Source organism: Planctobacterium sp. AWH2_060, from assembly GCF_056158425.1.
This window is the reverse complement of record NZ_JBSWTG010000001.1, coordinates 576713-634383: the sequence shown is the minus strand read 5'-3', so window position 1 is coordinate 634383 and position 57671 is coordinate 576713. Positions and strand designations below refer to the sequence as shown.

Below are 57671 nucleotides of genomic sequence, written 5' to 3'. Positions count from 1 at the left end.
GCGGAAGCAGCGCATCCATATCATCCCAGTTGGCTTTAGATCCCATAAAATTATGAGAGCCTGGTCGCTCATTGATATCGCTATCTAAGATACCCAAACGCAAACGTAGCTTGTCAGGATTATCGGCGTTGGAGCTATACACCGGGGAAGCACACTGGCCACAAAAATGGCGTTTTTTACCGGGTTTAACTTCATAACTGGCCATTTTATTTTGAGCATCAATAACTTTGAAGTCTGCCGTATTGATAAAACCATTAGTGGCATAAGCTGTGCCACTGTTCTTACGACACAATGAACAGTGACAGTGAATGATATCGCTAATCTTACCTGTAAGTTCTATTTTAATTGCGCCACACAGGCAGCTACCATGATACATATTTTCTTCCGTTTCAAATTCCATGATGACGACGAATATGGGTTACTAACCCATTCTCATTAAACTCCAGCGAAAGTAAATTAACCGTGGAGTATTCGATAAACTGCTCCAGATGTGCCGGTTTCCCTTTCGCGTGCTCTTTATACTTAACGAAAACGACATTGCGTCCCACCATCATATCCAAAATCTCCATGTGGCTAAATTCAATTTCATCGCTTAGTTTTGCCAGCATTCCATTTTTAAGTTCTGTTTTATCGGTCAGAGTAACATTAAATTTGACATGCTCATCCACAAACTCATCGGCAATCAATGCAATGAAGCGATCAATATCCTTTTCTGAAGAATCAGGTTGCTGGCGGGCATTTTTAGCAGCAATAAAAGCTTGAGCTTTGGTAATCAACGCCTGTTCAGAGAGTGGCTCAGCGCTTGTGCCCACTGTAATAAAACTCAGTAAAATCAGGCATATCTGAGTCATTTTCATAACTTATCCTCTTGGGCAATTCTAACTTGATGCTGATACATACCCCGCAACGCGTTATACAATCCCGCCGGAAACGTCAAACCATGGCTGTCATAGTTAAATGACTCTGAAAGCAGGGACAAATCCAACGGGCGGTTCTTGCGAATTGCAGCTTCAAACTGGTTATAAACATCTCTCATCTCACCGGCTTCATTGCCAATATTGAGATACAAAAACCCGGGCTGAACCTCGCCAGAAACGATATAGTCTTGTGCAGCAACAGAGGTTTCTCTTGCTCCCCACCACACAGCCGGACTAAACGCCAAATGCGCCTGAAAAAGCTCAGGGTAAGCATGAAAACTATGCACCACCAAGAGGCCCGCTACAGAATGTCCGGCAATGGCATTGTAGGTATTAGTTCGGTAATCCGCATTTATTGCTGGCATTAATTCAGTTTTTAAAAACTGTAGAAATTTATCACCGCCCCCTCCTGCGCCTATAGGGCCTCTGGGATCTCGATTCACAGTTGGAGAATAATCCCTAATGCGATCTGTACTATGAATGGCTACCACTAGTTGCTCTTTAGCACCACCAGAGATTACCATTCTTCGATTTACTTCGGCCACCAGTGCGCCATTGCTCTCGCCGTCTAACACGTAAATTACAGGATATTTTGTGGCAGTATCTACACTATAAGAAGCCGGAAAATAAACGGTTATGCTACGAGTCTCGTTGAGAATGTCTGAATGAAGTTCAAAGCTTTTATTTGTTTTCGAAGGTTGTTGATTTTCCGCCTGGCTAATAAAAGCAAGCACAGTAAAACTTATCACCAGAATCCATCTCACTATTATTCTTTCCTTTTATATTGTTTTTTTATTGTTTTAAAACTAGGGCTTAAACGCTTGCAAATGTTGCTTTCCCGGGCCAGCAATATACTCCCAGGGAGCTTTGCTATCAACGAAGAGATGATGTTTAACCTGCAACTCGTCATAGCCACTGTCCAGCAAACTCACCGGCACATAAGTATGTAACTCGTCATTCTTAGCCGGCAGTGGTGAACCACAATGCTGGCAAAAATTACACAACCAGTCATGATTTGGCTTTGTCCATTGACGAATAGAGTCGCTGCCGCTGACAACCCTGAATGAGGAATCGGGAACGATTGTCACAGCGATACCACCACTGCCGGTTGCTTTACGACAAATTGAGCAATGACATACAAAAACATCAGTTAAAGCTTGAAGAAGTTCAAATTTAACCTTGCCACAATTGCAAGAACCGATTGCTTTGATTTCAGAATTATTATTTTTATTCATGGCCGATAGTTTAACTACAAAAGGCCGCAATATGCTAAAAGATTTACAGCTTATGGGTTAACGCGTCTCTTCGCAGCTGCAGGGCTAATCTTAACCCAGACAAATAAATAGATAATGATGAGTTTGGTAATCGCACTAGTAGTGGCTAAAAGTATCAGCGGCCAACTTTCTATTACCGGCATTGTCAGCGCGAAGGCGATGGTTGAGAAGTCCATAACTAAAATAAACTGACTCATTTTCAGGTTTATTGCCCCGGTATGCCCTGAATCAATCACCAGTTTTATCTGATGCCAATATCCCTGTGCCAATAAAAAAGAAACGGTACAGAGCATCATAGTAGAGACAACTTTCCCTTCATCAACAAATGTTCCAGCCGACAGGAGACCCAAAAGCGCCACAACTAAACTGACTGAGCAGCTAATGAAACTCATGGTTGATGATCGGGTATTACGAGCAACCCATATTTCATACAAAATCATGAGTACCAGAACAGCGGCAACTAATCGCGGCCAAACAATATAGTGATTAAAAGGCTCTACAGAGAAGCCGTAAATAAAAAAAGCCAGATACGCCAAGTAACTTACCGTAAACTGATTCAACGATAATAATGAGGTACTTTCGCTTCTGAGCCTGGCAGTGCTCTTGCGTTGCCAAACCGTGTTTAGCTGTGCGTAAATTCCATAAACACTAACAACTATCAGGAGCGAATTTAAAGTTCCGAAAAATACATACCAGTCCATTACACATCCATTGCAAAGCAACAATGTCGACAACGTTAAATCAAAAACTTTTAATTGACTAATAAGATTCGTGAATAATCAACATATTGTCGACAATGATGCGATAAACAGCTAGTCTGGCTCAGGAGGATCACCACCGTCTTCTTTGCGCTTACGCTGTTCTTGCTTTGCTTTTTCTACATTTTTAAATTGCGGCGGCGGGATTGGAAAGATGGAAATGAGAGGAAAAAGTGCCAAAAACAAATAAGCGCCTTTAGGCATCTTACGACCCCATTTAACCAGACGCCACATTCCAGCAATCAACAGGGCTATTAACAGTAATAAAGCTAATACCAATAACAAGGCATATTCGGTTTGCAGGAGTGAGGTTATTTCCATGAGCCATTTTTTTAAAGATTGAAACTCTGTATTTAGGCTTGAGCCAGGAATTATCAATAGATAGCGCGAGCTAATTTGCTCAGCTCGCGCGACGTGTAAGTTTGCTCCTAAACCGAATAGTCAGGGTTTTGCTGTTACATGAGGGTAAATTTCCCTTCTTTTTGCAGATCGCTGATAAAGAAAGGAAGTCGGCACTGACAAAAGCAGCGCCGAAAGAGCATTAAAAGGCTGCTGAGTGATCTAATTGACTTTTAATTATTAACTTTAACCACTTTTGTCCCGCCCAGATAATCGTGAATACAGCGACGAGCCTTACCAAAAGCAAACATCACATTGACCAAATTTAAAAACTGCCCCACAAACGGGATTTGAGGAACAAACCAATAAAAGCCATAGCGCTTTGCCAGACAATCGAAATCCACTGGCTTGTTATCGATTTTAACAATTTTAATATCTAACGCCTTCTTGCCCCAGGTTTGCCCATCTCTAAGCATGATTTTGCCATGTATAACAGCAAAAATAACAATGCCCGCCATACCCATCAAAAACGTGTAGAGTAACGGCTGTTGTACGCCTTCTGAGAGGCCTTTAAACCCTCCGGTTAAATACATCAATGGAATTGTAAAAGGTAGTATCGTCAACATATCCAATATGGACGCCCCGATCCTGCTCCATCGGCTAGCCAGCTCCGAGTTATCAGTTTCTTTATTATCTACGTTTGCTTCAGGTGGAGAATAAAGGTTTTCTTCCATGATTTTCCTCATTTATGTGGATTGTTAAAAAATTCATACATCAATTGGATCGTATAATACCCAATCCCTGCCAAAATTCATCTGGGTATTGAAGTTGGGGTTTGCCTGCCCAACCCCGAGTGACATTGAGGCGGTAGCCTTGTTGATATTTCTCATAGGTAACTGAGTTCAGAGCAATCTGATCCCAGTCCCCCGTGTATTTAAGTTCGGATAAAGACTGCGGATATTCACCAAAACGCACTTTGTGCAGTTCCACCAGCGCTATTGCGGTTTTAAAATGCTGATCGCCAAACATTTGATCCGCTTCTTGCTGAAACTCACAACCGCTAAGCAACAACAAACTAATACCAATGACCACAGACTTCATAAGCTTTTCCCTAAATATAAATCCCTTCGAATGCCTATAATAGCTCTAAATATTAATGGATTCCAAGCCTCAATAATACACAAGCCGAACAGGGTTATTTTCTACCCATTAACATTTAGAAATACTTATCTATAAACAATCATATTTCCTTGATGTAACATGCGCGCCGAAAACCTCAGGTGCCTGGGGTTAGGTTTTGAAAAGGAATAAAAAATGAAGTACAGATTAGCAGCCATCGCACTAATGGCCTCTACTGCAGTCAGCGCAGAAAGCTACAACACTTTTATAGATGTTAATCATGTTGATAGTGGTGATTATGACAGCACAGGTTTAGGTATCACCCATTACTTTGGTGCCAAAGAAACCCGCGGCCCCCTGGATGAATTTAAATTCATCAACAGTAAATCATTTATCAAGGCCTCTTACTCCGACAGTGATTTCTCCAAAAATACCCAAGTCAGCGGACAATGGTATGCAGACAACGGCTTATTTCTGGGCGCAGGATACATATACTCTGATTTTGACAGCGACTTGCTAAGTGACAGCTCAACTGATGCCTTTACCGGAACCATCGGTTATCAGGCATCGGAAACCTGGTCAGTGTCCACCACCCTGATTGACGTTGAAGATCAGGACACCATGGCCTTGTTTGACGTTAACTACGAGCACGACCTGGGCAACAACGACTTCCTGGCTTTTAGCTATGGTACTAACGATGATACCGACTTTCACAGATTGGGTGTGCGTTACTTCAATACCCTGGATAATGGTCAATACCTGGTTTTGAATGCCGGTTACACAGATTATGAAGATGGCGATGAGAGCTGGAATTTAGGTTCTGAATGGTACTTCAACAACTATACCTCAGTATTTGCCAACATCGGTGATGACGATACCTGGCAGCTGGGTGCGCAGCATTACTTCAATAAAACATGGGCGGTTAGAGCAGCTTATGGTGATAGTGATAACGCACCGGACTCTACCTGGGCCGAAGGGCTTGAATATACTCGGTTAATTATTTCCAAATAGCACTTCATGGCGGTAGTCATCACTTCCGGCACACCAGCCCATTTTTTGTGGTTTCGTCTTTTTCTTTTTGTCTTTGTGCTGGTTTAACAGATTCAGAGCCAGCCGCCTGAAGCAGGCTATATTGATGGCGGAATTGCCGGCGTACATTCTCTGATCATCCTCCCTGAACGTCACATCCAACACATGATGCTGACTGTTTTCTATGTACCAGTGGCGTCGGGTAGCCTTCATCAGTTCGTCAAGCGTCAGTTGTTCAGTACAGACATAATAATGGGTCTCATGGCTGGTTTGTCCTTTGACAGAGCGTTCTCTCACTACCGCGGCTATCGTTTTCAGGTCTGACCATTTTTCTTTTAGTTGCCCCTCAAGGATGAGGTCTGTTGACCAGACCGTGCGGGTTTCTTTTCGCCCATGTCCGGTTTCACTTTCGCTTAAACTGGTCTGTTCTGCCTCAGGTAAAGCCCAATATTTCTGGAACAGTGTATCTACCGCCTCAAGTAACGTGGGTTGATTTTTCTTGCACTGTACCAAAGCAATCCCTTTTTGTTCTTTAATCTGGTGGATAGTCTCTACCTGACAGTGAAGTGCGTCCAGGGTCAGAATAGCCCCGGTAATGTCCAGCGATTCAATTAACTCCCGGGCCATTGCCAGCTCATTTCCTTTGCCTCGTCCGGCTTTGTGATACAACACCAGCCCCTGTTCCACATCAAATGCAGAAACCATGCTCAATGGCGTTGAGCCGCTATATTTCGCGACACCTCGTACATCTTTGCCGTCAATAGCAATATGTTGAAACTGGTTTTCTTCCCTGACCGCATTTACCCAGGAAACCAACGCTGCCATTAATGATTCAGGTACCATAGTTCTGATGATACGGGCGACATTTTGTTGGGTGGGTATCCCGTATTCAAAAGGCAGATATTGTCTTAGCCAGTCCAGTCGTGTTTCGCCAAAAACATGAATATCAGCCCAGGATTTACTGCCACTTATGAGGGCACTTATCAACAGGAATGACATCTCCAGCACAGGATAATCCTGATTAACATGAGATCGGGTATCAGACACTTTTTGAAGATGAACAAGAATTTCCATGACGCGGCCTTTATGAGAGACAAATCGGGCCAGGATGGAGTGAACAGAGTTCAGTGTAAAGCTATTTCATTGGCTTATGCCACAATGTGATCGTTAAAGGGGGTGTTATATCAAAAAGTTTGATCATGCCCTTACCTGGGCCGTTAACCTGAGAGCACAGTTTTAAGTTAACTAAGCTTAATTAAGATCAATAATACAGGTGGATAGTTGTAGCAATTCACCTGTATTTATTGCCTACTTAAAACTCTTCAGGTTTCAATATTATCTGGTAATTTTCCGAATTCAGGAGTTACTCCCTGGCCTGTGATTTCTTGAATAAATTTCACCCAATCAGCACGACTATCCATAAATATTTTCGCCGTTGGCTTTATGTTTACCTCACAATCAAGACTACCAGCGGGAATGACGACATAATCCAGTTCTTTATCGTAGGTTGGTAGCGGTGAGCCACAATGCTGACAAAAACTTCGAGTATGTAAGCTATTAGTCAGCTTAAACCTCTTTACTTCAGAACCGCCTTTTAACCAATTTAATGTACCGGACTTGATAAATAAGTTGGCAGCATGAGCTGTGCCAGTGCCTTTCTGGCATCTGGTGCAATGACACAGATAGAATGATTCAATCTCTCCTGACACTTCAAAATGAACACTATCGCAAAGGCAGGAACCTTGATAGCCGACACCCATAATACAAATCCCTGATTCATTATTTATGTCGGCCACAATGCTATATTGAGGTAATTTAATCAACCTTTCCGTTGGTTTTAAGCCAGTGACGGTCTTCCTGTCAGTTGGATAGTTTGAGAACCTTTCCAGCGCAATAACAAGGCAATTGCCAACAAATCAACAACTACGGCAACCACTGTCGCTTCAGGACCAAAGGCGCCGCCAGTTAACCACTCAGGATTGTTAGTCACTGTTGGCTGCAGCCAGCCCTCATGTCCATGACCACTGACCGCAAAACCAAACAGATTTCCCTGCGACCAATTCCAACCCAGGTGCATTCCGATGGGCAGTGCAAGGCTTCCAGTGCGGATAAGCGCCAGTCCCCATAAAATAGCTCCCAGGCCGATATCAATTGAGGCCCAAATTAAAGTGGGGCCTTCCATTTCAGGGTTGCTCCAATGGCCTATTGCGAACAGCAGCGCCATACCAATTTGAGCCGGCCAGATCCCAATACCATCCATCAGACGTTGAAACAAAAATCCACGAAACAGCATTTCTTCCATGATGGCAGCAAACAAAAAGACATAAAAACCTACCAACAAAACATCAAGACTACGCTTTATATTTAGCTCAAAGCTGACACTGCCTGTTATCCACATTACCGCCACAATAATGGCCATCTGAATCAGCCCAAACAGTAAACCAGCCTGTAACAACCTGAACGCTCTGAAATTGAACACTATGCCCGCCTTTGATAATGATTCCTTACGCAACCAACAACATAGCCAGGTAACCGCCAGAATAAGTATTACGGACAAGGGATCTAACCAGAGTTCACCGACTCCGGCATCCGTTAAGGTAGATTTAATAAAGCTGTAGAGTGGCCGGGTTAAAGCAATCAAGCCAATAAATAACAGTATCCAGTAACCGTTGCGCAGTTGTCCTTGTTGATTCATTAATAGTTTTTTCATTTGGTGTTCTCTTATTGTTGTAGGAATGTGTTCCTGAGCAATATTGCACAGCTTGTGCCAGAGAATTACCACTACATATCAAGGAGTTAAGAGTTCTATGAAATATGAGAATAGTGAATATGACTAAATATCAAAGATATTAACTAAATGTAAACAAAGTTAACCAATTGAAAGTAAGGGGCAATGATTACCCAGAAAACTCGCTGAATCAGAACAATAAATTCAGCGAGCTTTTGATTCAATCAGTTAAAAGAGACTTTCTTCCTGTTTTATTAACCGCAGGATGTTGTCGTTTGAACGATTGCGCACCTGAGCATCGCACTGTCGGTAAGTTAATAATATCAACACCGGTATCAAATGGAAGAAAAGTAAACGTCTCCCACTCTTTAAAATGAGACACCTCGTTAGTAATAGTGCCGTCAGGCTTGGCTTGTAAAAAGCGACCCCAATGAGTTTTAAAACCAATTTGATGCTGTGCCTGCAAACAAGCCGTTGTAGATTGCTTATTGTGTAATGTCATGGTTTCCCAAGACCGTAACCAGGTGGGTTCAGCATCGATACGGCCATCGCTGAAAGCCCGCACGTAATTACCGTAAACGGTTTTCAGTGCCACTTTGTCTCCGTGTTTCAAACAACTGACATCAGCGCCCTCTACCGGTACGATAAAAAAGGTTTGCCATCCTGCCGGCCGATGATAATCCCTTAATGTTGAGCCACCGCCTCCTTCAGCTGTTAACCAGGTATTGTGATAAGTCTGCAAATAGACTTTGATTTCACTGGCCAAAGTTGCCTGGCAAAAGAAGCCTGTACCGATTGCAATAAGCCACATAATCGGTGACCACCGTAGGGTGTCTTTATTCATGTTATTTACCTAAATTTATTAAAGTTGAACTTAGCAATCGATTGCAAAACAACCACAAAGGAAAATTTTTAAACCATAAGCAGTTTTTTGGTTATAGAAAACGCGTTTTATATTCGAAAAATGAAAGTGCGGAAGGTCTGCAAAAACTGCAGTAAAAAAGGGACATAAAAAATCCCCGCGAGCGCGGGGATTTAAACATAAACTTTAATGAAGTGATTACTTCATTTCGGCCAATAACAGATATGGATTCTCCAGGTAGGATTTCCAAAGGTTATTGAAGCGAACCATAGTAGCACCATCTATGATGCGGTGATCACCAGACCAGCTTACTGTCATGATATTTACCGCTTTTACATTGTCGTTCTCATCAAAACGAGGCAGACGCTGCATTTTGCCCAGAGCTACAATAGCGGCTTCCGGCTTATTAATTACCGGCGTTGCCGTGGTGCCACCCAGTACTCCAATATTGGAAATACTGATAGTACCGCCCTTCAGGTCTTCCTGAGACAAGCGCCCTGCTCTGGCCTGGTCAACAATGCGGTTAACGTCCTGTGCCACTTCAAACAATGACTTATTTTGTACCTGCTTGATGTTAGGCACTAACAAACCAATTTTGGAGTCTACTGCCATACCAATGTTGTGATCATCAAAATAGGTGATCTCAGTGCAGGCGTCATTCACCTGAGCATTGATGATGGGGAACTGTTTTAAGGCCATCGACAAGGCTTTAATGAAGATGGGCATAAAGGTCAGTTTCACATCTTGCTTCTCAAATTGTGGTTTGAGTTGCTGTCTCAGTGCAATCAAAGCATCCATTTCGATTTCTTCGCTGACACTGAAATGCGGAATGGTAAATACCGAATCCGTCATTTGCTTGGCCATGGCGGCTTTAACTCCGCGGATAGGCTCTACACGTGTGCCACCAGAAGACGGCGTAGCAGCAGTTGCTGTAGTGTCAGCAGCCTTAGGCTGAGTAGCGTCTCCCTCTAGGTAAGCTTTAACATCTTCTTTCATAACCCGGCCTTTTTTGCCAGAACCAGGTACCTTAGCGATATCAATGTTAGCTTCACGAGCCAGACGACGTACAGCCGGACTTGCCAAGGCTTTACCCTGTCTGGCAGGTGCATCATTGTTACTCGCAGCTGCGGTATTCGCACTTGCAGTAACATTTGTAGAAGAACTGGTCTCGACTTTTGCCGCAGGCGCTGCACCAGATGCTCCGCCCTCAGTCTGAATAGCGTACAGAGGTTCATGTACCTTGGCGATTTCGCCTTTGGCGTAATACAACTTAACCACAGTACCGGCATCTTTAGCTGGGATCTGCACCAGAGCTTTGTCAGTCATTACATCAGCAACAGGCTGATCTTCAGCAACAACGTCACCTTCGCTTACCAACCATTCCACCAGCTCACATTCAACAATACCTTCGCCAATATCTGGCAGGATAAAGTCAATCACTGCACCACCTGTGGTTGCAACACCTGAAGATGCAACTTCCTGTTCCGGCTCTGGTTGGCTTTGTGCGGCAGGTGCGCTTGGCTCACCTGCCGTGCCATCTACTGTCATAGCAAACAGAGGCTCGTGAACTTTGGCAATATCGCCTTTTTGATAATGCAGCTTTTCCACTACGCCATCGTGCATAGCGGGGATCTGCACTACGGCTTTGTCTGTCATCACTTCCGCCACCGGCTGATCTTCAGCAATACGGTCGCCTTCTTTAACGAGCCATTCAAGTAGCTCGCACTCTACAATGCCTTCGCCAATATCAGGTAAAATAAATTCTGTCGTCATAGTCTTCCCCGATTAATAGTGCATAGTGCGCATGATGGCTTCGTAGGTTTTCAGGTGATCTGGCATATATTCTTTTTCATGTGCCAGAGGATACGGAGTATCCAAACCACAGACACGCGCAATAGGTGATTCCAGATTCAGGAAGCATCTTTCCTGCACTGTCGCAGCCACTTCGGCAGCAAAGCCACCGGTTAACGGAGCTTCGTGGTTGATTAACAATCTGCCGGTTTTCTCTACTGACTGACAAATAGTATCAGCATCCCAGGGCTGAATACTGCGCAAATCGATAATTTCGCTGGAAACACCATCTTTATCCGCCATTTCAGCGGCTTTTTCGATGATTTCCATCTGTGCACCCCAGGCCAGCAATGTGATATCAGAACCTTCTTTTACCACTTCTGCTTTACCTAATGGCAACTGATAATCTTCTTCCGGCACTTCGCCGACAGAAGCGCGATATAGGCGCTTAGGCTCCATGAACAATACCGGGTTGTCATCGCGAATAGAGGCTAACAACAATCCTTTGGCCTGATAGGGATTGCGAGGAATAACAATTTTAATGCCGGGACAGTGAGCAAAAAACGCTTCCGGAGATTGCGAGTGATAGTGACCGCCTGCAATACCACCACCATAAGGTGTACGGATTGTCAGGCTGCCAACTGAAAACTGTCCACCAGAACGATAGCGGAATTTAGCGGTTTCATTAACAATCTGATCGAAAGCCGGGAAGATGTAATCGCCAAACTGAATCTCGGCTACAGGTACTGAACCCTGAGAGGCCAAACCGTTGGCAAAACCTATGATGCCCTGCTCTACCAGTGGCGTGTTAAATACTCTGTCGCGTCCGAATTTTTCTTGCAGGTTACTGGTGGCACGGAATACACCACCAAAGTGGCCCACATCCTCACCGAACACCATGACTTTTTCATTGTCTTCCATGGCGATATGCAAGGCATTGTTTACCGCCTGTAAAATATTCATTTTAGCCATTAGTCAATTCTCCCTGCGGTTTTAGGATAAGCTTCTGGATACTTCTTAATATGAGCTTTTAATTCGCTGAGTTGTTTTTGCAGTATTGGCGGCACTTCGGCGTATACATCGGTAACTAACTCATCGATTTTACAGATTGGCACCTGCTCAACGCGCTTAAGCTCTTGTAGTACTTCCTGACGCATTTGTTCAACTTCTTTCTTGTTAGCTTCTTCATCCAACCAGCCTTTGGAAACCAACCATTTAGCCATACGGGCAATTGGATCTCTTTCCTGCCACTTGGCTTCCTCTTCCTTGGAGCGATAACCAGTTGGATCATCGGAAGTGGAGTGAGCAGCTAAGCGATAGGTCATGGCTTCGATAAGTACCGGGCAATTTTCAGCCAGGGCGATTTCACGGGCTTTTTGCGTTGCCGCATAAACACCTAATACATCATTACCATCAACCCGGATGGTTTTAACCCCATAACCGATACCGCGAGAAGCAATACCGTCACCGGCAAATTGCTCTTCTGCCGGAGTGGAAATGGCATAGCCATTGTTACGGCAGAAGAAGATCACCGGGCAATTCAGTACCGCAGCCATGTTAACACCTGCGTGGAAGTCACCTTCCGACGCGGCACCTTCACCAAAATAACAAATGGTTACAGCGGGTTCTCCGGCCATCTTCTGACCATAAGCATAACCTGCCGCTTGCGGAATCTGAGTACCAAGTGGCGAGGAGATAGTCATGAAATTCAGCTCTTTAGCGCCGTAATGGATCGGCATCTGACGCCCTTTATTCGGCTCTTTTTCATTGCTGAACATCTGATTCATAAACTGTTCCGTGGTATATCCACGGTACGCCAGAGAACCTTGTTCACGATACTGCGACATAATCATGTCTTGCGGCTCTAATGCTGCTGCACTCGCTACTGTCGCACCTTCTTCACCGGTAGAAGCCAGGTAAAAACTGATACGGCCTTGTCGTTGTGCTGCCACCATGCGCTCGTCTAATACGCGGGTAAATTGCATTGTGGTATACATTTTTAACGCAGTTTCCTGATCGAGTTCAGGTTCAACAGCTTCTTTGTGGACAACACCGTCCTGAGACAGGATTTGCAACATGGGAATATCAATCAGGCCGTTGCTGATGATGTTCACTTCATGCGCAATACCAACATGGGAAAGATGGTTTCTGGTTTTCATGTTATCGCCTTATTTTGAGTGTCTTACAGGCTCTGAAACAAAAATCAGCTCAAGCAAGACCAGCGTTATTTGATGGCAATAAGTGTAGTCTTGTTCGCTTAAAAACGTGTTGCAATTTTTAGGAGAAATTTATCGGGGCAATCAGAATTTGCCCCAAGTCTGAACAGGAATTAGGATGAATATCCTAGTTTTTACAAATTTGTTATAACTCGTCTACAAGTTAAAAACATAATGGTACGATAAGCACCAATTTAAATATGTTGGTCGATTAGTACCGGGTTGCCATCAGGATCCACAAGCATAATGCTGCCTGGTCCTTTAGTATCCTCATCTACCGTATCCAGCAATTCAATGCCTTTATCACGCAAGGCCTGCTGAATCTCCCTGACATCCTGATAGTCCTCCAGGGTGCTGCAATCCTGAGCCCAACCGGGGTTGTAAGTCAGCATATTCTTTTCAAACATGCCCTGAAACAACCCGATAGTACTGGAGTCATTTTTCAGGATTAAATAACCGTGTTCGATATTACCTGCGAACTCTTCAAAGCCCAACGCCTCGTAAAAGGCTTTAGATTTTTGAATGTCTTTGACATTCAGACTGACCGAAAATGCGCCTAGTTTCATGTAACTATCCTTACTTGCTACTTATTCTGATTCCAATCAAGTATAGCGGCTAAGCTAGATTAAGGTAGTTCGCTCACACGAGAGCTGGGTAGCAATTGCTTTTAGATACGGTAAATCACCTAATACTAAAGTATTACGCCATTACGACTTTAGTCTAATCCTCTCAAATTCCCGTTTACCTGCACTCGCAAAGTCCCTAAATTCAGCGGCATTACAGTTTATTTCTTTACGCTTGCACCCTATCGGAAAAGCAGTTTAATAAGGAAACCAAGAATGAAAAAAACCTTTGCAACCCTGATGTCGTTAATGGGACTGACTCTGGCCGGTCAATCTCAGGCAGCCACGATTGAAACCTGCTCAATGGATTACTCTGGCGCCATCAACGCGGTTTATGTCAGTAACGGAAAAGTAACCGGTATCGCAAAAGTTTTTGCCAGCTCCACAACGGATGAGCCTTTTACCCTCATTGCTGAAAACGGCATTGAGTACACACGCCACGGCACAGTAACAACGACATTGGATCTAACCGATTTCGCACTAAACGGTACCTGCCAATTTGAAAATCGTTTTACACCGTTGCATTCCATTGATGAAGATAGCCCCTGGCGTCAGTTTCAAATGCATCGCGCCAGTATTTATGACAGCACCATGCTAGCAAAATATGACCACAATGGCGTCCAGGCCGACTTATTGATAGCGAATGGCTGGACATGGGGTGATGATTTGTCTTCTATCCACGTGTTTGAAATGGTGGATGGCAAGTTCAATCCAGTGAAATACGACATTGATACAGGTAACGGCCAATTACCTGCTTACAAAGCCGGTAACCGTACTATGAGCATGAGCGGTGACGGTGGGCAGTGGCGCTATCGCGCATCGGCTATCAGTGATGATGGTCGTCTGATTGTTGGATACGCCAAACTGGACGAAACCGTTACATTTAACAGTGGCGCAAAAATCAAGTCATCTGAAAAGTTTGGCATGATGTGGCAGATCACTGAAAGCTGCGAAATTAACAAAGGCAAATGCAACAACAAAAATGCCAGCCGATTGACCAGTGGCAGCTCTAAAACAGGCTCCATTAAAGTTCAGGCCATCAGCGATACTCAGCTTAGCAGAAAGTCATCTGACAACGCCTCTGATGCCGGACTTAAGCAGTTCGACTTGATCGAATACGACAAAGACACCTTGCTAGAAGATGTGTACAGCGTGACAGATTTAGGCAACAGCAAATATCTGATCAACGGACGCTCGGCGTCAGGTAAAGCCATGATAGTAAGGGTTACTTTATAACCGGTTTCAATACCACTGTGTTTTAGCGGCTTTCGGGCCGCTTTTTTTATGTCTGTAATTTGCCAACTGCGACTTTGACTATACCTTGAAGCGCTTATTCCTGTATAATCTCGCGCTTTTTAACTAAACTTCCGAATCACCAGCAAGACTAAAGAGCCTGTATGAGCGTAAAACAATTTGATCCGTCGCAAACCACCACTATGGATACCCCTAAAAAGGTTATCGAGCAACAGTCTCAGGAAAATCTGGTGACTGCTGACAGTGGTAATGCACGCATTGGTTTTGTGAGTCTGGGTTGACCGAAAGCATAAGGTCAACCCTACTTCGTCCCATACATGAAACTCTTTTAATAATACGCTTTTAGTTCAGTTTAATCTCCCTTTGGGGCGCAAACAGAGATAGAGTTAATGACCGCTATTCCGACAAAGCGGCCATTAACATCAATTTGCCCTCAGACCGCTTTGAGCGAACTACGGACGCTTATTAAAATTACCCGTTCGGTATTCCGTTTATAATTTTAATTGGTACTTATTCAGCTTACGATAAAGTGTTCTAACACTTAAATTTAGCTGAGTAGCTAAGTCTTCAATATTCCCTTCAAAAGTATTTGTTACCTTTGACAAATATTGTTTTTCTGCAGCCTCTAACGTTATTAAGTTGGTATTGTCTTCAGCTATAACTGATGGTGAAGTGATACCGACTTCTTGCATATATGGAGGTAGATCATCAACACAGATAATATCTTCATCAGACAATAAAACCGATTGTTCGATAACATTCCTTAATTCTCGAATATTTCCTGGGAAGTTATATTGCTCAAGGGCCAATAGTGCTTTGTCACTGTAGGTTTTATTTTTAAACTCAGAGTGCTTCAAAAAGTAAGTGACCAGTGATTTTATATCAACTTTTCGCTCTCTTAATGGCGGTAAGAAAATTGGAAAACCTGCTATGCGGTAGTATAAGTCTTCTCTAAATAACCCTTTTTTCATTAACTCTTTTAGGTCTTTATGGGATGCTGACAAAATCCTAAAGTCAGCTTTTTTCTGTTTTAAGCCGCCAACAGAGCGAAAGCTACGTGTTTCTAAAAGACGTAAAAGTTTTACCTGCATGTTTAACGGTACATCACCAATTTCATCAAAAAATACCGTGCCGCCGTGGGCAATTTCTATTAGCCCTTTTTTAGTGTGTGTAGCGCCAGTAAAAGCGCCTTTTTCATGACCAAATAATTCAGATTCAAACAAGGTTTCATTTAACCCAGTACATTCAATAACGACAAAAGGTTTTTCATTATGGTTGCTGCCTTCATGTAGTGCCTGTGCCACAAGCTCTTTACCAGTGCCAGTTTCGCCTTGAAGTAATACCGCAATATCAGATTTAGCAGCGCGGCTGATCTGTTTTAGCATGCGCTTGAATGGTTCACTTTCTCCAATCATTTTATCTTTCGCTAGCTCTGCGCTGGCAAAGTTAATTTTTTCTAAAATCTCTAAAAATCCGATGATTTCACCATCTTCACTTTTCACCGGGCGCATCAAAATATCGCAAAACTGTTTGCCTTGTTCAGTGTGATGAATGTGAACGACACTCGTCGCTTTTTGAGTTTGAATACAGGTTTTCATCGGACAATCTTCACCGTGCTGATCGCAAGGCTTCTTACTATTGTGAGAAATTTCATGACAACGGCTTTTACCGACAATTACTTTTTTAGAGTACAAGTCCTCGTAAGCTTTGTTTACAGCTTGAATGCGGTAATCTAGATCTAGAAAGATCACGGGTTTTTCAATGGCATTGATTGTTGATTGAATAATTGAATGCTGCATAAAACTTTTTTGACAAATATGACGGCGATTTATGTCAAATATGACACAAACTCTAACTGATTAATAGATTGTTTTTCTTTGATTTTTATTAAACCTAATAATTTCAACTGGTTACGATTCCGTTACAACTTGGAATAAATCTTGATATTAGTGTTAATAACACAATAAATCTCATGGATATTTATGCCATCATACAAATCAATATTGGCAATACTGTTATTGGTGAGTTTTTGCTCTTCAGCAACTGATTCACAAAGTGCACTAAAAGAAGAAGCCAAACAAAAAATTCAAGTGTTTGCTAAAACATTAAAAGGCAGTTTAACGTCAGCAGTAAAATCTGGAGGGCTTAGCGCAGGTGTAGAAGTTTGCCATAAGCAAGCGCCTGAAATAGCCAAGAGCCTTTCAACCGGTGGTTGGCAGGTATCTAGAACTAGCCTTAAACCAAGAAACTTTGAAAGTAAGCCAACGCCTTGGCAAAAATCTGTACTGGAAAAATTTGAACAGCAAAAAGCTGAGGGTAAGCCTGTAACAGATTTAGCGTTTATAAAGCGCGATAACAATACATTTCAAATGGTAAAAGCCATTCCAACTGGCAAGCTCTGCCTGAACTGCCATGGCAAGTATATAGAGCCAACACTACAAGCAACCATTAATCGTTTATATCCTCACGATCAGGCAACAGGCTTTTCACTTGATGATATTCGAGGCGCTTTTGTTGTTCAAAAAGCACTTAATGAATAAAAAACTCATGACCCAATTAACTAATTATTAAAACAATTTTTAAAAATATGGAGATATAACATGAATGAAGCAGTGGTCGAACTGTCTAGGCTACAGTTCGCATTAACCGCTATGTTTCACTTTATATTTGTTCCTTTAACGCTAGGCCTCAGTTTTTTACTAGCAATAATGGAATCAGTGTATGTGATGACAGGCAAAGAAATTTACAAACAAATGACCAAGTTCTGGGGCAAGTTGTTTGGTATTAATTTCGCGATTGGTGTGGCTACTGGCCTCACCATGGAATTTCAATTCGGTATGAATTGGTCTTATTACTCACATTATGTGGGGGATATTTTTGGTGCTCCGCTGGCCATTGAAGGATTAATGGCCTTTTTTCTTGAGTCTACGTTTGTCGGTCTGTTCTTCTTTGGGTGGGACAAGATGTCAAAGGTTAAACATTTGTGCGCCACCTGGCTGGTAGCGTTAGGCTCAAATTTTTCTGCACTTTGGATATTAGTCGCTAATGGTTGGATGCAATACCCCGTTGGCGCTGAATTTAATGTTGAATCAATGCGAATGGAAATGACCAACTTTGCAGAAGTGATATTCAGCCCTGTTGCTCAGGTTAAGTTTGTTCATACGGTTTCTGCTGGTTATGTTACAGGCGCCATGTTTGTATTGGCTATTTCAAGTTATTACCTTCTTAAGAATAAAGAGATTGCCTTTGCTAGGCGTTCATTTGCGATTGCTGCAAGCTTTGGTTTAGCGTCTGTATTGTCAGTGATTGTTTTAGGTGATGAAAGTGGCTATGAACTTGGTGATGTTCAAAAAGTGAAGCTTGCGGCTATTGAAGCGGAATATGACACTCATCCTGCGCCAGCACCGTTTACTTTATTTGGTTTGCCAAATGATGAAACGCGAGAAGTGGATTATGCCGTGAGAATTCCTTGGTTAATGGGGATTATCGCGACACGCTCTACCACTGAAGAAGTTATGGGGTTAAAAGAGCACGAAATAAAAAATAGAGAGCGAATTTTATCCGGCGTTGAAGCTTACAAGGTACTTCAGCCTGTACGAAATGGTACGGCGACTGAGCAACAATTAGCGCAATTTGAACAACATAAAGGTGATATGGGGTACGCCATGTTACTTGAGCCTTTTACTGACGACATCACTAAGCCGAGCGCTAGCGCAGTTGAACAAGCGGTTGATTATTCCATTCCACCTGTTGCACCGCTATTTTGGAGTTTTCGAGTTATGGTGTTTTGCGGCTTTGCTATGTTGTTTATTTTTGCTTGTGCTTTTTACTATTCAACAAAGCATCAAATTACTAAGCCTAAGTGGCTGCTTAAAATGTCACTATGGGGATTACCGTTGCCTTGGGTTGCTTCTGAAGCAGGTTGGTTTGTTGCCGAATATGGTCGCCAGCCATGGTCTATCGCTGAAGTACTGCCTGTGCACACCGCAGTTTCAAACTTAACTGAGGGTGAAATTATGCTAACGCTTATTGGTTACAACGGTTTTTATACCGTGATGTTTATTATCGCGTTTTATTTAATGCAAAAGTTTGCTCGTAAAGGGCCAACTGAAATTGCTCGCGAACAAGCGCTGCAAGAACAGCAAGAAGCCGAACTGCTTAAGTCATATAACGCCAAAGGAGTACAAGCATGATTGATTATGAAGTGTTAAGAGTCATTTGGTGGGTACTGATAGGCGTGCTGTTAATTGGGTTTGCTATTACTGATGGTTTTGATTTAGGTGTTGGTGCCTTATTAACATTAGTTGGTAAAACTGATCAAGACCGTCGTGTAATGATCAATACGATTGGCCCACACTGGGATGGCAATCAGGTTTGGTTTATAACCGCTGGCGGCGCAATATTTGCGGCTTGGCCGATTATCTATGCAACAGCATTTTCAGGTTTTTATGTTGCTTTAGCCTTAACTTTAATTGCCCTTTGGATGCGTCCATTAGGTTTTGATTATCGAAGTAAATTGCCTAATGCTACGTGGCGTAAAAGCTGGGATTGGGCGTTATTCGCAGGCGGTATTATTCCTGCGCTTATCTTTGGTGTTGCTTTTGGTAACTTGTTATTGGGCGTGCCATTTGAATTTGATGATCGCTTAAAACCGATTTATACCGGCAGTTTCTTTGAACTATTAAATCCATTCGCTGTATTAGCTGGGTTAGTATCTGTTGCTATGATCCTTAATCATGGCGCGTCTTGGCTTCAGCTAAAAACCGATGGTGTATTGCATACTAGAGCCAGAATGGTGTCATTTGTACTTTCTATAGCTACAGCAGCACTTTTTGTATTAGCTGGTATTTACCTAACCATGGGGGTTGATGGTTATGTGATCACATCAACAGTTGATGCGTTAGCAACAAGTAACCCTATGGCGAAGCAAGTTGAAGTTCAAGCTGGTGCTTGGTTACAAAACTATGAGCGTTATCCTTGGATGATTATCGCGCCTTTCATCGGTATTGCAGCGGCATTGGCTTGTGCACTTTTCTCCAAACTTAATAAAGGTGGTTTAGCGTTTTTAGCAAGTGCCTTAACGATGACAGGGATCATATTAACGGCGGGCTTTTCAATGTTCCCATTTCTTATGCCATCAAGCTCTGTACCCGCGGCAAGTTTAACAGTTTGGGATGCCACATCGAGTTATAAAACATTAGAAATTATGTTTTATGTTGCCTGCATTTTTGTCCCTATCGTTTTAAGTTACACCGCTTATGGTTTTTGGGTAATGCGTGGTCGCATTAAACAAAGTGACTTAAATCAGTCTCACGCAATCTATTAAGGAGAACATAACTATGTGGTATTTCACTTGGATTTTAGGTGTGTTGCTCGCTTGTTCATTCGGCATTATTAATGCGATGTGGCTTGAAGCGACAGAAGACATGGATAGAGAGAGCGAATAGCGCTATGAATCAACCAGAAGCATCCCAAATAAAAGCATTAGAAGGGCTGAAACAACTTCAGGCAGAATACCGCCAAGAGTTAGCCAAGCTTGTATTGATAAAATCGAGCTACTTTATTGCCCAAATTATTTGCTTCTGGTTATTCGCTCAGATGATGCACCAGCTAATTGTTGAACAAGCCAACTATTCAACGACACAGTTTAATTTATTTGTGGTCAGTGCTGTTTGTTGGTTGGCGTGTCGTCACTTTGCTCAATATAAGGAGATTTCATTTGATAGAAAAATAAAACAGCATGTTGAGCAAAAAGTGCAGAAAATTCTTAGCGAGCAACAACATGCGTTAGCACAACAACATTCTAGCTTTCAATGGCAGCAAATATTTTTACAGCATATACCTGCTGTTGCAGCCTATATCAGTCAGTATTTAACGAAAAAATACTTATCCGGACTAATCCCTATAGTTGCACTGGTGATGGTTTTTTACGTGAACTGGTTTGTGGCAGTTATTTTATTAGTGACTTTGCCTTTAGTGCCTGTGTTTATGATTTTAGTCGGGCATGGTGCCGCCAACATTCATCGAAAGCACTTTGTTAGTTTAGAAAGGTTAGGAGGGCTTTTTATTGATAGGTTGAAAGCGCTGACAACCATCACGACCTTTAACCAGCACCATAACCAAAGTCAGTTGCTTGATACTGCAAGTAACTTGGTAAATAAACAAACCATGAAAGTAGTAAGTGTTGCATTTTTATCAACCACTGTTCTGGATTTTTTTGCCACCATTTCAATGGCGTTAGTCGCGGTTTATATTGGTTTTAGTTTACTTGGAGAGTTAAGTTTTGGACCTGAAATAGTCTTTAGCCAAGGATTATTTCTTTTATTGCTTGCGCCGTTATTGTTTTCTGAATTAAAAAACTTAGGCCGGTTATATCATCAAAAAGCGCAGGCTGAAGCTGCTTGGGAAGCGCTAGAGCCTATTATTAATTCGACCACTCTAAAGTCAAAAGAATCTATTAATTCATCTGAGGCATTTACTGGTATTAACTGGCTTAACTTTCAAGTGAGTGAACCCAAGTTAACAGCTCGAATGCTTCATATAAAACCAAAGCAACACATACATTTACAAGGGCGTTCGGGCGCTGGTAAATCTGTTTTTCTACAAGCCTTAATGGGGTTAACTGGTGCTAGCCATCAACTAACGACTGGATGTGTGTTATTAGGACAGTCGCCGGTTATTTTACCATCGTCAGTTCGAGAAAATTTATCATTAGGTCATCCTGTTAGTGATGATGACCTTTGGCATGTGTTAGAAAAAGTTGCTCTTGATCAGGCAGTAAAAAACTTACCTCAAGGAATAGACACTCCGCTTGGCGAACATCCGCCACTTTCGGGAGGAGAGCTACAAAGGCTAATGTTAGCGCGTGTGTTACTGCAATCGGCAGAGGTGATTTTATTAGATGAGCCAACAGCGCATTTACCTGAAACGCAGCACCAAACGTTATCACAGCTAATTTATCAATTAACAAAAGATAAAACCGTTATTTGGGCTTCACATAAGCCGTTACCCAATGAATGGTTTGAACAAACTTGGCAAATAGTGGATGGCGTGATTAACACGAAACAACTATGCCAAAAGACACAAGGAGTTATTGCTGATGCGTAGCCCTTTTTTATCTTTAACTTTGGCATTAATTCACGGGGTTACAGGCTTAATTATTTTATTGGTTGCCTCATGGTTTATTGCGGCGAGCGCAGTAGCAGGGCCTAGTTTCAATTATGTATTGCCTGCTGTTGCTATTAGGGGCTTTGCCTTGTTACGCATTAGTAGTGGTTACGGTGAAATGTGGTTATCTCATCATCAGTTATTAAATAAGCTGGCAAAATTACGCCTTACAATATTTAAAAACTTAGAGGGCCAACCTGAGAATTTACGTGCACTAGAAACCGATAAACTTCAATATCAAAGCCAAGATTTAGCATCCGTTTGGGTTGGTTGGGTTCATCAAAATGCCAGTGCCTTACTATCAATGTTGCTTATTAGTATGTTGGTACTGTTCTTTATGCCTAGCTTTTCTTTAACTTGGTTTGGTTTTGTTATTTGGAACTTGGGAATTTATAGCTGGTTAATGTTCTCAGGTATAAGTACAGCAAAGTTGAAATTAGCTGAAAGAGCGAGGTTAGAGTCAGATATTGAACATCATATCGATTCAGCTCAAATCTGGCATATGATGTATTCATCTCAGTCACCCGTTTGTACATCGTTTTATAAGATTGATACCGACAATAAACGTCAGGTTGAAAAGGCATTCAGCCTGCTACTATTCGGCAGTTTGTTATGTGTGGTGTTGCTTTTGAATCAAACCAATAATCTGGTAGGTTTATCTACTATTACACCACTGTTTTTAGTTTTACCGATGGCATTGTTGGCCGCTACTGATTGGTTTGGTCGTGTATTTCATACTCAAGATAGGTTGCAGGATTATTTAATCAGTAAAGCTAATTTGTCAGGGCTTAAATCTAAGCTGAATGTTCGCCATAATGAAAAAATTACCACTTTGCAATTAACAGACTTTAATGTTGCAACGGCAAAAATAAATACGGTGAACGTTAAAGTAACAGAGCCAAGCTTAACATTACTCACTGGGGCATCTGGTAGTGGTAAAAGTCGACTCATGATGGCAATGGCAGGTTTACTACCTCACGCTGGTAAAAAGTGGATTAACCATGAAAAGGTTTCGAGTGATTCAATCATTAATGATATTGCTTGTATAGAGCAACACCCTTACTGCCTGTCGGGTACATTAAGACAAAACTTACAGATCGCCAATGAAAAAGCCTCTGACGCATTACTTGTAGAGTGCTTATTTAGTGTTGGGTTAGGGTCTCTATCAAATTTAGATGAGTGGGTAGGCGCTGGTGGCAGGTTACTATCAGGTGGCGAATTAAAACGGTTAGGTTTAGCACGTGCGTTGTTAAGTCACCAATCTTTTATTTTACTCGATGAACCTTTTGAAGCCCTTGATGAAGCTAACGTGAAAGAAATTGTGACTGTCATCAATAAATTAAAGCAGACTAAGAAACTCGTTGTTGCTAGCCACTTAACTCCACCAGGTTTACAAATAGACAGCCATATTTCACTTGATGAAAATGTGCAGGAACAGAAGCCGATAATTGAACATGGGCTGACCTAATGACGTCTTTTATTCAAATAACTCCGATAGAAATTAAAGCGTTTGATGGAACTGGCAACTCTCTCAGTTATTTAATAACAAACCAGGCATGTGAGTGTGCTGCATTAGTTATGAATAAACATCTAACAGAAATACAAGCTAATGTACTAGTCAACGAGGTGCAACCATTAAATGTTCGTCTTGATTGGATTCTTTTAACTGAACAGCCAGATGATTCAGGAATAGTTGAACTTGTTCAAAACAAGTGTGGTGGAGTCATTGCGGGCAATGCAGCTACACTTGCTAAACTTGAGCTGCAATCCTCTTTTAGCGTGGGGCAATTTGAAGAGTTAAGTGAACATCAAATTATTCTACTTGGCCATATTGAGCTACAAGTCTTACCTACTGAGAATAAAAATAACTCATGTTTTCAAATAGAGGATAACCTATTTATTGGTAGCGATGGCCAAACAGATGCTAGTCACAGCTTTAAAAAACAGATATTTCGAATCTAATTTCACTTAATAGGAATTTAAAATGACTAAATCATATAGAGATATTACTGACGCATTATCAGCAAATTTAAAACAACTTCGCCCTAGCATTTCAGATACGATGAAGGGCTTTTCTGCGATGGCGAAAGCGGCAACGGCTGAAGGTTCGTTAGATAAGAAAACCAAAGAATTAATCGCGCTTGCGATAGGTGTATCAACCCGTTGCGACGGCTGTATTGGTTTTCATGCAAAAGCGCTTGTTGATTTAGGTACTACACGAGAAGAAATCGAAGAAACTCTCGCGATGGCAATCTATATGGGTGGTGGTCCATCATTAATGTATGCCGCAGATGCGCTCCAGGCGTTTGATGAATTTGCAGGTAATTAATTCATACATAGAGCGCTATCGGTTACTTGTAATTTCCTGTGCCATCAGCAAGGCTCTTTTGATATTTCGATTATCATTGACTCACTCATCAATCGCTTTTTTGAATTACAACCACCCACTTTTATCGCTTTTTGTATTTTTGTTTTTTGCTAACCTCATTAACAGCTTAAATGTTTTATCTAATCCAAGGAGACTAATGTGATTTCAATTGATATCGGTATAACTGAACAAGATAGAGAAAATATCGCTGATAACTTAAAAATGCTATTGGCAGATTCTTACACTTTATACTTACAAACACATAACTTTCACTGGAACGTAACGGGCAGCCAATTCAGAGAGTTACATTTAATGTTTGAAGAACATTATAACGAACCAGCACTGGCAGTCGATGAAATTGCCGAACGAATCCGAACCTTGGGTATTGCAGCCCCCGGAACTTATAAGGCTCTTGCCGAGTTAAGTTCTATTAAGGAAGTTGAGGGAGTCCCTCAAGCAAGGGAAATGATAGAAATATTGACCAAATCCCATGAGACTGTTGTAAAAACTTGCCGACAGGCATTAAAAATTGCCCAGTCAGCAGATGACGAATCATCTTCGGCGTTAATTTCAGACCGGATGAGGGTGCATGAAAAGACAGCCTGGATGCTAAGGGCACTACTTAATTAACGTGATTAATGTGTTTCAATGAGGGTGAAGTCTTACACCTTATTTACAACAACAGAATTATTAAAGTGGTTATAAATCTATGCTTTAGGGTTGAGTGGTTAACTTCAAGAGTTCTATCCCTATAAATGCTAAGCATTTTTTATGATAAAAAAAGGAGAAACAAAATGGCAGCAGGTAAATGCCCAGTTATGCACGGAGGTGCAACTGAAAATGGTATGTCAAATACGAACTGGTGGCCTAAGTCGCTTAACTTGGACATTCTTCATCAGCACGATAGTAAAACGAACCCTATGGGAGCAGATTTCAACTATCAGCAAGAAGTTAAAAAGCTTGATTTTTCAGCGCTAAAAAAAGACTTAATTGCTTTAATGACAGATAGTCAAGATTGGTGGCCTGCTGATTGGGGGCATTATGGTGGCTTAATGATACGCATGTCTTGGCATGCCGCAGGTACTTATCGTATTGCCGACGGACGTGGCGGAGCAGGAACCGGTAACCAACGATTTGCCCCACTAAACTCATGGCCGGACAACGCTAATTTGGATAAAGCTCGGCGTTTGCTATGGCCAATAAAAAAGAAATATGGCAATAAGCTAAGCTGGGCGGACTTAATTGCTTATGCGGGTACTATTGCTTATGAGTCTATGGGTCTTAAAACTTATGGTTTCGGCTTTGGTCGTGAAGATATTTGGCACCCTGAGAAAGATACCTACTGGGGATCCGAAAAAGAATGGCTGGCACCCTCAGGCAGTGATGGTTCCCGTTATTCTGGCGAACGAGATCTCGAAAACCCACTTGCCGCAGTAATGATGGGATTAATTTATGTCAATCCAGAAGGTGTTGATGGCAACCCTGACCCATTAAAAACGGCTAGGGATGTTCGAATCACTTTTGAACGCATGGCGATGAACGATGAAGAAACAGTCGCTCTCACAGCAGGAGGGCATACTGTTGGTAAATGCCACGGTAATGGTGACGCGGCACTATTAGGGCCTGATCCTGAAGCTGCTGATCTTGAAGAGCAAGGGCTAGGATGGCTCAATAAAACGAGTCGCAGCGTCGGGCGAGATACTGTAACCAGTGGAATTGAAGGAGCATGGACAACTCACCCAACCCAATGGGATAACGGCTATTTTAAACTGTTACTTAATTATGAATGGGAACTGAAAAAAAGCCCTGCTGGCGCATGGCAGTGGGAGCCTGTCGATATTAAAGAAGAAGATAAACCTGTTGATGTCGAAGATGCTTCTATTCGCTATAACCCAGTGATGACAGATGCTGATATGGCAATGAAGGTTGATCCTGACTATCGCAAGATTTCTGAGCGTTTCTATAAAGATCCTGAATATTTTTCAGAAGTTTTTGCCCGTGCTTGGTTTAAGTTGACTCACCGAGATATGGGGCCTAAAGCGCGTTATATTGGCCCTGAAGTACCTCAGGAAGACTTGATCTGGCAGGATCCTATACCAGCTGGTAATACGTCTTATGACGTGCAAAATGTTGTAGATAAAATCAAAGCTAGTGGCTTAAGTATCAGTGATATGGTTTCTACGGCATGGGATAGTGCAAGAACGTTTCGTAGCTCAGATAAACGCGGTGGTGCCAACGGTGCTCGCATCAGGCTTTCGCCACAAAAAGATTGGCAAGGCAATGAGCCACAGCGCTTATCAAAAGTATTGGCTGTACTGGAAAAAGTAGCATCAGAAACAGGGGCTAGTGTCGCTGATGTTATTGTAATTGCAGGTAATGTTGGCGTTGAGCAAGCAGCGAAAGCTGCAGGGTTTGATGTTAGCGTACCATTCAAACCGGGTCGCGGAGATGCCACAGAAGCAATGACAGATTCTGCGTCTTTTGAAGTATTAGAGCCTTTTCATGATGGTTATCGCAACTGGCTGAAAAAAGATTACGTGGTAAGTGCTGAGGAGATGTTGCTTGATCGAACACAATTGATGGGATTGACCGCACACGAGATGACGGTACTCATTGGCGGCATGCGTGTACTTGGTACAAATTATGGTGACACTAAGCACGGTATTTTCACTGAACGTGAAGGAACCCTTACCAACGATTTCTTCGTTAACCTAACGGATATGAAATATACGTGGAAGCCTGCTGGTGATAATCTTTATGAAATCTGTGATCGAGAAACTGGCAGTGTTAAATGGACCGCAACTCGGGTCGATTTGGTCTTTGGTTCAAATTCAATACTGCGAGCTTACGCTGAAGTTTATGCTCAGGATGATAACCAGGAAAAATTTGTTAATGACTTTATCGCTGCCTGGACTAAAGTGATGAATGCAGACAGGTTTGATCTGGCCTAGCCAGAAGTTATGGAAAATGGCGTTTTACTGCTCAGGTAAAGCGCCTATTTAACACTTTAGCTTTAGTTATTTTCTCAGGTATTCAGTATTTGTTGCATACTCATCGTCTGTTTTTAGCCCTTGATTGCCGTTGTAGGTTTCAGTACTTCAGTTGTAGCTATTGGTACCTTGAAGTCACAGATTGTGACCTCAAGGTTGAAGTTCCGCTTTCGCACAATTTGAGACCTTGGTTCGATTAAGGCTGATAGTCCGTTATTGGCACAAATGAGGCTAAACCATTTTCAGAGTAAACGACTGCTTCAGCCTCATAGTAACAGACTCAAATTTATCTCACTTAAGGGACGAAAGCGTGATAGCTATCTTGTTTAATTTGCAAAAGTAGCATTCAAAAATCGGTATACTAAAGTAACTAATAACTATTTATAATATGCTCATTATAATTTTGAGTATTTAAGCGCGAAGTATGACCGTTAACCATTTCGAACCGAAACAAACAACCACTCTTGAAACACCAAAAAAGGTGTTAACAGAACAAGTAAATCAACGACAATTAGAATTTTCTTCTGACGCCGAAACCTTGAATTCAGAGGGCTCCGCCAAGATCGGATTTTTAAGCCTCGGCTGCCCTAAAAACCTGGTGGATTCAGAGCGCATTCTGACGCAGTTACGCACCGAAGGTTATGATGTAGTGCCTACCTATAACGATGCCGATCTGGTTATCGTTAATACCTGCGGCTTTATTGATTCGGCAGTACAGGAATCTTTGGACACCATTGGTGAAGCATTAGCAGAAAACGGCAAAGTGATTGTTACCGGCTGTCTCGGTGTAAAAGAAGACCAAATTCGAGAAGTTCACCCCAACGTGTTGGCAATTACCGGCCCTCATGCATATGAAACTGTGGTAGAGCAAGTACACGACAACTTGCCCAAGCCAGTTCACAACCCATTCAGTGATCTGATACCAGAACAAGGGGTTAAATTAACGCCGCGCCATTACGCTTACCTGAAAATATCTGAAGGTTGTAATCACAGATGTACTTTCTGCATCATCCCGTCCATGCGTGGTGACCTGCTGAGTCGTCCTGTTGGTGAAGTACTGAGTGAAGCCGAGCGACTGAGCAACGCTGGCGTAAAAGAACTACTGGTAATTTCTCAGGATACCAGTGCCTACGGTGTAGATGTTAAAAACAAAACCGGATTCTGGGACGGTATGCCAGTTAAAACCGGTATGACAGAACTGGCTGAGCAACTGGGCCACATGGGTGTATGGGTGCGATTACACTATGTTTACCCCTATCCTTCAGTAGATAAAGTTATTCCTTTAATGGCACAAGGAAAGATCCTGCCGTATCTGGATATCCCTTTTCAACATGCCAACAAGCGAATTCTGAAACTGATGAAACGCCCTGCCGCAGCTGAGCGCACCTTAGAGCGCATCAAAAAATGGCGTGAGATCTGTCCGGAATTGGTGATCCGTTCCACCTTCATTGTGGGTTTCCCTGGCGAAACCGAAGAGGAATTCCAGGAATTGCTGGATTTTCTGGATGAAGCGCAATTAGATCGGGTTGGCTGTTTCAAATATTCAGAAGTAGAAGGCGCCACCGCCAATGATTTACCGGATCAAATCGATGAAGCCACAAAGCAAGATCGCTACGAGCGCTTTATGCTAAAACAACAAAAAATCAGTGCCGACAGATTGCAGCAGCGCGTCGGTTTGATTATGCAGGTGTTGATTGACGAGGTAGACGAAGAAGGCGCAATTGGCCGAACCTATGCCGATGCACCGGAAATCGACGGTGTTGTCTATCTCAATGGTGATACTCAGGTTCAACCGGGCGATTTTGTCGACGTATTAATTGAACACGCCGATGAATATGACTTGTGGGGCAGTCGCGTAGAAGACTAACTTGCACTACACTCAGGGCATCTGTAAACATAGATGCCCTGAATTGATCACATCTAAACATCACAACCACACCAACTTAATCACTTTAATTTGCCTGTTGCAGCTATTACTGGCTGGCTGTGGTAGCAATCGCTTTATTAATTGGCACACTCAAACAGATAACAGCGTCTTAATTCCTGCGCTTTCCGACTCGCAAATAAAACAACTGCATCAAGTCTCCGGGCAATCACAGACACAAGCACAAGCAAAACTATTTAGCATGTGCACTGCACCGGAAAAGAATACGCCGATTCAAACAACCTTAGTTAGCTGTCATCAATGGCTTAAGCACAATGCCGAAGCAAGTGATGTAGAACCAAAAGCTAAAACAATTCAACACTATAACGCAGCGCTACTGCAAATCCTGACATCACAATCAGATTTAACCAATTTCACTGCACCACATATACAAGTGCAAACAGAACCAGACCGGCTTGCCCAGGTTTTTCAGGAGATTTACCTCACAGCCAACATGCAAAACAAAGAGGCCCATTTACAGCCTGAAGTGTTTTCAGGAATTGGCATTACTGCAGTTGCATATAGACCGAATTCCTATGAGATAGATGACCATGAATATCCACTGGAAGGTATATACCGCCCAATCACCTTTTTTGTCCATGAGGTAAGCATTTCAGACCATGAGCTGCTTATTCATATTAAAGGCAAGCGGATGACCTCTCACAACCGAAATAACTTTTATCAATCTCAATTAGCCTTTGCACCAGCTGCGGCATTTCTCACCCTTATCAACAAAGCTGATATTGATAAATCGTCCTTTATTGGCTTGCTTACCGCTGAACGGGCTGAGCATCGCTTTGGTATATTTGCTATTCAGGAATTTTCCCAACATAAAACGCCGTTGTTGATGATCCACGGTTTAAATTCCAGCCCGCTGATTTGGCGTAAACTCACCATGGCTGTCATGAATGATGAAGCATTGAATAAGCGATATCAGATTTGGCATGCCTGTTATCCATCAGGCCCGCCTCCTTTTTACAACTCCATGCGACTGAGAAAACGATCAAAAACCATGATGGGGAGATTTCACCAATCGGATAATGCGGGTCAAAGCCTCAGTATCATTGGCCACAGTATGGGCGGCATCATCGCCAAGACCTTTGCCGTTGATACCGGGCAACAACTGTGGGATACCGCGTTCTCAAAATCGCCGCAAGAAATGGCCAGTGCGCTAGAAAGCAACCCGCAAATGCAGGATATCTTTATTTTTAGCCCACCTGCCCGGCTGGATAATTTGTTTTTCCTGGATACGCCTCACCGCGGCAGTGAAATGGCCAGCTCCTGGATAGGCAGATTGGGCGCTGGATTAATTAACCTTCCCAGCAATTTCACCAACATGTTTGCTGATGTGGTAGAAAAGTTTGGAATTGAGACCATCACCCCACCAATGCGTCCATTTCTGGCCACTCATGGCCCAAACAGTATTGAAGTACTGCGCCCCGACCATCCACTGATGAATAAATTGAATGAATTCCCGCTACCAAAACGCACCTGGTCGATTGTTGGTTCAGACAAAGAGTTAAATTGCTCAGGCCATACCTGCCTGACAATTTCGGACGGTGTTGTGTCATGGAGCAGTGCCACCCTGAATCAACAAGCCAACGAAGAGATCATCGTTGCCAGCAATCACGACTCCTTTAACAACGACACCGCCATTGAATTTATCTTGGCTAAGCTAAGGGATTGATTAAAATACTAAATATTAGCGGGACAGCCATCACAAAATAACAAACTAGTCCTGGTATTTGGGTTTAGTTTTGTGGCTTGAAATGTCGAATTTAAGATGGGTGTCCTTGTAAATCTTGGTATCTGAGTTCAGCAGTCAAAGATTCGAATTTAGAATGGTTGTCCGTCTAACCGCGTCGTTCGATTGAAATCGAACCTACAGCAGTATCAATCGCGTATACCGAATTACTTTGCCGACCCCAAACTTACCCAAGAAAACCACAATAGCCGTTGCCTTTCCTATTGCTTCCTCTTGCGGCCAGGTAATCGGTTTTCGGCTTCGGCTTCGTAATCAGCGATGCGGGTTTGTAGTTTTTCTATTTCATCTTCGCGTTTGATGAGGGTTTCGTTGAGGTTAATGGTTCTGTCCACCAGGCCAGAAATGATCTTGTCTTTGATGGATTCCCGAATTCTTACTGGAATTTTACGAAAGGCCTCATAATCGACTTTCATTACCACCATTTCGTCTTCAGCAATGACGGAAGCTGAACGGGGTTCTTTGCAGATAAAGCCTACTTCGCCAATAAACTGTCCGGGAATGAGCGTGCCTATGTTTCGGCCACGATGGGTGACAGTAGCTCTGCCCGCCAGAATAATGTAGAACCAGGGTTCGTGGGAGCCTTCTTTGATAAAGCACTCTTTGGCTTTTATCGGAGTAAACACCGCACGCATCTTGAGCACGGATTCCCTTTCGATTGGTTGCAAATCCTTAAACAATGGGACTCGGGAAAGTATTTCCATTAACTTTAAATTATTCATAATTCCTGCTAATTCCGGCGACCAAAACCATGTTCTATGCACTGATTGTAGGCCAGCAATGTCCCTGTGCCCAGTAGAAATTTAATTCACTTTGCGCAAGCCTTCAGAAACGGAGGTGGCATATTTGGTTTTACTGCGCAGCAACATCAGGGACTGGTTGCCTTCACTGAGTCTGGAGACCAGACCGGCAATGATTCTGTCTTTTATGGCTTCGCGAATACTGATGGGTAATTTGGAAAAGTTAGCGGCATCCAGGCGCATCGCCATTACCTGCTCTTTGGCAATCACAGTGGCAATGCGAGGCTCGTTACAGATAAAGCCCACTTCGCCAACAAACTGAGGGGGTAACAAAGTGGCCAGCTCCTGGCCGTTTAAGAAGACTTTGGCGATACCCGTGAGCAAAATATAAAAGCAATCGTGCTTCTCTCCTTCCCTGACAATTTCTTCACCGGCAGAAAATACTTCAAACGCTTTTGGCATCGCTACGATTATCTTGCGATCCGTTTCGTTCAAATCTTTGAACAATGTGATACGGCCCAAAATTTCCACTAACTTTGCGTTGTCCATGGGTACTACCTGTATACTAGCTACTACTTTATATATCGGTAGCAACCTCAGAAGACCCCAGCGCTAAAATGTGAAGCAGTTCACAAATCCGCGTTTTTCAGCATAGTTTCCGTCAATTTTTTTGAAGGCTGAACGCCCAGGGTCTGAAATTCTTCGGCTTTTTTAATTAGATTGCCACGCCCTTCGTAGAGTTTGCTGTTGGCATCGCTGAAGCGTTTTTGCACGGAATTGATGGCTTCTCCCAGTTTTTCCATATCCACCACAAAGCCATAAAATTTATCGTATAGATCCGCGGCTTTTTTGGCTATATTGCGGGCATTTTGATTCTGATATTCATACTGCCAGATATTGTGAATAGTGCGCAGAGCCACCAATAAATTGGTAGGACTTACCAGCAGTACATTATAATCCATGGCTAGTTTCACCAGCTCAGGAGATTCATCCAGGGCCAACATGAATGCGCCCTCCACCGGAATAAACATCAAAACATATTCCAGGCTGCGCTCGCCCAATAACTCGTGATATTCCTTACGGCCCAATTCCTTAATGTGGCCTTTAACCGACTGAATATGCTCTTTCAGATGGCGTTGCTGCTCCTGCTGTGAACTGGCGTTGTAAAAACGTTCATAGGCATTGAGCGACACCTTGGAATCAATTATCACTTCTTTGTTTTCCGGCAAGTGCACCAAAATGTCGGGCTGTAGTAACTTGCCATCTTCACGGCGTTTACTTACCTGGGTGTCATACTCATGTCCTTCCCGCAAGCCACTCTCTTCGAGGATTTTTTGCAGTACCATCTCGCCCCAATTGCCTTGTTTCTTATTATCGCCTTTCAGGGCACGGGTTAACGCAGAGGCTTCTTCGGTGATCTTTTTATTGAGCTGTTGCAAGTTAATGATTTCGGTTTTTAACGAGGCCCGTTCCTGTCCTTCCCGCATCGCCTGCTGACTGACTTGATTGCGGAACCCCTCGATTTGCTGTTTTAACGGATTCAGTAACAGCGCCAGTTTTTCCTGACTGCTTTTTTCAAATTCTGAGGAGTGATTTTTAAAGATTTGATTAGCCAGATTTTCAAACTGCTTTTGCAATTGTTGTTCGGCATTTTGCAGTATTTGTAGTTTTTCCTGAGCGGCTTTGTTCTCATGCTCTCTGGCGGTTTTCTCTGACTCCAGGTTATTGCGGGTTTCCCCATAGAGATTGCTGAGGTTATCCAGTTGCTCCTGCAACTCTTCATTTTCTTCTTCCAGCGCATTTAGTTGTTGCAGTTGCTGATCCAGTCTGGCATTGCGCATTTTGTATTGACTCAGGGACTCCGACTGCTCAATAAACTGACGATTTAATAGCTCGTATTGCTGTTTTAGCTGAACTGATTCCTGACGCAATAGTGTGTCTTGCTCTTTCACAAGCGCCAGTTGCTCATTCAATGATTGCAACTGCAGCTGATGCGTCTGCTGTGTTTGTTGTAATAACTGAGCCTGACTGTTGAAGCGCAATTTCACCAGCAATAACACAATAATTGTGGCACTCAATCCTCCAGAGATCGCCCACAACACGGAATCAAAGACCATTATTTTCCTTACCAGACTGAATTAATTAACAGTTATAAAAAAGGCTGGCAGCAAAAGCAACCAGCCTTTTAAAAACGTCGACGAGCAACTGGATTAGCTTAATGCTTTATCCAGGTCGGCAATTTTCGCTTTCCAGATTGCCGGACCATCGGCATGGGCGTTGTTGCCTTTGCTGTCTACAGCAACCGTTACCGGCATATCTTCCACTTCAAATTCGTAGATAGCTTCCATTCCCAAATCTTCGAAAGCCACAACCCGGGCTTTTTTGATAGCTTTGGAAACCAGATAAGCTGCACCACCAACGGCCATCAGATACACAGCGTGGTTTTTAGCAATACTTTCTACTGTAGATGGGCCGCGTTCCGCTTTACCTATCATGCCAATCAGGCCGGTTTGCTCCAGCATCATGTCAGTGAATTTATCCATACGAGTAGCGGTAGTTGGGCCGGCCGGGCCAACCGCCTCGTCGCCAACTGCATCCACAGGGCCAACGTAATAGATAAAGCGATTATTTAAATCAACACCATCTGGTAAGCCTTCACCGTTTTCTAACATGCTTTGAATGCGCTTGTGAGCGGCATCACGGCCAGTTAACAGTTTGCCTGACAACAAGACCGTCTCGCCCATTTTCCAATCCTGGATGGATTCTTTGGTGAGTTCATCCAGATTAACCCGGCGGGTATTCTCGCCCACTTCCCAGGTGACTTCTGGCCAGTCTTCAAGTTTCGGTGCTTTGAGTTCAGCCGGACCAGAACCGTCCAGATAGAAATGTGCATGACGCGTGGCGGCACAGTTAGGGATCATGGCTACAGGTTTGGAAGCGGCATGGGTAGGCATGGACTTAATCTTGATATCAACCACAGTGGTTAAACCGCCCAGTCCCTGAGCACCAATGCCTAGTTTATTCACTCTTTCAAAGATCTCCAGGCGCAGCTTTTCTTCGGTCGTTTCCGCACCGCGCTCCATCAGCTCCTGAATATCAACCGGATCCATCAGGCTTTCTTTCGCCAGCACAGCGGCTTTTTCCGCTGTACCACCGATACCTATACCCAGCATTCCCGGTGGACACCAGCCCGCCCCCATAGTAGGCAAGGTCTTTTCCACCCAGTCAGCGATGGAATCACTGGGGTTTAACATCACCATTTTAGATTTGTTTTCAGAGCCGCCACCTTTGGCCGCAATCATTACTTCAATTTTATCGCCTTCCACCATGTCCAGGTGAACTACAGCTGGAGTATTATCTTTAGTGTTTTTGCGAGCGCCGGCAGGGTCAGAAACGATTGAAGCACGTAATGGGTTAGACGGATCCAAATAAGCACGACGGGTACCCTCGTCCACCATTTGCTGCACTGTCATATCCGTTTTATCCCAGCTAACACCCATACCAATTTTAACAAAGCAAGTTACGATGCCAGTGTCCTGGCAAATAGGCCGTTTACCTTCAGCAGACATTCTGGAGTTGATCAGAATTTGTGCCATGGCATCTTTCGCCGCCTGACTCTCTTCTTTCAGATAAGCCTGCTCAACCGCTTTTACGTAGTCTAGGGGGTGATAATAAGAAATAAATTGCAGAGCATCCTGAATACTGTCAATAAAGTCTTGCTGACGGATAACGGCCATGATTACCTCATTTTGGAATTTTTTAACTAATACGAGCCATGAAAATGCCAGAGGCACGGCTCAATGGTGACTAAAGTCTAACTTAATTGAGTTTTTGCGCTAGCCCTTTTGCCAGTATAGCTGTGTAAGCACTACTGCAAAGCTCTTTATCTAAGGTAGAATATCGTTTTTTATGATAACCTGCGCGGCCGGTTATCAGCAATTGTTGCGTTAACAATTACAACAAGATTCTCACGGTTTTTTAGATATTCACATGCACAACGTTTCCGTCCACCACTTTAAGTTTTGCCCTTACAATTCTTTGACTGACTGGTTTGCCAGCATACAAGGCTCTCCTGGTGCGGTGCTGTTGCATTCGGGAGAAACGGAGCACCAAAACGCCAGATATCACATTGCTACAGCATCGCCTATATTATCGCTGAAACTTTACGCTGATGGCCGTATCAATTGCGAGTATTTCATTGACGAAAAATGGGACATGCCGCAAGCCGGGCAAGAAAAACTCAAATCCGTTTGCGAAGCAGTCAACAGACAGCCAATTAAGCCAAAAGACATAGTCGATGCAGCCTATCAGATTCAGCATAAACTGTTTGGCAAAAGCCCTAAAACACTCACCGGTGGGCCTTTTCAATGTGGCCTGATTGGATTTGCGGCTTATGATTTTGGACGATTCCTGGAAATTTTGCCCAATAATGCCTTAGATGAGTACACAACGCCGGTGTTTACCGCAAATTATTACAGTTGGAGCGTTGTAGAAAATCAGAAAACCAAAAAAGCCTACTTTTATCAAAGTACAGTATACGCAGGGCCTCGATTTGCAGAAGTAGTCATTCCGTCGGCGGGATTACACTATTGTCATCCGGCTAACTATAAAGAGCAGGAACCACTTCACTTTGCATTGTCGTCAGGCTGGCAAAGCAATATGACGGAAGAAGAATATCAGCAAAAGTTACACAAAATTCATGACTACCTTTTAGCGGGCGATTGCTATCAGGTAAATCTCGCACAGCGCTTTCAGGCATATTACAAAGGCTCAGAATGGGCCGCCTTCGAAGCTTTAGCAGAAGCTAATCCAGCGCCTTTCTCTGCTTTCTTTCGTACCGATGAAAGTTGCATAATTAGTTGTTCACCGGAGCGCTTTGTAGCAGTGCATGATGGCGTAATAGAAACCAAACCCATAAAGGGAACGAGGCCGAGATACAATGACCCTGCTGAAGATGAATCCTCCCGACAGGAGTTAATTGACTCAGAAAAGGATCAGGCAGAAAACCTGATGATTGTGGATTTGCTCCGCAACGATATCAGTAAAAATGCCGTTCCTGGTAGCGTAGAAGTAACCGGACTTTTCGAGATTGAATCCTTCAGCGCAGTGCATCACATGGTCAGTACCATTCGTGCCCATTTGAAACCAGAAAGTAATCCCTTAAAGCTATTACAGGATGCCTTTCCGGGTGGCTCAATCACTGGCGCTCCAAAGATTCGGGCCATGGAAATCATCGACGAACTGGAACCCCACCGCAGAAATATCTATTGCGGCAGCATATTTTATTTGGGTATCAATCAGGATTTTGATAGTAGTATTTGTATCCGGACTTTATTGTTTGAGCAAAACCAGGTGTATTGCTGGGCAGGCGGCGGCATTGTGGCCGACTCAGATCCGCAACTGGAGTATGAAGAAACACTGCACAAGGTCAGAAAGATACTGCCAACAATTCGGTTTGTCAGAAAGAAATATAAGTAGCTATGAATCTGGAAGAATTTAAGCAACGTTTTTATCACGCCCGCAACGTACCGCCCGAGCCAGATTATCCCCTGCGCCAAAAGGGTAAACCGGCGGCAGTACTGATCCCTCTGGTTGTGCGGGATGAGCTTTCTGTGCTACTCACTCGTCGGGCTGATCATCTAAAAAACCACGCTGGACAAATCTGCTTTCCTGGTGGGCGCGTTGACGATACAGATTCAGATCTAAAGGAAACGGCACTCAGAGAAACCGAAGAAGAAATCGGTCTTAAAAGAGAGAATATTGATATTGTGGGCACCCTGCCCATATTCAGAACCATTTCCCGCTACGAAGTAACGCCTTATGTCAGTCTGGTGCAGCCGGATTTTCAACTGGACATCAATCCGGATGAAGTAGACCAGGTTTTTGAAGTCCCTCTGGCTACCGTAATAAACCATGATAATCACCTGGTACATGAGGTTAGCCGGCAAAACAGCATTTACCCTGTCTATTTTATTCCCTGGCAAGAACACATGATCTGGGGAGCTACTGCCGCCTTTATTCGTGCCTTGTCCAGACACCTGATTTGACAAGCATTTTTTGTGGATAAGGCTTTACATCCTTTCATCTGGTAAGACCTCAACTATGCTTTGAATTCAGCGCAATTCATCAGACAATATGTCCAACAATAAAAAAGACCCTACGAGATAATCATGATCAGTGTATTTGATATGTTCAGTATCGGAATTGGCCCGTCCAGCTCTCATACTGTTGGCCCCATGCGGGCTGCCAAAGACTTCAACCAGTTGTTGAAAGCAAAAAACCTGTTCCAGGAAACTGATGCGGTTGTCACAGAACTGTTTGGCTCTTTAGGTCAAACCGGAAAAGGCCACGGCACTGGCAAAGCGGTGATTTTGGGCCTGTTAGGTGAATTACCTGAAACCATTGACGTAGACAATGTCGACGCCATGTTAGCCGAAGTGGAAAAAAGCCAAAAGCTGATGTTAGACGGCGAAAAACTAACGACTTTTCCGCGTAAAGACGCCATTGTTTTCCACCGCCGTAAAACGCTGGAGCATCACGCCAACGGCATGACTTTACACGCCATGAAAGGCGACGAAGTCTTATTTAGTCAAAGTTACTATTCCATTGGTGGCGGCTTCATCATCAAAGAGCAGGATTTCGAGAAAGAAAAAGTAACGGCCTTGTTGCATGAAGAGCAGGAAGTCCCCTACAACTTTGATTCCGCGGCCGAATTGCTACAGAAATGCCGCGAAAATGGCCTGAGTATCAGCGCCCTTATGTTAGAGAATGAAAAGGTATTCCAACCTAAACAGGTCATCATCGACAAGCTTTGGGATATCTGGCAGGTAATGCAGGCCTGTATTAAACGCGGCATTGAAACCGAGGGAATTTTACCCGGCGGTTTGAAGGTGACCCGCCGCGCACCGGGATTATATCGTCGCCTAAAATGCGAACACAGTCAGGATCCGATGCTGGCAATGGACTGGGTAAACCTGTTCGCCCTGGCGGTTAATGAAGAAAACGCCGCTGGCGGTAAAGTAGTAACCGCTCCCACAAATGGTGCGGCCGGTATTATCCCAGCTGTACTGAGTTACTATGATAAGTTTGTGCAGACGGTAGACAAAGATACAGCCTACCGTTACCTGTTAACTGCAGCTGCCATTGGCATTTTGTATAAAAAGAACGCCTCAATTTCTGGCGCCGAAGTGGGCTGTCAGGGTGAAGTCGGTGTGGCTTGTTCGATGGCAGCAGGTGCTCTGACTGAAATTATCGGTGGCTCGGTGGCTGCCGTAGAAAATGCCGCAGAGATTGGCATGGAGCACAATCTGGGACTTACCTGTGATCCGGTGGGAGGATTGGTGCAGGTGCCATGTATCGAACGCAACGCTATGGGCGCAGTGAAAGCCATTAACGCTTCCAGACTGGCCTTACGTGGCACTGGAGTTCAGAAAGTCACCCTGGATAAGGTGATTAAAACCATGTGGGACACGGGGAACGACATGAAATCCAAGTACAAAGAAACCGCCCGCGGTGGTTTAGCGGTAAACATAGTCGAATGTTAAGAAAAAAGGTTGCCTCGGCAACCTTTTTCAATTTTGATAACCCTGCTCTTGTCTTATCTCACCGGTAGCGTCAAATCTTTAAACATCCGCTCAATATCATCGTTGCTCTTTTGCATCATAGCTCGCTCCACCACGTCTTTAGTCAGATGCGGTGCAAAGCGCTCGATAAAATCATACATGTAACTGCGCAAAAATGAGCCTTTGCGGAAACCGATTTTGGTTGTGCTGTAATTAAACAGGTGGCTGGCATCGATCTTCACCAGATCCGTATCCAGATTATCGTCAATCGCCATCGAGGCAATCACGCCGATACCCACTCCCAGACGGACATAGGTTTTTATCACGTCGGCGTCAGTGGCTGTAAACACGATTTTAGGTTCCAGCCCTGCCCGGCTAAAGGCCTCATCCAGTTCTGAACGTCCTGTAAAACCAAATACATAGGTCACCAGAGGATACTGTGCGATGTCTTCAATACGCAGCGTGCCCTTTTTCGCCAGAGGATGTTCCTGATTAACGATAATACTGCGATTCCAATGATAACAAGGCAACATCACCAAATCGTTATATAGATGTAAAGCTTCAGTCGCAATTGCAAAATCAGCTTCACCTTTAGCCGCCAGATCACTGATTTGCGAAGGCGTTCCCTGATGCATGTGCAGGCTAACTCTGGGGTACTTTTTCATAAACCCTTTGATCACGTCAGGCAATGCGTATCTGGCCTGAGTGTGAGTTGTGGCTATATTCAGCTTACCCTGATCTGGCAGGTTATGCTCTCTGGCTACAGATTTGATGCTTTCAACTTTAGCCAAAATTTCACGAGCAATATTAATGATGTCATTACCAGCTTCGGTCACGTGCGTGAGGTGTTTACCACTACGCCCAAAAATCTGCACCCCTAACTCATCTTCCAACATTCTGACTTGCTTGCTGATGCCGGGTTGACTGGTGTAGAGACTTTCTGCGGTGGCGGAAACATTTAGATTATTGTTTAGAACTTCAACAATATAACGAAGCTGCTGTAATTTCATGAGGCTGGCAACCTACCTTTTGTTTATTTGCATATGCAAAATATATATACCTTTGGCGACATTAATTCCATAAAATTTTAGAAAAAACCTAAAAAAGTTATCTGGAATACTTCACAAAAACGCAAAAATTAACTATTAAGCTATTGTTGTAGTTTAATTTTTCTGTTTTTATAGAACAATCCAGGCAATTTTTGAGAAATCCCCATAGTGAAACAGCGTAACGATAAAATCGACTTTTCTTCCGTACTGGCTTCGGCTGTTCACGACATGAAAAATTCGCTGTCTTTGATGATCCAAACCATTGAAGAATTGGAAAGCACGTTAAGGGAGCACGGTGTTGGCATTAAACAAGCCGCATCAATACATTATCAGGCTGCCAGACTGAACACCGGCCTTATCCAATTGTTGTCTTTGTATCGCACCCAATTAGACAACCTGCCGCTGAATATCGATGAACATTACCTGGATGACTTCATAGACGATGTTATCGCTTATAATCAAAACCACATTAATACCCGAGGTATTGAGGTTTCAATCCAACAGGAAGAGGATCTGCACTGGTATTTTGACCAGGATCTGGTCAATGTATTGGTGAGCGACGTTATTGTAAACGCCATTCGCTATGGCAAGCGCAAGTTAAATATTGATGTCTCTGAAAAAGACAACTTTCTGTACATTGTTATCGAAGACGATGGCCCTGGATACCCAGAAAACATGCTAGCTATTTCTCAGGTGGAGATCAGTGAACTCAATATTGGTACTGGAAGAACCGGTTTAGGGCTGTTTTTTGCACGCTTAATCGCAGAGGCCCATGTTAATGGCGAAAACAAGGGTGCAATTCAGCTGACAAATGGAGGGTCTTTAGGTGGAGGAGTCTTTACTTTATTACTACCTTAAACAATACACTGACTACGAATTGGGCAAATATGTCGTGCAAATTAAACATATCCGGGTAAAGGGTGCCAAATTGAATTCATTTTTCACGATTGAAGAATCGGTTTAACTTGCATGATTTCACCCACTGCATGTAAAGTATTGAGTGGATTTAGCGTTCCCTCGAACAAGATCATGCTTGCTAAATCGGTAAAGGATCTCAGTTTTCTGACGAAAAACCTAAAAAAACTGGAGTATGTAGCACTTTGCTATACTGTAAGACAAGGTGGGCAACAGACTTTGGTACATAAAAATATAATGAAAAAGGCAATTTAGGCACATGATTTTTACTATCGTCATTATTTTAATTGTTGCGCTGCTGGTTATAGCTATCATGATCAACGCTATCCAACAGCATAAAGAAAAAATAGAATCTGAGCGCCGAGTTGAAATAGCCAAGCAAAAAACCATTCTGGACGAAACTGAAGATGTCATTATGGCATCAGCGAATGTACCCACATCCCCACAGTTAATGCATATATTACAGAAGCGCGTTTTAGGGGCATTGAAAGTCATGTACGAAATGGATCCCAAACAGCCTGGCCTGAAGCAACGCCTCAAGGATGCTGAGCAAAGAGTTAAAGATATCTCGTTTGACAATAACAACCAGGGTGATGAACTCATTCAGTTACCCGATTCTGACAAACAAATTATTGTCTTTATTCAATGCCTGAAAAAACAAAGAGCACTGCTGCGCTCTGAGCAGGGACGAGGCAAAGTCGATACCCAAACCTTTACTACCGAAGACCGACGTCTGGATAAGTTGCAATTAAGAGTCAATATTGAAACCTTAAGCCGCCGTGCACAAGCTGCAATGAAAGCCGGTATGATGGGCTCGGCCAGACAGTATCTGGAAAAATCTGTAGCAGCGCTAAACGCCTTCCCAATGCAGGACGATTACACCCGTGCCCAAACCGCTCGCATTAATGAGCAGTTGCTGAATATTCAGGAGTCACTAACTAAAGCCAACGCCGAAGACAGAGCCAAACGCGCAGAGCAAGAGCGCGACGAGTTGGACGAATTATTCGCACCTAAGAAAAAGTGGTAATTGCGCAATCTCAGTTTTCAGAAATTGGCTATCAGCATTTTCTTTAGCTCGGTAGCTGATGCAGACAAAGCACTATTGGCCCTTTGAATTATCCCCACATTGCGGCGTAGTTCTGCATAATCTACCGGGATGCACACCAGTTCTTTGCGTTGCATCTGTTGCTGACAAAGCGCTGGCACAATAGCCAGGCCTAAATTAACCTTTACCATTTCTCCCAACGTATCCAATTGCCAGGCTTCAGCGGCAATGGCCGGTTGAATCCCCTGCTTTTCGAATGCCTCTTCTAACCACATGCGAATCGACGAGCCGCGGTTCATCATCACCAATGCTTGTTGTGACAACTGCGCTAATTGAATTTGCGGCTCGGCAGACAACTCATGCTCAGGGTGCATCACCGCCACAAAATCATTTTCCAGCAATGGCTGAAATTCCAGTTCAGCCAGATTATCAGGTTCAAACACCACACCCAATTCCGCTTCCCCCTTAATCACAGAGGTGATCACCGTTTCCATGACAACGTCAATCACATCAATCCGGATATTAGGGAAACGTTGATTATAGCGCTTCAGGACAGGCGGCAGCAGTGAAGACGCAAAAGACGGCATTGCTGAGATTGTAATACGCCCCTGTTGCAGGGTGAACATTTCATTGACGGCTTCGAAGGTGTCAAACCAATCCATCAGTAGTTTGCGCGCTTTGGGGAAGAAGGCTAAACCTTCGGGAGTCAGATCGACGCTTCGGGTTGTGCGACTAAACAAGGTACCGCCCACCTCAGATTCCAGGTTTTTAATGCAAATACTGAGCGCTGGCTGACTCAAGGTTAAACGCTCGGCAGCAGCTGCATAGCTTTGGGTTGAAGCCAATTCAACAAACGCCCGCAATTGTTTCAGAGTAATATTCATACATTTATTTTTTAAATGATTCCTTTAATACATTAAATTTTACAAATCAAATATTGTCAACGATACTCTGTTAACAATTAGTTAACTCAGGAACGAATATGGCAGGTTTTGATAAAGTTGTTACCAGTTTCGAAGAAGCCCTGGATGGTCTGACAGACAATATGACCATTATTGCTGGCGGTTTCGGATTGTGTGGCATTCCCGAAGGTGCGATTGCACAAATTAAAAAATCAGGTGTCAGTGGGCTGACCGTAGTATCCAATAACTGTGGTGTGGATGGCTTTGGCTTAGGCATTCTGCTGGAAGACCGTCAGATTAAGAAGATGGTGAGTTCTTATGTAGGTGAAAATGCCCTTTTCGAACAACAGTTACTGGCTGGTGAATTGGAAGTTGAACTGACTCCTCAGGGTACCCTGGCAGAAAAAATGCGTGCTGGCGGTGCTGGTATTCCAGCGTTTTACACTGCTACTGGTTATGGTACTCCTGTTGCTGAAGGCAAAGAAACCCGTGAGTTTAACGGTCGCGGCTATGTCTTAGAAGAATCCATCACCGGTGATTTTGCCATCGTCAAAGCCTGGAAAGCGGATCGCTATGGCAACTGTGTCTATCGCGATACTGCTATGAACTTTAACCCTATGGCTGCCACAGCCGGCAAGATTACCGTTGTTGAAGTAGAAGAAATCGTAGAGCCTGGTGAGATCCCACCAACGCAAATTCACACTCCAGGCATATTCGTCAATCGCGTAATCAAAGGCACCTTTGAAAAACGTATTGAACGCCGTGTAACCCGCAGTCAGGAGCAATAATAATGGCATTAACCAGAGATCAGATTGCCATGCGCGTGGCAAAAGAATTTAAAGACGGTGATTACGTAAACCTGGGTATCGGCATTCCTACCCTGGCAGCAAACTTTGTTCCAAATGACATTGAAGTTATGCTGCAATCGGAAAATGGCTTGCTGGGTATGGGCCCTTATCCGACTGAAGAGCAAGTAGACGCCGACATGATCAACGCCGGTAAAGAAACGGTAACAGCCATTACCGGTGCCTCTATTTTCAATTCAGCAGAAAGCTTTGCCATGATCCGTGGTGGCCATGTAGACATTACCGTTTTGGGCGCATTTGAAGTAGATGTTAATGGCAACATCGCCTCCTGGATGATCCCCGGCAAATTGGTGAAAGGCATGGGTGGCGCCATGGATTTGGTGGCTGGTGCTAAAAACATTATCGTCACCATGACCCACGCTAATAAAAAGGGTGAGTCTAAATTACTAGAGTCCTGTACCCTGCCCTTAACCGGTGTTAATTGTATTACCCGAATAATCACCGATTTGGCAGTTCTGGAAGTACACGACGGCGCATTCCATTTAAAAGAACGCGCTCCGGGTGTCAGCATAGACGAGATCCGCGAGAAAACCGCCGGTAAATTAGTCGCTGAAGGCGACATCGCTGAAATGCAGTTTTAATGATAAATCTCTGGGGCTAACGCTAACAGCGTTAGCCCGCTGCTTCAGTATTGTGATATATTTAGCTCATTAAATTTAAAGTGAGTTACCCCTTTGTTATTCAGCGAATTACCCCTGGATCATCGCCTCCTGAAATCAATTCAGATCCAAAATTTGGAAACCGCCACAGATATTCAGGCTAGTGCCATCCCACAAGCACTTTTAGGTAAGGATATTCTGGCCTCTTCTAAAACCGGTTCAGGTAAAACCCTGGCCTACCTAATCCCTGCTGTTCAGCGCATCTATCGGGAAAAAGCCCTGAGCAAACAAGATCCTCGGGTTTTGATTGTGGCACCCACCCGAGAGCTTGCCAAACAGGTATTAGGAGAGCTAAAAAAATTACTGCCTCCGCAAACGGGTAAACCCGTGTTGTTGATTGGTGGTGAGAACTTTAACGACCAGGTTAAACAGTTAAAGCGCTACCCGAATTTTGTTATTGGTACTCCTGGCAGAGTTGCCGATCACATTGAAGACAAGAGTCTGTATTTGGACGGACTGGAATTGCTTATTCTGGATGAAGCTGATCGCATTCTGGACTTGGGATTCAGTAATCAGCTTACCGTTATTGATCAGGCTGCAAATCACAGAAAGCGTCAAACTATGTTGTTTTCCGCTACCTTTGACAACGCTGATCTGGCGCAAATATCCGAGCTGGTGCTCAAAGCGCCACATCGCATAACGCTTGATAACCAACACATTGCTCACAGTGACATCGAACAATCCTTTTATTTTGCTGATCACTTAGAGCATAAAGAGGCCTTGTTAAAGCACTTTATTAAAGCACAGCCGGTGCGCAGTCAAATAATCCTGTTTACTGCCACTCGCGTCGACACTGACCGGGTTGCCAACTTGCTCAATGAAGAGGGATTAAGCAGTCTGGCAATCAACGGTGATATGTTGCAAAGCCAACGCAATCAGATCATGTCTGACTTTTCCAACAATAAAGCACAAATCCTGGTGACCACTGATTTAGCTTCCAGAGGTCTGGATATCCCTTCAGTCAGTCTTGTCATCAATATGGACCTGCCTATTAAAGCCACTGAATATGTGCACCGTGTTGGCCGTACAGGACGAGCTGGTGCCAAGGGGCAAGCCATATCCCTGGTCAGCAAAAAAGACTGGAAAAGCTTTATATTGTTAAAGCAGTTTCTTGCCGAAGAGCTTCAGTTTAAAACTGTGGAAGGATTGGAAGCTAAATTTAAGGGACTGTCTGCTAAAGCAGCTAAACCAGAAGCAAAGAACACCCAGAAAAATGATGAAGGAGCTGGTGATTCCCCGTGGCAAAAAGCTAAGCGTAAGAAAAAGTTTAATGCACTTGCCGGAGATGATGTGGGACATTTGCCAATGAAGAAAAAGCGCAATTCAGAAGAATAATTTTCAGATAAGATACAAAAAAACCGGGAAGCTCCCGGTTTTTTTCAATTTTGTGATGTTTAAAGTGCTTTTTCCAGTTCCGGTAACACTTCAAACAAATCTCCCACCAGACCATAATCTGCAACCTGGAAGATTGGCGCTTCTTCGTCCTTGTTGATAGCAACAATGACTTTAGAGTCTTTCATACCAGCAAGATGCTGGATAGCGCCGGAAATACCCACCGCGATATAAAGTTGCGGAGCAACGATTTTCCCCGTTTGACCCACCTGCATATCGTTGGGTACAAAACCAGCATCAACAGCTGCGCGTGAAGCACCAATAGCGGCACCTAACTTATCAGCAATACCGTTTAACAAAGCAAAGTTTTCGCCGTTTTGCATGCCACGACCACCGGAAATAATTACTTCTGCAGCAGTTAGTTCAGGTCTTTCTGACTTAGTCAGTTCCTGCGACACAAATTGCGCTTTTTCAGAAGCCGGTAAAGCAGCAATGCTAATCACTTCTGCGCTACCGTCAGCAGTGACGGCGTCAAACGCTGAAGCTCGAACAGTAATTACTTTGATAGTATCTTCCGACTGAACTGTAGCGATGGCGTTACCAGCATAGATTGGACGCACAAAAGTATCAGGCGCTTCAACAGCAATGATGTCGGAAATTTGCGCGACATCCAGCAATGCCGCTACGCGGGGTAAAAAGTTCTTACCGGTAGTGGTTGCCGCAGCGATAACATGGCTGTAATCATTTGCCATGCTCAGCACTAAAGCACTGACGTTTTCCGCCAATTGCTCTTTATAAACTGCATCATCAACATGGATAACTTTAGATACGCCAGCCAGTTTTGCTGCATCCTGTGCAATCCCATTACAATCATTACCCGCCACTAAAACGTGAACATCGTCACCCATGGCCTTTGCAGCAGTGATCAGTTTTGCCGTTTCTGCTTTTAAATGAACGTTATCGTGTTCTGCGTAAACTAATACTGTCATTTAGATCACCTTCGCTTCTGATTTTAACTTTTCTACTAACTCAGCCACATCGGCTACCTTGATGCCACCTTCACGAGTAGCTGGCGGTGTTACTTTTAACACTTTAACCTTAGAGGTTAAATCAACACCAAAATCAGCTGCGGGCTTAACATCAAGCGGTTTGCGCTTGGCTTTCATGATGTTAGGCAGTTTGGCATAACGAGGTTCATTCAAACGCAGATCGGTAGTAACAACCGCAGGTAAACTCAAGTCGACAGTTTGCAAACCACCATCCACTTCACGAGTAACCTTAACTTTACCATCAGCGACAACCACTTCTGACGCAAAAGTGCCTTGTGGCATGTCAGTCAATGCTGCCAGCATTTGTCCTGTTTGGTTGTTATCGGAATCAATTGCCTGCTTACCTAAAATAACTAACTCAGGTTTTTCTTCTTCAACCACTTTAGCCAGCAATTTAGCCACCTGTAAGGAGTCCAGGTTCTCGTCAGTTTCAATTTGAATGCCGCGATCGGCACCTAGTGCCAATGCTGTGCGAATGGTTTCCTGGCAGCTCTTATCACCGATAGAAACCACAACAATCTCAGTAGCAATGCCTTTTTCCTGTAATCTAACCGCCTCTTCTACAGCGATTTCACAAAAGGGATTAATTGACATTTTAGTGTTACTTAAATCAACGCCAGTGTTGTCAGCTTTAACTCTGACTTTTACGTTGTAGTCGATAACACGTTTTACCGGGACTAGTATTTTCATTTCGACCTCGTTTTATTTTTTGCGTCCGTACAGATTAAGTCAGGCGCGTGTAGGATACAAATTACATCTGCTGCTATTTTTGTTGGATTCGAAATGTACTTACTGTTAACGTAAACGTCAACTTATTGTTAATATATTATTAACTCGTTAACCGCGAATTTTGTACACATTTTTAGACCAGCAGTTATAGTGCTCCTGATAGAACAATTTTGCACACTGTGATACTGACTACCCTGAGGAGGAATAATGGAACGCGAATCGATGGAGTTTGACGTTGTCATCGTCGGCGCCGGGCCTGCCGGGCTATCGACCGCCTGTAAACTTATGCAACAGGCCAATGAAGCTCAACAAGAATTAATGGTCTGTGTGGTTGAAAAAGGCTCTGAAGTCGGTGCCCATATCCTTTCGGGCGCAGTATTTGAAACCCGGGCACTGGATGAGTTATTCCCCGATTGGGCGGAAAAAGGCGCACCACTGAACACCAAAGTGACAGAAGATCACATTTATTATCTGAAAAACGAAAAATCAGGTACCAAACTTCCCGGCTTTATGACGCCAAAAACCATGCACAACGAAGGCAACTACATTGTCAGTATGGGTAACGTCTGCCGCTGGCTGGCAGAACAAGCAGAAGCTTTGGGCGTGGAAATCTTTCCAGGCTTTGCCGCCTCAGAAGTGCTCTATAACGAAGATGGCAGCGTGGCCGGTATAGTTACCGGCGACATGGGGATCAGTGCAGAAGGCGAAGAAAAAGACTCCTACATGCCTGGTATGGAGCTACGCGCCAAATACACGGTATTTGCAGAAGGCTGTCGCGGCCATTTGGGCAAACAACTGATTGAGAAATTCAATCTCGATGAAGGCAAAACCCCGCAACATTACGCCATTGGTTTTAAAGAAATCTGGGATATACCAGCAGAGCAACATCAGGAAGGCCTGGTTGTCCACTCTGCCGGTTGGCCACTTACCGATACATCTGGTGGCGCCTATTTATATCATGCTGAGAATAATCAGGTATTAGTGGGGTTGATTGTGGATTTAAGCTATGAAAATCCACACCTTAGTCCTTTCGACGAATTTCAGCGCATGAAACATCACCCGGTATTTAAACAATATCTGGAAGGTGGCACGCGTGTGAGCTATGGCGCCAGAGCGATCGCGAAAGGCGGACTGAACTCGTTGCCCAAAATGCATTTTCCAGGAGGATTTCTCGCTGGCTGTAATGCAGGCACACTGAACTTCTCGAAAATTAAAGGCAACCACGCCGCGATGAAGTCTGGTATTTTAATTGCGGAAACTATCTTTGCAGCGCTACAGCAAGATGCAGAATCGGCAGGAAAAGATTTAACTGATTTGACCAAGCGCTTCGAGTCTTCGTGGCTTTATGAGGAATTGTGCAAGGCTCGTAACTTCGGTTCGGCTATTCACAAGTACGGCACCTTCCTTGGCGGTGCATTTAACACCCTGGAACAAAACTGGTTGGGTGGTAAGTTTCCGGTCACTATTAAGGACAAGACGGCAGATCATGCCACATTAAAACCTGCCAAAGATTGCAAACCTTTTGATTATCCAAAGCCGGATGGAAAACTGAGCTTCGACAAATTGTCTTCTGTGTATTTGTCTAATACCAATCACGAAGAAGACCAGCCTTGCCACCTTAAATTGCAAGACGCAGATATTCCTCTCAAGTCTAATTTACCTCTATTCGATGAACCTGCTCAGCGATATTGCCCCGCAGGTGTCTATGAAATAGTTGAAAATGAAGCGGGAGAAAAGCAATTTCAAATTAACGCGCAAAATTGCGTGCATTGTAAAACCTGCGATATTAAAGATCCTCAACAAAATATTACCTGGACTGTGCCCGAAGGTGCAGGTGGTCCCAACTACCCTAATATGTAACCCGGTAAAAGATAAGAGTGGCCCACAGGGCTGCTCTTAGATTTAAATAGAGCATTTAACTTACCAAAACCACAAATTGTGCTTTGTGTCCCACATTTTAGTTTATTCCCTTCCTGTTGATTCGCGCCATCCGGCAATTTAATTGATTTACCGCAACGAATTTATACATTTAAGATTGATTGTTAACCTCAGTTAATGGTAATTTCAATCTATATTAATGAGTAAAATAAGTTTCAATAGGAAAGTAGCATGAACGAATTTCTCAAAACACTAACTCATGGTCGTAAGTTACAGGGCGCAGTTAAAGAGCTTTCAATTCACGAACTGGAAGAAATAGTAGTTAAACTCAGAAATATTATTGAAACCAGAAAACAAAAAGAATCTGAAAAGAAGGCAGCAGAAAAAGAAAAACTGGAAAAAATCGCTGAAATTCAGAAGCAATTACAAGATGCGGGAATCACTTTCGAAGATTTGGCTTCTAATAATGCCATCCCAAGCTCTAAACGCGTTGGACAAAAAAGACCGATTAAATATTCTTTCACAGATAAAGATGGTGAAGTGCACAATTGGACAGGTATAGGCAGAATGCCATTAGTATTCGCCGAGCAATTAGAACAAGGTAAATCACTGGAAGATTTTAGTATTAATTAATCCTTTCCAGCCATTATCAGTTTCAGTCCAGGCACACAATTAGTAAAGGACTGAAACTGACTTCATAGTCTCAATAATTCACCCTCTTTCTTTTAAATCAATCTCGCTCTATAAACAGCTTGTTTATGGAGTCAATTCAACCTGTTTTGTAATTTCAATTTGTTACATTTATTTACTTGAGTTTTTTGTTTCGAATAATCTCTAAAAACAAATTGAAATGGTTCACAAATTGATAGTTATTGCTTTGTTTCAATTTAGGTTTGGAATAAGTTACTGGCTTCGACTAGAGTTAAACCAAAGAAATTAATTTCGTTTCGCAATGCAGACCCAATTAGAACAAGCTATTGAATCCATATCCCAGGTGGTGCTCGGAAAAAAGCACCAAATTAAACTGGCGCTCACCTGTCTGCTGGCCAGAGGGCATTTATTAATTGAAGACCTACCTGGAATGGGAAAAACCAGCTTATCTCAAGCGATAGCCAATACCATTGGGCTTGAATTCAGCCGTGTTCAATTCACTTCAGATTTATTACCGGCAGACATCATAGGGATCAGTATATTCGACAACGCCAGCAAGGAATTCGCCTTCCACAAAGGTCCGCTGTTCTCTCAGATGTTATTAGCTGATGAAATTAACCGTGCCAGTCCCAAAACCCAAAGCGCGCTGTTGGAAGCCATGGAAGAGCATCAGGTCAGTGTGGACGGCACCACATGGCCATTGCCAAAACCATTCTTTGTCATTGCGACTCAAAACCCGCTACACCAGTCAGGCACCTACCCACTTCCCGAGTCTCAACTGGATCGCTTTTTTATGCGCATCCAACTGGGTTATCCCGACTGGCAGTCCGAGCGCCAGATGTTGATGGACTTAACCAGCCATTCCGAAGTTGCAGCTAAATCCATTATCGATACTGTACAGTTTATGGAAATTCAAAACCAAATTCCCGGCATCAATACGTCTGCAGCAGTGATAGACTACATTTTGCGTCTGGTGACCTTTAGCCGGGAATCTGAGGATTTTCCAAATCCCCTCTCTCCACGAGCCAGTAAAGCCATTCTGTTAGCTGCAAAAGCATGGGCTTTTCTGTCTTCCCGTGACTATGTGATCCCAGAAGATGTACAGGCAATCCTACCTTCAGTAGCAGAGCACAGGTTGCGCAGTGGTTTTAGCTCAGCCAGCGCCGCAGACAATCTCTCAAATAAATTAATGGAATCGGTGGACACTCTGGCAGCCTGAGGCACTTAAACATGTTTAACATAGGCTCCTGGTGGAATAGCAGACTGGAACGTTGGTTAAATAACCGAATTCCGGATGACCGAAAGTTTCAGATGAATATGAGTAACGTATTCATCTTCCCCTCAAAGTTTGGCATCGCATTTTGCTTATTGTGCGGCTTACTCTTTATTCTGGGCACCAATTATCGCAATAACCTGATGCTGCTATTAGCCTATTTTCTGTTGGCTATCTTTCTGGTTACCCTGCTTAATAGTTATGCCAATTTCGCCAGATTAAAAGTTCAGCTTGGCAAAGTTAAACCCGCTTATGCTGGCAGTGAGTGCGCCTTGCCTTTGTGGTTAGGAGAAAACGATAAAAACAACACTGCCGTGATGAACTGCCATGGCCGATTACATTTCCGGCTATGGCAGCAAAGTGTTCAGTGCACAGTTGAATCGGAACTACACAGTAACCCGGTAGTCATCAACGTGGAAACATTACGTCGGGGGTATTTCACGCCGCCTCGTATTACCATTGAAAGTTACTACCCTATCGGCTTATTTCGCTGCTGGACTCACCTGAGATTCAAAGCCCAAATTTTGGTGTATCCCAAACCCATTCCCGCAGATCTGCGCACAGAAAACATTGCCTCAGAAGACGAAGAAGGTTCAGAGCACAACAGTGCCACCGGTAATACTGACTTTGATTCGCTGAAAACCTATGTACCTGGGGAGTCTCTGAATCGCGTTGCCTGGAAGTTGGTGGCAAAAGGCCAGGAGATGATGACTAAACAATTCGCAGATGCCAGTCACGCAGCAGTCTGGCTAGATTTGAGAAATTATCTGAGAGATGACCTGGAACTGGCAATCAGCAAACTTACCTGGCAGGCCATCAACCTTTCACAAAGGCAAGTTTGTTTTGGGTTGCGCCTTGGCCACGTTGAAGTGCCACCCGATACTGGTAATGGCCATTTGGAATCCTGCCTTACCGAACTCTCGCTGTATCAACTTGCAGACTCAGGAAAAACTTGAGGATGAAGCGCACCAACAATAAATCTCACCTTATCCTCAGTATTAATTTGCTGTGCCTGTGCGCCACCCTGTATGAGCCCATCATGTTTTGGGTTGCCCTGTTAGTGTTGATCAGTGTTTTGATCAGAGTGGCACTTTACCTGGAATGGCATAAACACCTGCCTAAAACCTCCACCATCAATTTGCTGGCACTTTTATCCGCATTAGTGCTGGCCTACACAGGTTGGCAACTGGGATTGTTGTTAAGCATGGTGAACTTGCTGGTGATGTCAGGTGCACTGAAATTAATGATGATGCGCAAAGTTCGGGATTACCTTATTTTAGCACTGGTACAGATATTCATTATTGGCTGCGGTTTTATCTTTAATCAGGGCATTTTTTTCACGCTGATATACGCGGTTCAACTATTTGTAATCTTTTTATCCCTGAGCTTTCACGTCAGCCCTTCTGTGAGTTTGAGCAAACAAAGCAAACGCGTGGGCAAGTTAATGCTTCAGGCCCTGCCCATCGCAATCTTATTATTTTTGATATTGCCGCAAATAGGTCCCTTGTGGAAAATGCCCGGCAATAAAGGCGGCAAAACCGGTATTTCCGACACCATTACACCGGGGGATTTTGCGCAACTGTCTATGTCTGACGATTTGGTGTTTCGGGCGGCTTTTACCGATGACATTCCAGACAAAGAAAACCTTTACTGGCGAACCCTGGTTTACGAAGCATTTGACGGAAAGAGTTGGTCGGTGTCTAAGCATCGCGCTAGGGAAAAAGAAAGGATGGAAACCGGAAACTACAACTTCACACCTCGCTTAACGGGTGCCAGTCTCAGCTATGATGTAATTATGGAACCCAGTCATCAAAACTGGTTGTACACACTGGATACACCGCGCTCTGATACGGAACAAGTCTGGTTCAGTCACGATTACCAGCTACAGAGTCGTATGCCAATAACCAGTAAATTCAAATACAGTGTACGCTCATTTACTGAAATGCCTTTAAACATCACTCCCGTTTACACTGATACCAATTTAAACCTGATGCTACCGCAGCGTTACAATCCGGAAACCCGGGCCTGGGTTGCGGCTCTTCGCGTCCAATATCCAAATAACGGCGCGTTTATACAGGCAGTCGAGCGCTATTTTATTCAGCAGGGTTTCTCCTATACATTAAAACCGCAAACTATGCTGGTAAATCCAGTGGATGAATTTCTGTTCCAGTATCAGGCCGGTTTTTGCTCCCATTATGCCAGTGCTTACGCCTACATAATGCGTCTGGCTGGGATCCCAGCCAGATTAGTGGGAGGCTATCAAGGAGGTGAGGCAAGAGAAAATAACTATGTCAGTATCTATCAATACGATGCTCATGCCTGGGTCGAAATTTATCTGCCTCAACAAGGCTGGATCCGCAAAGACCCAACAGCTCTGGTGTCCCCCGAACGTATTAGTCTGGGCCTGGAAAGTGCCGTTGCCCACGAAAACTCCTTTCTTGAAGATTCTCCCTTGTCTTTGGCAAAATTAAAAAGCATCGAAATTTTTAATCGCCTGCGGTTATTTATGGCAGATGTGGATTTTTTCTGGAGCAGTTGGGTACTGGGCTTTGATCAGCAACGCCAGTTCGCATTGTTTAAAATGCTGGCTGGCAAGCTCACTACTGGCAGGATTGTTGCCATCAGTCTTGCCACTCTGACCCTGATTTGTTTGTTGCTTCTGATATTTAATTATCGGGTTTGGTTTCCGAAAGTAGAAAACCGTCATCTTCATTTCTATAATCAGGCGTTGCGAACACTCAGTCGTCATGGCCTGAATCGGTTGCCTCAGGAAGGCCCAGATAGCTTTCAGAGCCGCATACATCAACATATTTCAGAGCAATGTGCTGAAGACTTCCGGCACATTACCAAGCTTTTTATCTTTCATGAGTACGCCCCTTCCAGTCAGACAAACCCTGATCGGCTGCCGGAGTTAAAGATTGCGGTTAACTCCTTCAAACGACGCTATCGATTCTCAATAAAATAGGTGTATACCCAAATCACCTCAAGATACTGTTTCAGAGCTATCACAGCGCTTTCAGTACAAGGCGCATGTGAGAAGGAATGTCGGCTACCTTTCAAACACATGCAACACAGTAATGGAAGTGCTGTGTTGCTCCCGAAGGGCGTGGCTAAAAAACGTTTATACTGCATTAAAGTGACTTGACGTGAGAGCAACCATGCCTACGTCATTTTTACTTGTCTAAACGTTTTTTATCTCACGCTGAAAGCTAGCATCTTGAGGTGATTAGGGTATATAAGGCCGACAAACTCTGACACTGATAGTCAGCTGCAGAAAAGTCCTGACCACGGGAGTGAGGGTTTGGTATGGCGACACAAGGAATACCTGCAGCCACAGCGGCAGCGACGCCGTGCTCGGTATCTTCGATGGCAATACAGGCCGAGGCAGGTAACGCCATTTTTTCTAGCGCTCGCAAATACACATCAGGTGCAGGTTTGTTACTGGGCACTTCTTCACCCGTGGTAATATGTTCCAGGTACTGTGTAAAGTCGTTGCCTTCGACTGAACGATCCACCGCGAAACGCTCGGAACCTGAAACAATGGCCATGCGGACCCCAATTCTGGCGAGGTTTTTCATTATCCGGTTGGCCCCCGGCATGGCGGGAAAACAGTGCTTCTCTAGATAACTTTGCGTATTTTTGCGCTTTAGTTCAATTAACTCTGTGGGTTCACAATCCAGTCCAAATTGCTCAATGATAAACACGGCGTTTTCATCACCTGGAATACCAACACAGTTTAACGAGTTCATCTCTTCAGTAAAAAGCGTGGGACTGAGTCCGGTGGTTTGCAACCAGATTTGGTAATGAACTAACTCTGAGTCCACCAACGTTCCATCGTGATCAAACAACACTGCTTTGACATGTTTGAAGTCCATGTTACTTCTCCTGCTTCTTCAGATGCACGGTAATTTCATCGCGGTCGTGATAAAGGTGTTTTGCTACAAATTGATAATTTTCGCCCAGTACCTCACTGATGATCTGTCGACACTCTGCCACCGACTCAAAGCGTTTTTTCATGGGCAGCTTTAAATTAAATACGGCTTCTTTACACCAGTCATCTGCTACCCATTGTGCCATTAATCTGGCCACTTTTTGGGGCTGCTCAATCATGTCACAGACCAACCAGTGTATGTTTTTCTTACGTGGTTTAAACTTAAAGCCGTCTTCCTGAAAATGGCTAACCTGGCCAGTTTCCATCAATGAATCCGCCATTAAGCCATTATCTACGGCCTGCACAAACATGCCGCGACGTACCAGTTGATATGTCCACCCGCCAGGACAAGCGCCGAGATCCACCGCGTTAAGCCCCGAACTGAGACGTTGTTCCCGCTCGCTTTCCGGCACAAAAGTTAAAAAAGCTTCATCTAATTTTAGCGTCGAACGACTGGGAGATTCAGCCGGAAACTTCAACCGCATTATGCCGCCCGGTAGTGCACTCATATTGTTAGTTGGTGTATAGCCCAGATAGCACTCGGTGCTATTAACAAAAAAAGCGAACAAACAAACTTGTCCCTGGCTTTCGTGGTATAGCTTGCGCTTTTTTAAAGCCTGCCTCAAGGGTACGGTAAATTTACGACAAAAACGCGATAACTCTTTGCCCTGCTCTGTATCGGGATGTTCAACACGCACTTCGGCAAAGACAGGTAAACCATCAAATGACTCGGTTAAACCTGAAAGCCGATCTTCCCGTGATAAGTCTTCACAATGGGCCACAACATGCAGCCATTGCCGGGTAAAAATCAAATCCTGTAACACCAACTTTTTAAATAACGGTAGCAGTACTTGCGAGCATTCAAACACATAAAATCCGCTTAGTCGCTCTGCTTTAAAATAACCATAAAAGCCGCATTCAGCAGCCCGCGTTTGCAACTCTAATCCGGCGTCAGCTTCAAAGCCCGGACGACAATAGCCTAATATTTGCGACGCCATCACTGATATCCTTTACTAATTGCAGCCAGCATCACTGCCCAACCGGCGATAAACAGAACACCACCCAGTGGAGTTACAGGTCCAAACCATTTAATTCCGGTTAAGGATAAGGCGTACAGGCTACCAGAAAAACACACAATGCCAGCCAACAATAAAGCAGCTGACCAGGTCCATAAATAATGGGGAAATAGCTTTGCCAGCACAGCGATCAGAATAAGCGCCAGAGCGTGAAAAAATTGATACTCAACACCAGTACTAAACGCACTTAGCAGATTATCTGGCAGTTTATTTTTTAAGCCATGGGCTGCAAAAGCCCCTAAAATTACCGAGGTCATAGCCAGGAAAGCTCCCAGCAACAAAAAATACTTCATACGCTCACTTGTTTTCTATAACGTTTTTTATAAATTGACAGGCCTGCGAAACTGCAAACTGCATATTATCCTGCCAGCTGATACCACTACTTCTGGTGGCTTTAAAACTGTGTTCACCACTTGGCACATAAGCCACAGAGAAGTTTGCTGGCAAAGTATAAGCTGCAATTTCATCTGGTTTGCCAAATGGGTCTCGTTCTCCCTGCATTACCAGCACCGGCTTGTTGATTTGGCCCAGATGCTCAGTTCTGGTTTTCTCCGGTTTTCCAGGAGGGTGAAACGGGTAACCAAAGCATATAGCTCCAAGAGCCTCACTATCTTGCAAAATATGAGTGGCCACTCTGCTTCCCATTGATTTACCCCCGATGATTGTCGGTAGTTGGCTTTGCGTGGGCATTTGAGCCTGAAACTGTGCTATTAACGCAGGTAATCGTTCTGGTGGGCGGCGTTTACCGGATTGCTTCATATTTGCCATGTAATCAAAGTCAAACAGCGTGCATTGCACCCCTTGCTCTTCAAACAACAGCTTACAGCGCTGCATGAAATCACTTTCCATCCCCTGCCCGGCACCATGAGCAAAAATCAGTTGTGCAAAATAGT

At 43.7% G+C, this 57671-nt stretch carries 57 protein-coding genes (2 of these 57 running past the window's edge); 28 read left to right on the top strand and 29 right to left on the bottom strand.

The window, feature by feature from the left end:
* The 8 genes from ACXAD8_RS02760 to ACXAD8_RS02725 form a co-directional block, all read right to left on the bottom strand.
* Nucleotides 1-376: the 5' portion of a GFA family protein gene (locus ACXAD8_RS02760; protein WP_475224620.1), read on the bottom strand. Its footprint begins 38 nt before the window's first position; 376 of the gene's 414 nt are visible here — the first part of the coding sequence; it begins with the start codon at nt 374-376; its stop codon lies off the left edge, out of view.
* 13 nt (nt 377-389) lie between these two features.
* Nucleotides 390-857 carry a nuclear transport factor 2 family protein gene (locus ACXAD8_RS02755; RefSeq protein ID WP_475224617.1) on the bottom strand — a complete coding sequence of 156 codons (468 nt, stop codon included), beginning with the start codon at nt 855-857 and terminating at the stop codon, nt 390-392.
* Entirely contained in the window at nt 854-1681 is an 828-nt protein-coding gene (locus ACXAD8_RS02750) for an alpha/beta hydrolase (protein WP_475224615.1), read from the bottom strand. The genes ACXAD8_RS02755 and ACXAD8_RS02750 overlap by 4 nt, the downstream gene beginning before the upstream one ends.
* Before the next feature lie 42 nt (nt 1682-1723).
* Complete coding sequence (locus ACXAD8_RS02745) at nt 1724-2152, bottom strand: GFA family protein (RefSeq protein ID WP_475224612.1); 429 nt, start codon at nt 2150-2152, stop codon at nt 1724-1726.
* A 50-nt stretch (nt 2153-2202) separates the two neighbouring features.
* Nucleotides 2203-2892 (bottom strand): hypothetical protein, encoded by a 690-nt coding sequence (locus tag ACXAD8_RS02740; RefSeq protein ID WP_475224610.1) that lies wholly within the window; start codon nt 2890-2892, stop codon nt 2203-2205.
* A 111-nt stretch (nt 2893-3003) separates the two neighbouring features.
* Complete coding sequence (locus ACXAD8_RS02735) at nt 3004-3270, bottom strand: hypothetical protein (protein ID WP_475224607.1); 267 nt, start codon at nt 3268-3270, stop codon at nt 3004-3006.
* A gap of 251 nt (nt 3271-3521) precedes the next feature.
* A complete protein-coding gene (locus ACXAD8_RS02730; RefSeq protein ID WP_475224605.1) occupies nt 3522-4022 on the bottom strand; it encodes an RDD family protein in 501 nt (166 codons plus the stop codon).
* 40 nt (nt 4023-4062) lie between these two features.
* A complete protein-coding gene (locus ACXAD8_RS02725; RefSeq protein WP_475224603.1) occupies nt 4063-4389 on the bottom strand; it encodes a hypothetical protein in 327 nt (108 codons plus the stop codon).
* Nucleotides 4390-4602: 213 nt separating this feature from the next.
* On the opposite strand from ACXAD8_RS02725, the gene ACXAD8_RS02720 reads away from it, so the two are divergent.
* Nucleotides 4603-5418, top strand: a complete 816-nt coding sequence (locus ACXAD8_RS02720; protein WP_475224600.1) for a putative porin — start codon at nt 4603-4605, stop codon at nt 5416-5418.
* Here ACXAD8_RS02720 and ACXAD8_RS02715 read toward each other — a convergent pair.
* The 8 genes from ACXAD8_RS02715 to ACXAD8_RS02680 form a co-directional block, all read right to left on the bottom strand.
* Complete coding sequence (locus tag ACXAD8_RS02715) at nt 5401-6510, bottom strand: ISAs1 family transposase (protein ID WP_475224598.1); 1110 nt, start codon at nt 6508-6510, stop codon at nt 5401-5403. The two genes, ACXAD8_RS02720 and ACXAD8_RS02715, sit on opposite strands and share 18 nt — an antisense overlap.
* Before the next feature lie 248 nt (nt 6511-6758).
* Complete coding sequence (locus ACXAD8_RS02710; RefSeq protein ID WP_475224595.1) at nt 6759-7259, bottom strand: GFA family protein; 501 nt, start codon at nt 7257-7259, stop codon at nt 6759-6761.
* A 14-nt stretch (nt 7260-7273) separates the two neighbouring features.
* Complete coding sequence (locus ACXAD8_RS02705) at nt 7274-8146, bottom strand: lysostaphin resistance A-like protein (RefSeq protein WP_475224593.1); 873 nt, start codon at nt 8144-8146, stop codon at nt 7274-7276.
* A 238-nt stretch (nt 8147-8384) separates the two neighbouring features.
* The gene (locus ACXAD8_RS02700; protein WP_475224590.1) at nt 8385-9008 is read right to left on the bottom strand and encodes a fascin domain-containing protein; all 624 of its coding nucleotides are present in this window, start codon (nt 9006-9008) and stop codon (nt 8385-8387) included.
* A gap of 216 nt (nt 9009-9224) precedes the next feature.
* Nucleotides 9225-10799, bottom strand: coding sequence for a dihydrolipoyllysine-residue acetyltransferase (locus ACXAD8_RS02695; RefSeq protein WP_475224587.1), 1575 nt, complete (start codon nt 10797-10799; stop codon nt 9225-9227).
* Between the two features lie 12 nt (nt 10800-10811).
* Nucleotides 10812-11789: an alpha-ketoacid dehydrogenase subunit beta gene (locus tag ACXAD8_RS02690; RefSeq protein ID WP_475224585.1), complete on the bottom strand. Its 978-nt coding sequence runs from the start codon at nt 11787-11789 to the stop codon at nt 10812-10814.
* Nucleotides 11789-12976 carry a thiamine pyrophosphate-dependent dehydrogenase E1 component subunit alpha gene (locus tag ACXAD8_RS02685; RefSeq protein ID WP_475224583.1) on the bottom strand — a complete coding sequence of 396 codons (1188 nt, stop codon included), beginning with the start codon at nt 12974-12976 and terminating at the stop codon, nt 11789-11791. The genes ACXAD8_RS02690 and ACXAD8_RS02685 overlap by 1 nt, the downstream gene beginning before the upstream one ends.
* A 251-nt stretch (nt 12977-13227) precedes the next feature.
* Entirely contained in the window at nt 13228-13599 is a 372-nt protein-coding gene (locus ACXAD8_RS02680) for a VOC family protein (RefSeq protein ID WP_475224580.1), read from the bottom strand.
* Between the two features lie 273 nt (nt 13600-13872).
* Between ACXAD8_RS02680 and ACXAD8_RS02675 the strand changes: the two genes are divergently transcribed.
* Both ACXAD8_RS02675 and ACXAD8_RS02670 read left to right on the top strand, forming a co-directional pair.
* Entirely contained in the window at nt 13873-14892 is a 1020-nt protein-coding gene (locus ACXAD8_RS02675; protein ID WP_475224577.1) for a hypothetical protein, read from the top strand.
* A 161-nt stretch (nt 14893-15053) separates the two neighbouring features.
* Nucleotides 15054-15191, top strand: coding sequence for a hypothetical protein (locus tag ACXAD8_RS02670; protein WP_475224574.1), 138 nt, complete (start codon nt 15054-15056; stop codon nt 15189-15191).
* Between the two features lie 210 nt (nt 15192-15401).
* On the opposite strand, the gene ACXAD8_RS02665 is transcribed toward ACXAD8_RS02670, so the two are convergent.
* Nucleotides 15402-16709, bottom strand: coding sequence for a sigma-54 interaction domain-containing protein (locus ACXAD8_RS02665; protein ID WP_475224571.1), 1308 nt, complete (start codon nt 16707-16709; stop codon nt 15402-15404).
* 183 nt (nt 16710-16892) lie between these two features.
* Between ACXAD8_RS02665 and ACXAD8_RS02660 the strand changes: the two genes are divergently transcribed.
* From ACXAD8_RS02660 to ACXAD8_RS02605, 12 genes are all read left to right on the top strand, one after another.
* Nucleotides 16893-17450: a Tll0287-like domain-containing protein gene (locus tag ACXAD8_RS02660; RefSeq protein WP_475224569.1), complete on the top strand. Its 558-nt coding sequence runs from the start codon at nt 16893-16895 to the stop codon at nt 17448-17450.
* Nucleotides 17451-17510: 60 nt separating this feature from the next.
* The gene (locus ACXAD8_RS02655) at nt 17511-19103 is read left to right on the top strand and encodes a cytochrome ubiquinol oxidase subunit I (RefSeq protein WP_475224567.1); all 1593 of its coding nucleotides are present in this window, start codon (nt 17511-17513) and stop codon (nt 19101-19103) included.
* Entirely contained in the window at nt 19100-20236 is a 1137-nt protein-coding gene (gene cydB, locus ACXAD8_RS02650; RefSeq protein ID WP_475224564.1) for a cytochrome d ubiquinol oxidase subunit II, read from the top strand. Before ACXAD8_RS02655 ends, cydB begins: the two co-directional genes overlap by 4 nt.
* Nucleotides 20237-20249: 13 nt before the next feature.
* Nucleotides 20250-20357 (top strand): cytochrome bd-I oxidase subunit CydX, encoded by a 108-nt coding sequence (cydX, locus tag ACXAD8_RS02645; RefSeq protein ID WP_475224562.1) that lies wholly within the window; start codon nt 20250-20252, stop codon nt 20355-20357.
* A 4-nt stretch (nt 20358-20361) separates the two neighbouring features.
* Nucleotides 20362-22017, top strand: coding sequence for an ABC transporter ATP-binding protein/permease (locus ACXAD8_RS02640; protein WP_475224559.1), 1656 nt, complete (start codon nt 20362-20364; stop codon nt 22015-22017).
* Nucleotides 22010-23545, top strand: coding sequence for an ATP-binding cassette domain-containing protein (locus tag ACXAD8_RS02635; RefSeq protein ID WP_475224557.1), 1536 nt, complete (start codon nt 22010-22012; stop codon nt 23543-23545). The genes ACXAD8_RS02640 and ACXAD8_RS02635 overlap by 8 nt, the downstream gene beginning before the upstream one ends.
* On the top strand, nt 23545-24039 hold the full coding sequence (locus tag ACXAD8_RS02630) for a hypothetical protein (RefSeq protein WP_475224554.1): 495 nt from the start codon (nt 23545-23547) through the stop codon (nt 24037-24039). Before ACXAD8_RS02635 ends, ACXAD8_RS02630 begins: the two co-directional genes overlap by 1 nt.
* Before the next feature lie 22 nt (nt 24040-24061).
* Nucleotides 24062-24406, top strand: coding sequence for a carboxymuconolactone decarboxylase family protein (locus tag ACXAD8_RS02625; protein WP_475224552.1), 345 nt, complete (start codon nt 24062-24064; stop codon nt 24404-24406).
* 198 nt (nt 24407-24604) lie between these two features.
* On the top strand, nt 24605-25075 hold the full coding sequence (locus tag ACXAD8_RS02620; RefSeq protein WP_475224550.1) for a Dps family protein: 471 nt from the start codon (nt 24605-24607) through the stop codon (nt 25073-25075).
* Between the two features lie 164 nt (nt 25076-25239).
* Complete coding sequence (gene katG / locus ACXAD8_RS02615) at nt 25240-27396, top strand: catalase/peroxidase HPI (protein ID WP_475224548.1); 2157 nt, start codon at nt 25240-25242, stop codon at nt 27394-27396.
* A 463-nt stretch (nt 27397-27859) separates the two neighbouring features.
* Nucleotides 27860-29302: a 30S ribosomal protein S12 methylthiotransferase RimO gene (rimO, locus tag ACXAD8_RS02610; RefSeq protein ID WP_475224545.1), complete on the top strand. Its 1443-nt coding sequence runs from the start codon at nt 27860-27862 to the stop codon at nt 29300-29302.
* Nucleotides 29303-29345: 43 nt separating this feature from the next.
* The gene (locus ACXAD8_RS02605) at nt 29346-31046 is read left to right on the top strand and encodes an esterase/lipase family protein (RefSeq protein WP_475224543.1); all 1701 of its coding nucleotides are present in this window, start codon (nt 29346-29348) and stop codon (nt 31044-31046) included.
* Nucleotides 31047-31324: 278 nt separating this feature from the next.
* Here ACXAD8_RS02605 and ACXAD8_RS02600 read toward each other — a convergent pair whose 3' ends face one another.
* The 4 genes from ACXAD8_RS02600 to ACXAD8_RS02585 form a co-directional block, all read right to left on the bottom strand.
* The gene (locus ACXAD8_RS02600) at nt 31325-31843 is read right to left on the bottom strand and encodes a cyclic nucleotide-binding domain-containing protein (RefSeq protein ID WP_475224541.1); all 519 of its coding nucleotides are present in this window, start codon (nt 31841-31843) and stop codon (nt 31325-31327) included.
* Between the two features lie 81 nt (nt 31844-31924).
* Nucleotides 31925-32410 (bottom strand): cyclic nucleotide-binding domain-containing protein, encoded by a 486-nt coding sequence (locus tag ACXAD8_RS02595; protein WP_475224538.1) that lies wholly within the window; start codon nt 32408-32410, stop codon nt 31925-31927.
* A gap of 80 nt (nt 32411-32490) precedes the next feature.
* Nucleotides 32491-33978 (bottom strand): DNA recombination protein RmuC, encoded by a 1488-nt coding sequence (locus tag ACXAD8_RS02590; RefSeq protein ID WP_475224535.1) that lies wholly within the window; start codon nt 33976-33978, stop codon nt 32491-32493.
* A gap of 93 nt (nt 33979-34071) precedes the next feature.
* Nucleotides 34072-35598 carry a fumarate hydratase gene (locus ACXAD8_RS02585; protein ID WP_475224533.1) on the bottom strand — a complete coding sequence of 509 codons (1527 nt, stop codon included), beginning with the start codon at nt 35596-35598 and terminating at the stop codon, nt 34072-34074.
* A gap of 253 nt (nt 35599-35851) precedes the next feature.
* Here ACXAD8_RS02585 and pabB point away from each other — a divergent pair, with 253 nt between their 5' ends.
* The 3 genes from pabB (at nt 35852) to ACXAD8_RS02570 (ending at nt 39405) form a co-directional block, all read left to right on the top strand.
* Nucleotides 35852-37339 (top strand): aminodeoxychorismate synthase component I, encoded by a 1488-nt coding sequence (gene pabB / locus ACXAD8_RS02580; protein ID WP_475224531.1) that lies wholly within the window; start codon nt 35852-35854, stop codon nt 37337-37339.
* Nucleotides 37340-37341: 2 nt separating this feature from the next.
* Nucleotides 37342-37908, top strand: a complete 567-nt coding sequence (locus tag ACXAD8_RS02575) for a CoA pyrophosphatase (RefSeq protein ID WP_475224528.1) — start codon at nt 37342-37344, stop codon at nt 37906-37908.
* Nucleotides 37909-38031: 123 nt separating this feature from the next.
* Nucleotides 38032-39405 (top strand): L-serine ammonia-lyase, encoded by a 1374-nt coding sequence (locus ACXAD8_RS02570; RefSeq protein ID WP_475224525.1) that lies wholly within the window; start codon nt 38032-38034, stop codon nt 39403-39405.
* Between the two features lie 53 nt (nt 39406-39458).
* Here ACXAD8_RS02570 and cysB read toward each other — a convergent pair whose 3' ends face one another.
* Nucleotides 39459-40433, bottom strand: a complete 975-nt coding sequence (gene cysB, locus ACXAD8_RS02565; protein ID WP_475224523.1) for an HTH-type transcriptional regulator CysB — start codon at nt 40431-40433, stop codon at nt 39459-39461.
* Between the two features lie 207 nt (nt 40434-40640).
* On the opposite strand from cysB, the gene ACXAD8_RS02560 reads away from it, so the two are divergent.
* Both ACXAD8_RS02560 and ACXAD8_RS02555 read left to right on the top strand, forming a co-directional pair.
* Nucleotides 40641-41330, top strand: a complete 690-nt coding sequence (locus tag ACXAD8_RS02560; RefSeq protein WP_475224520.1) for a sensor histidine kinase — start codon at nt 40641-40643, stop codon at nt 41328-41330.
* A 316-nt stretch (nt 41331-41646) separates the two neighbouring features.
* Nucleotides 41647-42414, top strand: a complete 768-nt coding sequence (locus ACXAD8_RS02555) for a hypothetical protein (protein WP_475224517.1) — start codon at nt 41647-41649, stop codon at nt 42412-42414.
* A 17-nt stretch (nt 42415-42431) separates the two neighbouring features.
* Here the strand turns inward: ACXAD8_RS02555 and ACXAD8_RS02550 are convergent, their stop codons facing one another.
* On the bottom strand, nt 42432-43316 hold the full coding sequence (locus ACXAD8_RS02550) for a LysR family transcriptional regulator (RefSeq protein WP_475224514.1): 885 nt from the start codon (nt 43314-43316) through the stop codon (nt 42432-42434).
* A 98-nt stretch (nt 43317-43414) separates the two neighbouring features.
* Here ACXAD8_RS02550 and ACXAD8_RS02545 point away from each other — a divergent pair, with 98 nt between their 5' ends.
* The 3 genes from ACXAD8_RS02545 to ACXAD8_RS02535 all read left to right on the top strand — a co-directional run bounded on the left by ACXAD8_RS02545 (nt 43415) and on the right by ACXAD8_RS02535 (nt 46194).
* On the top strand, nt 43415-44122 hold the full coding sequence (locus tag ACXAD8_RS02545) for a CoA transferase subunit A (protein WP_475224511.1): 708 nt from the start codon (nt 43415-43417) through the stop codon (nt 44120-44122).
* Nucleotides 44123-44124: 2 nt separating this feature from the next.
* Nucleotides 44125-44781 carry a CoA transferase subunit B gene (locus tag ACXAD8_RS02540; RefSeq protein WP_475224508.1) on the top strand — a complete coding sequence of 219 codons (657 nt, stop codon included), beginning with the start codon at nt 44125-44127 and terminating at the stop codon, nt 44779-44781.
* Between the two features lie 93 nt (nt 44782-44874).
* Nucleotides 44875-46194 (top strand): DEAD/DEAH box helicase, encoded by a 1320-nt coding sequence (locus ACXAD8_RS02535; RefSeq protein ID WP_475224505.1) that lies wholly within the window; start codon nt 44875-44877, stop codon nt 46192-46194.
* A 59-nt stretch (nt 46195-46253) separates the two neighbouring features.
* On the opposite strand, the gene ACXAD8_RS02530 is transcribed toward ACXAD8_RS02535, so the two are convergent.
* Together ACXAD8_RS02530 and ACXAD8_RS02525 are read right to left on the bottom strand one after the other, a co-directional pair.
* Nucleotides 46254-47180 (bottom strand): electron transfer flavoprotein subunit alpha/FixB family protein, encoded by a 927-nt coding sequence (locus ACXAD8_RS02530; protein ID WP_475224503.1) that lies wholly within the window; start codon nt 47178-47180, stop codon nt 46254-46256.
* The gene (locus tag ACXAD8_RS02525) at nt 47181-47930 is read right to left on the bottom strand and encodes an electron transfer flavoprotein subunit beta/FixA family protein (RefSeq protein WP_475224500.1); all 750 of its coding nucleotides are present in this window, start codon (nt 47928-47930) and stop codon (nt 47181-47183) included. It abuts the gene before it with no gap.
* Nucleotides 47931-48176: 246 nt separating this feature from the next.
* On the opposite strand from ACXAD8_RS02525, the gene ACXAD8_RS02520 reads away from it, so the two are divergent.
* The 5 genes from ACXAD8_RS02520 (at nt 48177) to ACXAD8_RS02500 (ending at nt 54736) form a co-directional block, all read left to right on the top strand.
* Nucleotides 48177-49829: an electron transfer flavoprotein-ubiquinone oxidoreductase gene (locus ACXAD8_RS02520; protein WP_475224498.1), complete on the top strand. Its 1653-nt coding sequence runs from the start codon at nt 48177-48179 to the stop codon at nt 49827-49829.
* A gap of 249 nt (nt 49830-50078) precedes the next feature.
* Entirely contained in the window at nt 50079-50480 is a 402-nt protein-coding gene (locus ACXAD8_RS02515) for an H-NS histone family protein (protein ID WP_475224495.1), read from the top strand.
* 319 nt (nt 50481-50799) lie between these two features.
* The gene (locus ACXAD8_RS02510) at nt 50800-51717 is read left to right on the top strand and encodes an AAA family ATPase (protein WP_475224493.1); all 918 of its coding nucleotides are present in this window, start codon (nt 50800-50802) and stop codon (nt 51715-51717) included.
* A gap of 11 nt (nt 51718-51728) precedes the next feature.
* A complete protein-coding gene (locus tag ACXAD8_RS02505; RefSeq protein WP_475224491.1) occupies nt 51729-52727 on the top strand; it encodes a DUF58 domain-containing protein in 999 nt (332 codons plus the stop codon).
* A 2-nt stretch (nt 52728-52729) separates the two neighbouring features.
* Entirely contained in the window at nt 52730-54736 is a 2007-nt protein-coding gene (locus tag ACXAD8_RS02500; RefSeq protein ID WP_475224488.1) for a transglutaminase TgpA family protein, read from the top strand.
* Nucleotides 54737-54980: 244 nt separating this feature from the next.
* On the opposite strand, the gene ACXAD8_RS02495 is transcribed toward ACXAD8_RS02500, so the two are convergent.
* The 4 genes in view from ACXAD8_RS02495 to ACXAD8_RS02480 are tightly spaced (at most 4 nt apart) and all read right to left on the bottom strand, a layout consistent with a single transcriptional unit that may run on beyond the window.
* On the bottom strand, nt 54981-55646 hold the full coding sequence (locus ACXAD8_RS02495) for an HAD family hydrolase (protein WP_475224485.1): 666 nt from the start codon (nt 55644-55646) through the stop codon (nt 54981-54983).
* A 1-nt stretch (nt 55647) separates the two neighbouring features.
* Nucleotides 55648-56700: a 23S rRNA (cytidine(2498)-2'-O)-methyltransferase RlmM gene (rlmM, locus tag ACXAD8_RS02490; RefSeq protein ID WP_475224482.1), complete on the bottom strand. Its 1053-nt coding sequence runs from the start codon at nt 56698-56700 to the stop codon at nt 55648-55650.
* On the bottom strand, nt 56700-57071 hold the full coding sequence (locus ACXAD8_RS02485) for a DUF423 domain-containing protein (protein WP_475224480.1): 372 nt from the start codon (nt 57069-57071) through the stop codon (nt 56700-56702). The genes rlmM and ACXAD8_RS02485 overlap by 1 nt, the downstream gene beginning before the upstream one ends.
* Nucleotides 57072-57075: 4 nt before the next feature.
* Nucleotides 57076-57671, bottom strand: partial view of an alpha/beta family hydrolase gene (locus ACXAD8_RS02480; protein WP_475224477.1) — the 3' portion only. 7 nt of this gene lie beyond the right edge of the window; only the last 596 of its 603 coding nucleotides appear in the window; the start codon falls outside the window, past its right edge; its stop codon occupies nt 57076-57078.

Bases quoted from the DNA above. Each gene is read 5' to 3' on its own strand.
- ACXAD8_RS02755 (WP_475224617.1), bottom strand. From the start codon at position 857: ATGAAAATGACTCAGATATGCCTGATTTTACTGAGTTTTATTACAGTG.
- ACXAD8_RS02745 (WP_475224612.1), bottom strand. From the start codon at position 2,152: ATGAATAAAAATAATAATTCTGAAATCAAAGCAATCGGTTCTTGCAAT.
- ACXAD8_RS02740 (WP_475224610.1), bottom strand. From the start codon at position 2,892: ATGGACTGGTATGTATTTTTCGGAACTTTAAATTCGCTCCTGATAGTT.
- ACXAD8_RS02735 (WP_475224607.1), bottom strand. From the start codon at position 3,270: ATGGAAATAACCTCACTCCTGCAAACCGAATATGCCTTGTTATTGGTA.
- ACXAD8_RS02730 (WP_475224605.1), bottom strand. From the start codon at position 4,022: ATGGAAGAAAACCTTTATTCTCCACCTGAAGCAAACGTAGATAATAAA.
- ACXAD8_RS02725 (WP_475224603.1), bottom strand. From the start codon at position 4,389: ATGAAGTCTGTGGTCATTGGTATTAGTTTGTTGTTGCTTAGCGGTTGT.
- ACXAD8_RS02720 (WP_475224600.1), top strand. From the start codon at position 4,603: ATGAAGTACAGATTAGCAGCCATCGCACTAATGGCCTCTACTGCAGTC.
- ACXAD8_RS02715 (WP_475224598.1), bottom strand. From the start codon at position 6,510: ATGGAAATTCTTGTTCATCTTCAAAAAGTGTCTGATACCCGATCTCAT.
- ACXAD8_RS02705 (WP_475224593.1), bottom strand. From the start codon at position 8,146: ATGAAAAAACTATTAATGAATCAACAAGGACAACTGCGCAACGGTTAC.
- ACXAD8_RS02700 (WP_475224590.1), bottom strand. From the start codon at position 9,008: ATGAATAAAGACACCCTACGGTGGTCACCGATTATGTGGCTTATTGCA.
- ACXAD8_RS02695 (WP_475224587.1), bottom strand. From the start codon at position 10,799: ATGACGACAGAATTTATTTTACCTGATATTGGCGAAGGCATTGTAGAG.
- ACXAD8_RS02690 (WP_475224585.1), bottom strand. From the start codon at position 11,789: ATGGCTAAAATGAATATTTTACAGGCGGTAAACAATGCCTTGCATATC.
- ACXAD8_RS02685 (WP_475224583.1), bottom strand. From the start codon at position 12,976: ATGAAAACCAGAAACCATCTTTCCCATGTTGGTATTGCGCATGAAGTG.
- ACXAD8_RS02680 (WP_475224580.1), bottom strand. From the start codon at position 13,599: ATGAAACTAGGCGCATTTTCGGTCAGTCTGAATGTCAAAGACATTCAA.
- ACXAD8_RS02675 (WP_475224577.1), top strand. From the start codon at position 13,873: ATGAAAAAAACCTTTGCAACCCTGATGTCGTTAATGGGACTGACTCTG.
- ACXAD8_RS02670 (WP_475224574.1), top strand. From the start codon at position 15,054: ATGAGCGTAAAACAATTTGATCCGTCGCAAACCACCACTATGGATACC.
- ACXAD8_RS02665 (WP_475224571.1), bottom strand. From the start codon at position 16,709: ATGCAGCATTCAATTATTCAATCAACAATCAATGCCATTGAAAAACCC.
- ACXAD8_RS02660 (WP_475224569.1), top strand. From the start codon at position 16,893: ATGCCATCATACAAATCAATATTGGCAATACTGTTATTGGTGAGTTTT.
- ACXAD8_RS02655 (WP_475224567.1), top strand. From the start codon at position 17,511: ATGAATGAAGCAGTGGTCGAACTGTCTAGGCTACAGTTCGCATTAACC.
- cydB (WP_475224564.1), top strand. From the start codon at position 19,100: ATGATTGATTATGAAGTGTTAAGAGTCATTTGGTGGGTACTGATAGGC.
- cydX (WP_475224562.1), top strand. From the start codon at position 20,250: ATGTGGTATTTCACTTGGATTTTAGGTGTGTTGCTCGCTTGTTCATTC.
- ACXAD8_RS02640 (WP_475224559.1), top strand. From the start codon at position 20,362: ATGAATCAACCAGAAGCATCCCAAATAAAAGCATTAGAAGGGCTGAAA.
- ACXAD8_RS02635 (WP_475224557.1), top strand. From the start codon at position 22,010: ATGCGTAGCCCTTTTTTATCTTTAACTTTGGCATTAATTCACGGGGTT.
- ACXAD8_RS02630 (WP_475224554.1), top strand. From the start codon at position 23,545: ATGACGTCTTTTATTCAAATAACTCCGATAGAAATTAAAGCGTTTGAT.
- ACXAD8_RS02625 (WP_475224552.1), top strand. From the start codon at position 24,062: ATGACTAAATCATATAGAGATATTACTGACGCATTATCAGCAAATTTA.
- katG (WP_475224548.1), top strand. From the start codon at position 25,240: ATGGCAGCAGGTAAATGCCCAGTTATGCACGGAGGTGCAACTGAAAAT.
- rimO (WP_475224545.1), top strand. From the start codon at position 27,860: ATGACCGTTAACCATTTCGAACCGAAACAAACAACCACTCTTGAAACA.
- ACXAD8_RS02600 (WP_475224541.1), bottom strand. From the start codon at position 31,843: ATGAATAATTTAAAGTTAATGGAAATACTTTCCCGAGTCCCATTGTTT.
- ACXAD8_RS02595 (WP_475224538.1), bottom strand. From the start codon at position 32,410: ATGGACAACGCAAAGTTAGTGGAAATTTTGGGCCGTATCACATTGTTC.
- ACXAD8_RS02590 (WP_475224535.1), bottom strand. From the start codon at position 33,978: ATGGTCTTTGATTCCGTGTTGTGGGCGATCTCTGGAGGATTGAGTGCC.
- ACXAD8_RS02585 (WP_475224533.1), bottom strand. From the start codon at position 35,598: ATGGCCGTTATCCGTCAGCAAGACTTTATTGACAGTATTCAGGATGCT.
- pabB (WP_475224531.1), top strand. From the start codon at position 35,852: ATGCACAACGTTTCCGTCCACCACTTTAAGTTTTGCCCTTACAATTCT.
- ACXAD8_RS02575 (WP_475224528.1), top strand. From the start codon at position 37,342: ATGAATCTGGAAGAATTTAAGCAACGTTTTTATCACGCCCGCAACGTA.
- ACXAD8_RS02570 (WP_475224525.1), top strand. From the start codon at position 38,032: ATGATCAGTGTATTTGATATGTTCAGTATCGGAATTGGCCCGTCCAGC.
- cysB (WP_475224523.1), bottom strand. From the start codon at position 40,433: ATGAAATTACAGCAGCTTCGTTATATTGTTGAAGTTCTAAACAATAAT.
- ACXAD8_RS02555 (WP_475224517.1), top strand. From the start codon at position 41,647: ATGATTTTTACTATCGTCATTATTTTAATTGTTGCGCTGCTGGTTATA.
- ACXAD8_RS02550 (WP_475224514.1), bottom strand. From the start codon at position 43,316: ATGAATATTACTCTGAAACAATTGCGGGCGTTTGTTGAATTGGCTTCA.
- ACXAD8_RS02545 (WP_475224511.1), top strand. From the start codon at position 43,415: ATGGCAGGTTTTGATAAAGTTGTTACCAGTTTCGAAGAAGCCCTGGAT.
- ACXAD8_RS02540 (WP_475224508.1), top strand. From the start codon at position 44,125: ATGGCATTAACCAGAGATCAGATTGCCATGCGCGTGGCAAAAGAATTT.
- ACXAD8_RS02530 (WP_475224503.1), bottom strand. From the start codon at position 47,180: ATGACAGTATTAGTTTACGCAGAACACGATAACGTTCATTTAAAAGCA.
- ACXAD8_RS02525 (WP_475224500.1), bottom strand. From the start codon at position 47,930: ATGAAAATACTAGTCCCGGTAAAACGTGTTATCGACTACAACGTAAAA.
- ACXAD8_RS02520 (WP_475224498.1), top strand. From the start codon at position 48,177: ATGGAACGCGAATCGATGGAGTTTGACGTTGTCATCGTCGGCGCCGGG.
- ACXAD8_RS02515 (WP_475224495.1), top strand. From the start codon at position 50,079: ATGAACGAATTTCTCAAAACACTAACTCATGGTCGTAAGTTACAGGGC.
- ACXAD8_RS02510 (WP_475224493.1), top strand. From the start codon at position 50,800: ATGCAGACCCAATTAGAACAAGCTATTGAATCCATATCCCAGGTGGTG.
- ACXAD8_RS02505 (WP_475224491.1), top strand. From the start codon at position 51,729: ATGTTTAACATAGGCTCCTGGTGGAATAGCAGACTGGAACGTTGGTTA.
- ACXAD8_RS02500 (WP_475224488.1), top strand. From the start codon at position 52,730: ATGAAGCGCACCAACAATAAATCTCACCTTATCCTCAGTATTAATTTG.
- ACXAD8_RS02495 (WP_475224485.1), bottom strand. From the start codon at position 55,646: ATGGACTTCAAACATGTCAAAGCAGTGTTGTTTGATCACGATGGAACG.
- rlmM (WP_475224482.1), bottom strand. From the start codon at position 56,700: ATGGCGTCGCAAATATTAGGCTATTGTCGTCCGGGCTTTGAAGCTGAC.
- ACXAD8_RS02485 (WP_475224480.1), bottom strand. From the start codon at position 57,071: ATGAAGTATTTTTTGTTGCTGGGAGCTTTCCTGGCTATGACCTCGGTA.